This window comes from Pseudomonas sp. A34-9, assembly GCF_029543085.1.
GTDB lineage: Bacteria > Pseudomonadota > Gammaproteobacteria > Pseudomonadales > Pseudomonadaceae > Aquipseudomonas.
Map to the genome: position 1 here is coordinate 6,179,879 of NZ_CP119967.1, position 57,671 is coordinate 6,237,549.

Here is a 57,671-nt window from a genome sequence, read left to right on the forward strand (position 1 = left end):
ACCGTATTCTTGTCGCCTTTTTACAGACTTATCAGCGGGTAACTGCAATGCGCCTGGCACTCTTCGATTTGGACAACACCCTTCTGGGCGGCGACAGCGATCACGCCTGGGGCGACTATCTGTGTGAACGCGGCTTCCTCGACCCGATTGCGTACAAAGCGCGCAACGACGAGTTCTATCAGGATTACCTGGCCGGCAAACTGGATAACGCCGCGTACCTGAACTTCTGCCTGGAGATCCTCGGCCGCACCGAAATGGCCGTGCTCGAGCAATGGCACAACGATTACATGCGCGACTGCATCGAACCGATCGTGCTACCGAAGGCGCTGGAGCTGCTGAAACAACACCGTGATGCCGGCGACAAACTGGTGATCATCACCGCGACCAATCGCTTCGTCACTGCACCGATTGCCGTGCGCCTGGGCGTCGACACCCTGATCGCCACCGAATGCGAAATGATCGACGGCCGCTACACCGGGCGCAGCACCGACATTCCGTGCTTCCGCGAAGGCAAGGTGACGCGCCTGAACCGTTGGCTGGAAGAGACCGGGTATTCGCTGGACGACAGCTATTTCTATAGCGATTCGATGAATGATTTGCCGCTGCTGGAGCAGGTGGCGAATCCGGTGGCGGTCGATCCGGATCCGAATCTGCGGGCCGAGGCCGAGAAGCGTGGTTGGCCGGTTATCTCGCTGCGCGGCTGAAGATCAAAAGATCGCAGCCTTCGGCAGCTCCTACAGGTTCGGTGTCAGACCACATTTTTGTGATCGACAAAAATCCCCTGTAGGAGCTGCCGCAGGCTGCGATCTTTTCACTTCACACCGGTTTGGCCCCCATCAACCCGGCAATCGCCACAAAACACACGAAGCTGAACAACGCCAAGGCAAAACTGAAACGCCCCACCCCGCCCGGCGCCTTGCGCAACCGATTCAAGCGCACCAGCAACCAGAACCACGCCAGCGCCGCCACGGTGTACAGCACGCTCGACGCCAGAATCCAGGTCTGCCCCAGCGGCCAGCCGACCAGATGGACCATCCACCAGCCGGTAAACGGCATGCTCAGCAGCGCCAGCCCCATCAGCAGCCAGACAAATAGCCGTGGCCGCTGCAACGTACGGCTGCCCGCCGTCGCATCACCTTTGCGCCGGGCCAGGAAAACCCAGATCCCCAGACCCAGCGCACTGGCCAGCAAGACCACGGTGGCGACCACGTGCGCCATTTTCAGGGCCGTTAACGTTTCCATTGTCAAAATTCCTTATGCCTTGCCCATCAGCGTAGCCGCTCAGCCAAGAAACAGCTGATAAGCCGGGTTCTCGCTTTCATCCCAGTACGGATAGCCGATTTCTTCAAGCGCTGCCGGCACCAGATGACGCTCGTCGTGCGGTACTTGCAGGCCCGCGACCACGCGGCCATCGGCGGCGCCGTGGTTGCGGTAGTGGAACATCGAGATGTTCCAGCGCCCGCCCAGCTTATTAAGGAAGTTGAACAGCGCCCCCGGACGCTCCGGGAATTCGAAGCGGAACACCACTTCATCAATCACGTGCGCCGCGTGCCCGCCGACCATGTGGCGGATGTGCAGCTTGGCCAGTTCGTTGTCGGTCAAATCGGTGACCGGGAAACCCTGCTCGGTCAGGCTCGCCAGCAGTGCGCTACGCGGGTCGTTTTCCGGATGGGTCTGCACGCCAACGAAGATGTGCGCTTCGCTGCCGGTGTTGTAGCGGTAGTTGAACTCGGTGATCTGGCGCTTGCCGATGGCTTCGCAGAAGTTTTTGAAGCTGCCGGCCTTCTCGGGAATGGTCACGGCGATGATCGCTTCGCGGCCTTCGCCGAGTTCGGCGCGCTCGGCGACGTGGCGCAGGCGGTCAAAATTGACGTTGGCGCCGGAGTCGATGGCGACGAAGGTCTGGCCGCTGACACCACGCAGCTCGACGTACTTCTTGATTCCGGCCACGCCCAACGCGCCGGCAGGTTCGGTGATCGAGCGGGTATCGTCGTAGATATCCTTGATCGCCGCGCAGATTTCGTCGGTGCTGACGGTGATCACTTCATCGACGTAATCCTTGCAGATGTCGAAAGTGTGTTGGCCAATCTGCGCCACCGCCACGCCGTCAGCAAAGATGCCCACGGTCGGCAGCACCACGCGCTCACCGGCGGCCATCGCCGCTTGCAGACAGTTGGAGTCGTCCGGCTCGACGCCGATGACTTTGATGTCCGGGCGCAGGTATTTCACGTACGCAGCGATGCCGGCGATCAGACCGCCGCCACCGACCGGGACGAAAATCGCGTCCAGCGGCTGCGGGTGCTGGCGCAGAATTTCCATCGCCACGGTGCCCTGCCCGGCGATGGTGTGCGGATCGTCGTACGGGTGGATGTAGACGTAGCCTTTTTCGTCGACCAGTTTCAGCGAGTAGGCCAAAGCCTCCGGAAACGAATCGCCGTGCAGCACCACTTTGCCGCCGCGCGAGCGTACGCCTTCGACTTTGATTTCCGGCGTGGTCTTGGGCATGACGATGGTGGCTTTGACGCCCAGCACTTTCGCCGCCAGGGCCAGGCCCTGCGCATGGTTGCCCGCCGAGGCGGTGACCACGCCACGGGCGCGCTCTTCATCGCTCAGTTGCGTCAGCTTGTTGTAGGCGCCGCGAATCTTGAACGAGAACACTGGCTGCAAGTCTTCGCGCTTGAGCCAAATGTCATTGCCCAGCCGCTCGGAGAGCTGGCGAGCGTTCTGCAGCGGGGTTTCTACGGCAACGTCATAAACGCGCGAGGTGAGGATCTTTTTGACGTACTGTTCGAGCATCGGAAAGCATCACTGAGCGGGTTGGGCAGGGCCAAGGAGTCTAACCCGGCTTTTGCCCGGGCGACCACACTAAACAGGTGGTTTTAGCCGTACCTTAAAAGATCGCAGCCTGCGGCAGCTCCTGCAGGGTGCATGCGGTTCCTGTACGAGCTGCCGCAGGCTGCGATCTCTTGACCTGCCAATAGGTCAATGACCTGCACCGCCCCGCGGCCTATAATGCCGGCCTTTCGTTCCCCCTCTTCGGCACCTCGGAGCCCGCATGACCCAGGATCAACTCAAACAGGCAGTGGCTCAGGCCGCGGTCGACTTCATCCTTCCGAAACTCGACGACAAGAGCATCGTCGGGGTCGGCACCGGCTCCACCGCCAACTGCTTCATCGACGCACTGGCCCAACACAAGGGCGCGTTCGATGGCGCGGTTGCCAGTTCCGAAGCCACTGCCGCGCGCCTGAAAGGCCACGGGATTCCGGTGTATGAGCTGAACACCGTCAGCGACCTGGAGTTCTATGTGGATGGCGCCGATGAAAGCGACGCGCACCTGAATCTGATCAAAGGTGGCGGCGCCGCCCTGACCCGCGAGAAGATCGTTGCCGCCGTGGCCAAGACCTTCATCTGCATCGCCGACGCCAGCAAACTCGTGCCGGTCCTGGGCGAATTCCCGCTGCCAGTCGAAGTGATCCCGATGGCCCGCAGCCACGTCGCGCGCCAATTGGTGAAACTGGGCGGCGACCCGGTGTACCGCGAAGGCGTTTTGACCGACAACGGCAACATCATCCTCGACGTGTTCAACCTGCAGATCACCAACCCGGTGGAGCTGGAAGCGCAGATCAATGCGATCGTCGGCGTGGTCACCAACGGCCTGTTCGCGGCGCGTCCGGCGGACCTGTTACTGCTGGGCACCAGCGAAGGCGTAAAAACTCTCAAGGCCGAGTAAGCCCGGTCACCCACATTGTGTGGGCGGATGAAATACCCCTGTAGGAGTGAGCCTGCTCGCGATAGCGGTGTGTCAGTGGAGATTGATGGCGACTGACACACCGCTATCGCGAGCAGGCTCACTCCTACATTGATGTGTGATGTTGGTCAGGGCTGTGCCGGTTTTTTGAAGACGTAGAACAGATTCGGCTCACTGACCAGATACAACGTCCCGTCATCATCCATCGCAATGCCTTCCGCCTGCGGTACGGTCTTCTTCAAACCCTGACGCCCGCCACTGATGGACATCGTGCTCAACGGCCGCCCGTCCACATCCAGCTCCAGAATCAACCGCGACTCATCCGACAACGCCAGCAAATGCCCGCTGCGCTCGTCGTACTGCAAACTTGACAGGTCGCGCACAAACATCCCGGCGTCACGCTTGGGATCGTTGATCACATGAACGGCGTAGGACTTCTCCGGATTGAAGTGCGGGAAACCGTGCACTTCGTAGATCAGCATTGGATTGCGCTCTTTCGCGACAAACAGGCGCTTGCCCACCGAGTCGTACGCCAAGCCTTCGAAACCCTTGTTGCCGGCCATGTGCACGCCAAGGGTCATCTGTTCGGCGTCCGCCGCGTCGAGGAAGGTGGTGTCGTCTTGCAGGTGAATCTTGATCAGCCGCTGCTGGCGCTCGTCGGTGATCACGTAAGTGTCAGCACTGATGTACTCGACCGCTTCGGGGTCGCCGAAACCGATCAGAGCGATGCGCCGCAGGATCTTGCCTTCCAGCGACAACTCGACCAACTCGGCATTCTTGTTGGTCACGGTGAACAGGCTTTTGCGCACCGGATCGAAGGTCAGCGCCGAAACGTCGGCCTCCAGACCGTCAATCACCCGCGCCTCGATGTCTACCCGATATTGATCCAGGCCGATGGCCTGACTGTTCAGCGGCTGCCACAGGGTGTGCAGGTTGAACCAGGCGCGCTCGAACAGGCGCATGTATTGGCCGATCGCAATCAACGCGATCAGGGCAATCACCGACAGGAGGATAATCAGAGGCTTGGGACGGGCAAGTCGACGCATTCGGGCGGGCTCGGAATCAAAACAGGCGGATGAAATATCACGCCTGTCTGAACTGAAGCTTAATGGCCACTTGCCTGTCAGGACAATCAGACTTATCTGAAATTGCCGGAGGACAGTTATTTGATCGTTCCCACGCTCTGCGTGGGAATGCAGCCGGGGACGCTCTGCGTCCGACAGTCAAAAGATCGTCCGAACGCGGCCCGAACCTTTGGCAGCTCCTACAGGGGATCGATGAGGCTGCTATTGCTGTTTTTCGAAGCGATAGAACAGGTTGGGCTCGCTGACCATGTACAGCGTGCCCGCCTCGTCCATGGTCACGCCTTCGGCGCGGGGGATGGTGTTCTTCAGGCCATTGAAGCCGCCAAGCAGGGTCATGAAGCTGACCTGCTCGCCCTTCTCGTCCAGTTCCAGCAGCAGGTGCGAATCAGCGGACAGCACCAGAGTGTGTTGGGTGCGCGGGTCAATCGCCAAGGCAGAGAGGTTGCGAATATCCAGTTCATCACTGGCGAGTTTTTGCTTGTCGCCCTTGAGAATCTGACTGCCATCGCTTTTCCAGGTGAACAGCGCCGGCGGGCGCTCCTCACCGAGCAGCAATTGCTGATTGTGGGGATCCCAGGTAATGGCTTCGAAGGCTTTGTTCTGGTCTTTCGACGGACCGAGGTCGTATTTCGGGAAATCGGCGATGTTCAATTCGCGGGTCTCGGCGTCGACCTTGACGATCGACAGCATGTGCTGGCGCTCATCGACAATCGCCATCAGGCCGTTTTCCATGACGGTCAGGCCTTCCGGATTGCTCCAGCCCACCAGCGGCATCTTGCGCAGTACATCGCCCCGCAAAGTCAGCTCAGCGAGAAACGGGTTTTTTCCCATCACCGAAAACAGCGTTTTGGTCTGCGGGTTGTACGCCAGATCCGACGCCTCGTCCTTCTCCATCCCCGTCAACGGCTTGGCATCGATCACCACCCGATAGTCCGGCAGCCAGATGCTTTCTTTCTGCTCGGCCTGGCTTTCGAAGCGCTCCTGCAGCCAAAGCACACCGCGATCATCCCAATGCATGGCAAATGCCAAGGCATACGCGGCGGCAACCACCAGCAAGAGCCAGACATACCAACGCAGGGCGAAACGTGAACGGCGGGTGGGTTTGAGCTGAGTTTGAGATGACATCGAGGGACGCGTTCCGAAATTTCAGGCTATGGGTAATAGCACAAAGAGGCCGGCTCAGACGCCAGAATGAGAGGAATTATCCGTACAGGATGTGAAAAAAACGGCAAATGGCGGGATTGTCGTGTGTTGCCAACCATCTTCAGGACACCACAAAACAATGTGGGAGCGAGCTTGCTCGCGAAGGCAGAGTGTCAGTCGACATTTTTGTTGACTGAAAAAATGCTTTCGCGAGCAAGCTCGCTCCCACAGGGGGATTTACGGTGTGACGGTTAGCGCACGCTGCTGGTGAAACTGCTCGCACCGACCAGTTCGAGGACGATGTCATCGCCCACGTTCAGCGGACCAACACCCACCGGCGTGCCGGTGAGGATCACGTCACCGGCCTGCAGCGAGAAGCAGCCGGCCATGTGCTGGATCATCGGCACGATCGGATTGAGCATCGCGCTGCTGTTGCCGTCCTGGCGGACTTCGCCGTTGATGGTCAGGCGAATGCCGATGTCGGTCAGGTCAGCAAAGGTGCTGCCAACCACAAACGGAGCAATCACCGCCGCGCCGTCGAACGACTTGGCGATTTCCCACGGCAAGCCTTTGGCTTTCAGCTCGGCCTGCTTGTCGCGCAGGGTCAGGTCCAGCGCCGGGGCAAAACCGGAAATGGCGTCGAGCACTTCTTCACGGCTCGGTTTAGTCGACAACGGCTTGCCGATCAACACCGCGATTTCGGCTTCGTAGTGCACCGACCCGCGCTCGGTCGGAATGCTGAAGCCGCCTTCCAGCTCGACCACGCAACTGCCCGGCTTGATGAACAGCAACGGCTCGGTAGGCACCGGGTTGTCCAGTTCCTTGGCGTGTTCGGCGTAATTGCGGCCAATGCACACGACTTTCCCGATCGGAAAGTGAATGCGCGTGCCGTCGACGTACTGGTGCTGATAGCTCATTTACCGACTCCTGCCTTCATTGATTCATCAAAGATTGCCGATCAAACCGCAAAAATCTTCCCCGGGTTCATGATGCCGTTCGGGTCGAACACCGCTTTCACCGCTTTCATGTACTCGATTTCGACCGGGGAACGGCTGTAGGTCAAGTAATCGCGCTTGGTCATGCCCACGCCATGTTCAGCGGAAATCGAACCGTTGTACTTCTCGACGGTTTCGAACACCCACTTGTTGACGGTCGCGCACTTGGCGAAAAACTCATCCTTGCTCAGGTTGTCCGGCTTGAGAATGTTCAAGTGCAGGTTGCCGTCACCGATGTGGCCAAACCAGACGATTTCGAAGTCCGGATAGTGTTCGCCGACGATCGCGTCGATTTCTTTCAGGAACGCCGGCACTTTCGATACGGTGACCGAAATGTCGTTCTTGTACGGTGTCCAGTGCGAGATGGTCTCGGAGATGTACTCGCGCAGTTTCCACAGGTTCTGCAACTGGGTTTCGCTCTGGCTCATCACGCCGTCCAGTACCCAGCCCTGCTCGACGCAATGCTCGAAGGTTTCCAGTGCGCTGTTGGCCACTTCTTCGCTGGTCGCTTCGAATTCCAGCAGTGCGTAGAACGGGCAATCGGTTTCGAATGGCGCCGGAACATCGCCACGGCCCATGACTTTGGCCAGGGCTTTGTCGGAGAAGAATTCGAACGCGGTCAGGTCGAGCTTGCCCTGGAAGGCGTGCAGCACCGGCATGATCGAGTCGAAATCGGCGGTGCCGAGGACCATCGCGGTGAGATTTTTCGGCGCACGATCAAGGCGCATGGTCGCTTCAACGACGAAGCCGAGGGTGCCTTCAGCGCCGATAAACAGCTGACGCAGGTCGTAACCGGTGGCGTTCTTGATCAGATCCTTGTTCAGTTCCAGCACATCGCCCTTGCCGGTAACGACTTTCATCCCCGCCACCCAGTTGCGGGTCATGCCGTAGCGAATCACTTTGATCCCGCCGGCATTGGTGCCGATATTGCCACCAATCTGGCTGGAACCGGCCGAAGCGAAGTCGACCGGGTAATACAGGCCCTTTTCTTCGGCGACGTTCTGCAAATGCTCGGTGACCACGCCCGGCTGACAGACGGCGGTGCGGTCAGTGAGGTTCACGTCGAGAATCTGATTCATGTAGTCGAACGACACGACCACTTCGCCATTCGCGGCCACGGCGGCGGCGGAAAGCCCGGTGCGTCCGCCCGATGGCACCAGCGCCACCTTGTGCTCGTTGGCCCAACGGACAACGGCCTGCACCTGCTCGATGGTCTTGGGGAACACGATGGCGCTTGGGGCCGGGGCGAAGTGCTTGGTCCAATCCTTGCCGTACGCGTTCAGGGAGTCGGCGTCGGTCAGGACCTTGCCAGGCTCGACCAGGGTCTTCAGTTCATCAATCAGGGCAGGATTGGTCATCGACAGAACTCTCGAACAATTCATGGTCATCCTGAGAACGCTTCACGTCGCAGGAATGAGTGTTTAGCGGGGCGGCTATGCTAGCATATCGACCCCGCAGGACAGTGCCCAAGGCCAGATCTGCGGTAACGGCTTTCCTGCCGTTTGGGTCAGCTCCAGGCTGCGCCCCTCCCTGCCATTTTTCTCCGGGATACAGGTTTACGCAGATGAGCAAGACTTCTCTCGATAAGAGCAAGATCAAGTTCCTTCTTCTCGAAGGCGTCCACCAATCGGCTGTCGACGTCCTCAAGGCGGCGGGCTACACCAGCATCGAATACCTGACAGGTTCCTTGCCGGAAGCCCAGCTCAAGGAAAAGATCGCTGACGCTCACTTCATCGGCATTCGTTCGCGCACCCAACTGACCGAAGAGATCTTCGATCACGCGAAGAAGCTGGTGGCGGTCGGCTGTTTCTGCATCGGCACCAACCAGGTCGACCTGAGTGCTGCCCGTGAACGCGGTATCGCCGTGTTCAACGCGCCATACTCCAACACCCGCTCCGTTGCCGAGCTGGTGCTGGCCGAAGCGATCCTGCTGCTGCGCGGCATCCCTGAGAAAAACGCCTCCTGCCACCGTGGCGGCTGGATCAAATCCGCAGCCAACTCCTTCGAGATCCGTGGCAAGAAACTGGGCATCGTCGGCTACGGTTCGATCGGTACTCAGCTGTCGGTTCTGGCTGAAGGCCTGGGCATGCAGGTGTTCTTCTACGACACCGTGACCAAGCTGCCGCTGGGCAACGCCACTCAGGTCGGCAACCTGCACGAACTGCTGGGCATGTCCGATATCGTCACCCTGCACGTTCCGGAAACCGCTGCGACCCAGTGGATGATCGGCGAGAAGGAAATCCGCGCCATCAAGAAGGGCGGCATCCTGATCAACGCCGCGCGCGGTACCGTGGTCGAGCTGGACGCCTTGGCGGACGCGATCAAGGACAAGCACCTGATCGGCGCGGCCATCGACGTGTTCCCGGTGGAACCACGCTCCAACGACGAAGAGTTCGAAAGCCCGCTGCGTGGCCTCGACAACGTCATCCTGACCCCGCACATCGGTGGCTCGACCGCTGAAGCGCAAGCCAACATCGGTCTGGAAGTGGCAGAGAAACTGGTCAAGTACAGCGACAACGGTACTTCGGTATCGTCGGTGAACTTCCCGGAAGTGGCCCTGCCGGCTCACCCTGGCAAGCACCGCCTGCTGCACATCCACGAGAACATCCCGGGTGTGATGAGCGAGATCAACAAGGTCTTCGCCGAAAACGGCATCAACATCTCCGGTCAGTTCCTGCAGACCAACGAGAAGGTTGGCTACGTGGTGATCGACGTCGACGCCGAGTACTCGGATCTGGCGCAAGAGAAGCTGCAGCACATCAACGGCACTATCCGTAGCCGTGTGTTGTTCTGATCAAGCGTTGAGCGACAAAAAAAGGGAGCCTTCGGGCTCCCTTTTTCATGCACGCCAGAAATTTATTCGACGTTGACGGTGATTTTCTTCGAAACGATCGGTGGATCGAATGGCATGTGGCCGCTGTCACCCAATTCCAGCTGCAAGGTGTGCTTGCCAGGGGCCAGCTTGATTTCGGCCTGGGTTTGCGCCTTGCCGAAGTGCATGTGGTTGGCGTCGTTCGGAATCGGAGCACCGGCCGCTGGCAGCTTGTCGACGTCGATCAGCAAATGGTGGTGTCCGGAGTTTTTGGTGACATCGCCAGCGGGTGCAAGGGAGACGTCCTTGACGCCGAACTTGACGGTAAAGGTCTGCGGAACCTTGGCCCCGTCCTCGGGAGAAACGATGAACACTTCGGCGCCTTTTGGTGCCGGTGTCGCCGCACTGGCCAGCACCGAAACACCCATCAACACACCCGCCAACGCTGCACGTGACATAAAGCTTTTCATTTTCTTCTCCAGTTTTTCCGTAAAATCCGCACGGTCATGACAACTTCATGACCATTCGTTGTCGAAGGCACTCGACAACCATAGCAAAGCGAGCCTGACTCAGAGCGTCGCGATAATGATTTCAAAGGAGTGACCATGCGTTTTCTGCCTGGCCTGATCTGCCTGCTACCCCTTTTGAGCCCTTTGGTTCACGCCGAACTGATTGATGACGTCAACGACCGTGGCGAGCTGCGCATAGCCCTTGAGGCTAATACACCGCCCTTCAATTTCAAGGACGGCGACACCCTCACGGGGTTCGAGGTCGAGCTGGGGCAACTGCTGGCCAACGAGCTGGATGTACGCGCCGACTTCATCGTCACGGATGAGGCCGACCTGCTCCAGGGCGTTGAAAGCGGCAAATACGATGTTGCGCTCAACCACATAGCAGTGACACCCGAACTCAAGGATCGTTTCGACTTCAGCGCGCCTTACGGCAAGGCCGATGCGCAGTTGCTGGCGAAGAAGGATGAGCAGCCTCGGCCGATGGTGCTGGTGCAGGCGTTGACGGAAGAGAAGCCGAAAGCGGCAGAGCCGGTGGAGCTGGCGATTCCGTTTCAGAAGGGCAATCCGGCGTTTCAGGCCAGCCTTGCGAGCGCGATGCAGCGGATCAAGGCCGACGGACGCCTGGCGGCATTGACCGAGAAGTGGTTGAAGCCTTAAAAGCCCCTCACCCTAACCCTCCCGAAACGTCGGACCGCCCGTAGGGAGAGGGGACTGAATGGGGGTTGCTGAAGGGATACGCCGACCTGAAATGGATGTACCGAATCCGAAATCGACTGGTCAGGGCTTTATCGACTCCATAATCGGTGAGGTCTTTCAGGTCGATGCAAGACGCCGAACAACTCGGTCGGCCCCCTCTCCCTTTGGGAGAGGGCTGGGGTGAGGGCAACGATTCCGGATCAGTCCAAAGCCTCCAGGGCCAGCGCGGCCTGCGGCAGTTCCAGCTCGCTGAAGACCTGCACGCCATGGCGTTTGAGCAGCGCAGCCGTCACGCCTTCGCCAGAGACCTTCACGCCACTGAACGTCCCGTCATACGTCAGCAGATTCCCGCAAGAAGGACTGTTGGCCTTAAGCACCGCCACACGAATACCGTGCTTCTGCACCAACGCCAGCGCCTGCCGTGCACCGTCGAGAAACTGCGCACTGACATCTTCGCCATCCGTGGTGATCACCGCCGCGGCGCCATCCAGCACTTCACCACCCTGCCCGCCCGGTATCTCCGCCGCGGCCCTTGGCGTCGGCAAACCACCGGCGACTTCCGGGCACAACGGCACCACCCGCCCCTCGGCAATCCACTGCTCAAGCAAATCATACGGCCCGCTCGCACCACCGTCGTAACGCACGCGATGGCCCAACAGGCAGCGGCTGACCAGAATCTTTTCCATCTCAGAACGGCTCGTTGCCACGGCGGCGAAACCAGCCGGTCAGCGACAGGCGCTCGCGGTTCGCCGGCAATACTTCGTGCGGCACTTCACCGGAGAGAAACACCACCAGACAACCGCCCGTAGGCTGCACGTCATGCACGCGCTCATCGTTGAGGTACATGCGCAACTGGCCACCGTCCTCCGGCAGCCAGGCGTCATTGAGGTAGACCACCACCGACACCATGCGCTTGTCATCGTCGCGAAAACGGTCGACATGCCGTCGATAAAAAGCACCCGGCGGGTACAGGGCGAAATGGCACTCAAAATCCTCAAGACCGAGAAACAGGCCACGGTTGAGCGCTTCACGCAGGCTTTCCATCAAGTTCAGATAGCGGTCGCTGGCCTCGGCCTGGCCGGGATCGATCCACTGAATGTGGTCGCCACGAATCCCCTCGCGGATCTCCGAAAACGGCCCACGCCCCACCGCCGCTGGCGCCAGTTCACCCTCAGCCTCACGTTTGCGGCACTCGGCCGCCAGCTCGCGGGTCAAACCGGCGGGCAGGAATATGTTCTGCTGCGACCAGCCGTGTTCGGCCAGATCGTCGACAATGCGTAACAGCAGTGGGTGTTCAGAGGATATTTGCATGGCGCGCATAGTATGTCGGCGGCAAGAAATCCGACAGAGCCACGCGGCGGCTTGATACGAATTCTCGACAAGTACCGGCACCGCACGGAGAATAGTCCGCTGCTGACAGGAGTCCCTATGCGCCGTTTGCTTTTTTCACTGTTGATGTTCTGCGTTTTGCCCGCCTGGGCGGACGGCCACGATCAGTTATACAAGGTCGCCGGCTGGCCAGATCAACGTGCGCATTTCAATGACGCCCTGAGTGCCGCGCAGCAGCGCTACCAGAACAGCCTGCCGCCCGCCGTGTTTCAGGCGCTGGTGAATAACAGCAACCAGCGCTTCGCCCCGCAGGCCGTGGATCAACGTGCCGAGGCGCAACTGCGAAAGAACCTCGCCGATCCGAAACCGGCCCTGTCCTTCTTCCAGTCACCACTGGGCAAGAAAATCGTCGCCGCCGAATTGCTGGCGACCCGCCGCGATCAACTGGCAAAAAATGCCAAGGGCTTGCCAAAGATGCAGGCCAGCGACAGCCGTCTGCTGATCATTGGCCACCTCGCCCAGGCCTTGCCGGCGCGTGAAGCGGGCGCCGAAGTGAGCCTGGCGATCGCCGGCGTCGCGGCGGACAGTTTGAGCTCGATGATCCCGGGGCTGCTCGGTGGGGGTCAGGCGCAAGGCATGCTCAATGGTCAGCGTCAGCGCTTGATGGATCAGATTGGCGCGGACATGAACAATACGCTGCTCTATGTCTATCGCGATCTGTCGGATGAAGAGCTGGAAGAGTTTGCGACGTTTGCCGAGTCGACTGAGGGCAAGGCGTATTACCAGGCGGCGTTGGCGGCGATTCGGGCGGGGTTGGCGGTCGGGCAATGATCTTCGTTGTCTCTTAGACCGCTATCGCGAGCAGGCTCACTCCTACAGGGGTAAGCATTCCAAATGCAGGAGTGAGCCTGCTCGCGATAGGGCCCTCACAGACGCTACAGATTCCGCCCCCTGATGCGCTTGCTCAGAAACTCGAAATACTCCTCACGCATCTCCGCCGTCTCATTCGCCAGATGATGCCGCGCCTCGGCCAGCAGCAAGATCTGCGGCCGATCGAACTTCCACTTCAACACCTGCAGATTGTGCTGCCAGTCCACCGTCATGTCCGCCTGCCCCTGAATGATCAGCGGCCGGCGCGGACTTTTTTTCGCGTGCTCGACGCGGATGATCCAGCGCGACAACGCCCCTACCCATTTCGTCGGCAAGCGTCGTGGCTGCAACGGATCGGCCTGAAGAAACGGCAGGAAATCGGGATCGTTGGAGTTCTCGCTGAAGCGTCGTGCAACCCCTCTGACAAAAGGCCTCAGCAGGTAATAGCTCAGTTGCGACCAGCCCCACGCCCGTGGTCGCACCAGCGGCGCCATCAAAATCACCTGGCCCTGTGCCGGACTATTGTCACCATGGTTGAGCAGATGATCGACGACAATCGCCCCGCCGGTGCTCTGCCCGCACAGATGCCACGGCTGCGGCAGCGCGATCGACTGCGCCTCGACGAACAACGCTTGCAGGACATCCTGGTATTCAGAGAAATCGCGGATGCTCGCGCGCGGGCCGCTCGACAGACCATGGCCCGGCAAGTCGCAGGCGATCACCGCAAAGTCCTGATCCAGCGCCCACTCGATCACATGCCGATACAGCCCGGTGTGATCGTAGTAACCGTGCAGCAGAAACAGCGTCGCCTTGACCTTCTCCGGCCACCAGCAGTGGCTGACCAGCTCATAGCCATCGACCTCGAAACGGCCCATGCCACGCCAGACATCACGATGGGGAAAATCGGTCTGGTAGAAGCGTTGATAGGCCTTGGCCTCCTCCGACAACGGCTGCCACGCGGCCAGTGGCTTGAGGCTGGCGCGTAAATGATCGGGATCGAAAGTGGCAGACATGAGGCAATTCCAAAGCGGTAAACAGACTTTATCGGCCTGCGATATTCATCTGTCGCGGCAAGCATGGCAAGCTAGCCGACCTTTCGAGGATCGAAAACCATGCGTTCGCCCTACCGCACCGCACTGTTTGCCAGCCTGCTCGCGCTGATTTGCGCCGGGGTGCTGTGGGCGGCGTACGACTGGTTTCAGGGGCGTTATCTGCGTGCGTTCAGCGAACACACGGCGCTGTTTTCCGGTGATCCGCTGCGCTTGCCGGATAACCTCGCCGGCCCCGGCAAGATTCGCCTGGTGCACTTCTGGGACCCGGCCTGCCCGTGCAACGTCGGCAACCAACAGCACCTGACCGAGATGGTCGAGCAGTTCAGCGACAAGGGCGTCGAGTTCTTCGCCGTGCAGAGAACCGGCAGCCACGGCCAGTTGCCCGCTACCCTCAGTAGCCTGAAAACCATCACGATATTGCCCGGCTCCGAACAGGTACCCGCCAGTCCGGCCGTGGCGATCTGGGATCGCAGCGGCAAACTCGCGTACTTCGGCCCGTACAGCGAAGGCCTGACCTGCAATTCCAGCAACAGCTTTATCGAACCGATTTTGAATGCCCTGACGGAAGATCGCCCGGTCAATGCCACGCACACCCTGGCGGTCGGATGTTACTGCCCGTGGCCGGTGGAGGCGCAGTAAGGCATTCCGGACTTTTCAAGGACAGCGCTGCACGGCACAGAAGGTCTGTGCTAATTGTTTGCAGCCCGACGGGCGGCAATCCCGCATGCACAAGGAGTCACCATGAAGCGCGTGTTCACCGTACTTGGCTTGCTCATCGTTGTTCTGCTCGTCGGCGTCGGCGGGTATGTCTACAGCAAACAACCCACGCGCCAGGGCCAGGTCGAACTGCGTAACCTGCAAGGGTCGGTCACCGTGCGCTACGACGAACGCGGCGTGCCGCACATTCGCGCCGAGAACGAAACCGACCTCTACCGCGCCCTCGGTTATGTGCATGCCCAGGATCGGCTGTTCCAGATGGAAGCCATGCGCCGCCTCGCCCGGGGCGAACTGGCTGAAGTGCTCGGGCCGAAGCTGCTCGACACCGACAAACTGTTTCGCAGCCTGCGCATTCGTGAGCGTGCCGCCAGTTATGTGGCCAGTCTCGATAAACAGTCGCCGGCGTGGAAGGGCCTGCAAGCCTATCTGGATGGCATCAACCAGTATCAGGACAGCCACGCCGCACCGACCGAGTTTGACGTGCTGGGCATCCCCAAGCGGCCGTTCACGGCAGAAGACAGCATCAGTGTCGCTGGCTACATGGCCTATAGCTTCGCGGCGGCGTTTCGTACCGAGCCGCTGCTGACTTATGTGCGCGATCAACTGGGTGCCGATTACCTCAACGTCTTCGACCTCGACTGGCAGCCCAAAGGCGTCCTCGCCAAGGATCACGGCAAATCGACGCCAACCCTCGCCGCCGGCGACTGGAAAGACCTCAACGTCCTCGCCCGCCTCAGCGAACAGGCGCTGATCGACAACGGTCTGCCGCAGTTCGAAGGCAGCAATGCCTGGGTGATTGCCGGCAGTCGCAGCCAGAGCGGCAAGCCTCTGCTGGCGGGTGATCCGCACATTCGCTTCTCGGTGCCGTCGGTGTGGTACGAGGCGCAACTGTCGGCGCCAGGCTTCGAGTTGTACGGCCATCATCAGGCGCTGGTGCCGTTTGCGTTTCTGGGGCACAACCTGGATTTCGGCTGGAGCCTGACCATGTTCCAGAACGACGATCTGGACCTGATCGCCGAGAAGGTAAACCCGCAAAACCCGAATCAGGTCTGGTATCGCGGCCAGTGGACCGACATGGTCGTTACCGAGCAGCAAATCAATGTGAAAGGCCAGACGCCGGCGACCCTCACCCTGCGCCAATCGCCCCACGGCCCGATCGTCAACGATGCGCTCGGCACCGCTGCCGGCAAGACACCGATCGCGATGTGGTGGGCCTTTCTCGAAACGCCGAACCCGATCCTCGAAGGTTTCTATCAGCTCAACCGCGCCGACACCCTGACCAAGGCCCGCGCGGCGGCAGCCAAGGTGCAAGCTCCGGGACTGAATCTGGTTTACGCCAACGCCAAGGGTGACATCGCCTGGTGGGCCTCGGCCTTGCTGCCCAAGCGCCCGGCCGGGGTGAGGCCGGAATTCATTCTCGACGGCAGCAGCAATCAGGCCGACAAGGACGGTTACTACCCGTTCAGCGCCAACCCGCAGGAAGAGAACCCGGCGCGCGGCTATATCGTTTCGGCCAACTTCCAGCCGCTGTCGCCGACCGGCATGGAGATTCCCGGTTACTACAACCTTGCCGATCGCGGGCAGCAACTCAATCGCCAGCTCAGCGACAAGAACGTGAAGTGGACCAACGAAGCCAATCAGAAACTGCAATTGGGCACGGCGACCGGTTATGGCCCGCGTTTGCTCTCACCGTTGCTGCCGGTGTTGCGTGAGGTGGTCAGCGATCCGGCGCAACTGAAACTGGTCGAGCAACTGGCGCAGTGGCCAGGCGACTACCCGCTGGATTCGGTCAGTGCGACGGTGTTCAACCAGTTCCTCTACGACCTTGCCGACGCGGCGATGCGTGATGAGTTGGGCAATGATTTCTTCGAGACCTTGCTGTCGACACGGGTGATCGATGCGGCGCTGCCGAAGCTGGCGGCGAACGCCGATTCACCTTGGTGGGATAACCGCAACACACCGAACAAAGAGACCCGCGCCGATATCGTCCGCGCAGCGTGGCAGGCAAGCATGCAGCACCTGAAGCTGACCCTCGGCGAGAATACTGCCGAGTGGAAATGGGGCGCGGCGCACACGCTGACTCATGGTCATCCGCTGGGGCAACAGAAGCCGCTGGAGCGGATTTTCAACGTCGGGCCGTTTGCGGCGCCGGGCAGTCATGAAGTGCCGAACAACCTCTCGGCGAGGATCGGTCCGGCGCCGTGGCCGGTGACGTACGGGCCGTCGACGCGACGCCTGGTGGATTTTGCTGATCCGGCGCATGGCCTGACGATCAACCCGGTCGGTCAGAGCGGCGTGCCGTTCGACAGCCACTATGACGATCAGGCTGAGGCGTATGTCGACGGGATGTATGTGCAGGCGCATTTCAGCGAGGAAGAGGTGACGGCGAATACGCGCAGTACGTTGAAGCTGTTGCCTGCGCGAGCACCTTGAAAGCCCCTCACCCTAACCCTCTCCCAGAGGGAGAGGGGACTGACCGAGGTGTCTTTTGTCATACATCGACCTGAAAGAACGGTGTCGATTATGGATTCACAACCGCTCACTCAGGTCGGCGTATCTCACCAATATCCCCGAATCGGCCCCCTCTCCCTCTGGGAGAGGGCTGGGCGGGCGGCGTTCCGATGAGGGTCACAGCATCACCGCAAAATTCAGCCGAAACTGCTGCGGCGTAACCCCCAACCTCCGGTTAAACACACTGCGCATATGCTGCGCATCACGAAACCCACACTGATACGCCACAGTCTTCAACGGCGCCGCCGTGCTTTCCAGCATCACCCGCGCCGCATCCACCCGCGCCCGCTCGACGAATTCCGCCGGCGTGACCTTCGCTTCCCGAGCAAACACCCGAGAGAAGTTACGCGCACTCATGTTCGCCGCATTGGCCAGATCGGCAATGGTCAGGTCGCCCGTCAGATTGGCCAATACATACAACTGCACCATCGCCACCGCCGACGTCGGCTCCGCGTGCGGCGTGAGGAACGGGCTGAACTGCGACTGCCCACCGGAACGCTGAGTAAACACCACCAAGCGTTTGGCCACGCTCAACGCCAATTCAGCACCGTGATCACGGGCCAGCAGATACAACGCCAGATCAATCCCCGCCGTGACCCCCGCCGAGGTGTAGAGCGCGCCGTCCTCGACATACAGACGATCCGCTTCGACCCGTGTCGTCGGACACAACTGCGCCAACGCCTCGGCATCGTTCCAGTGCGTGGTGACGGTACGCCCCTCCAGCAGTCCGGCCCGCGCGAGCATGAACGCGCCGTTGCAGATCGAACCGAAACGCTGCGCCCGTGCGCAGGCTGCACGCAGCCAACCGTCGAACGTCGCGCCGAAATCCATGAACGGCAATTGCGGCCCACCGGCGACCAGCAGCAGGTCATAGGCGTCGAGGGCTTCGCTGAAATGCCTATGGGCATTCAGGTGCAAACCGTTGGAACAGGCCATCGGCCCGTGTTCGACGCCGATCACTTCGAGCCGATAGTGATCTTCAGGCGGCAGGAAGCGGTTGGCCTCGGCGAACACATCCAGCGGGCCGCTGACGTCCAGCGACTGCACGCCTGCGAACACGACGATGGCGACGGTTTTGGTCATGGCTGTGGCTTCCCCTTCAAGAGCAAAAGATCGCAGCCTGCGGCAGCTCCTGCAGAGAATGTGCACGACGGTAGGAGCTGCCGCAGGCTGCGATCTTTCAGCTTGGCACGATTTGCAGGTGGATTGGCAAGGATCGCAGCCATGTGTCGATTGTTCGCTTTCAGCGTCGGGAACAGACTTTCCCCATCAGCGCCACGACGGCGTTTCAGTGAGGAAACCTCCCATGAGCACGACCATTGCCGGCATCAAAATTCCCGACAGCGCCCTCGCCCGCGCTACCACCGACTACATCCGCGACATCGAATCCGACCTGCTCTACCACCATTCACGCCGGGTATTTTTGTTCGGCGCACTGAGCGGTGAACGCCAACAACTGGCTTACGATCCGGAACTGCTCTACGTCGGCGCGATGTTCCACGACCTCGGTCTGGTCGAAGGTCATCGCAGTGATGACGAGCGTTTCGAGGTGGATGGGGCGAACGCCGCGGCAGCGTTTCTCAAACCGTACGGGTTGAGCGATGACGACATCGAGCAAGTCTGGCTATCGATCGCCCTGCACACCACGCCGGGCGTACCGAAGCATCTGCGCCCGACCGTAGCGCTGGTCACCGCTGGCGTAGAAATGGACGTGCTGGGCATGGACTATGCGGCGTTCAGCACCGTGCAGCGCGAAGCGGTGGTGCATGCGCACCCGCGTGGAGAAGGTTTCAAGGAATGCATCATCTGCGCGTTTGCCGATGGTTTGCGCCATCGTCCGCAGACCACGTTCGGCAACGTGAAGACCGATGTGCTGGTGGATCAGGAGCCGGGGTTCAAGCCGATGAACTTCGTTGAAGTCATCCGCAATTCTCCCTGGACTGCATAAAACCCATTGTAGGAGTGAGCCTGCTCGCGATAGCGGTGTGTCAGCCAGGAAGTTTTCATCTGACACACCGCTATCGCGAGCAGGCTCACTCCTACATTTTGAATGGGGTTGGCCTTCAGAACGGGGCCAACCCCATTGGCTTACGCCGCTTCCGGCGCCGGCGCGCGACGCACGTCCGGCTGCTTCCACGAATCGGCTGCGCTTTCTTCGATGGCTTGCTGGATGGCTTTCTTGCGGGCTTCTTCGGCACGGCGGCTGAAGAACCAGACCATGAAGGTCACGATCGATACGGCCAGCAGTATCAGACTCGCTACGGCGTTGATCTCAGGCTTCACGCCCAGGCGCACCGCCGAGAACACTTCCATCGGCAGGGTCGTCGAACCCGGCCCGGAGACGAAGCTTGCCAGTACCAGGTCATCCAGCGACAGCGCGAACGACATCATGCCGCCCGCCGCCAGCGATGGCGCGATCATCGGGATGGTGATCAGAAAGAACACCTTCCACGGCCGTGCACCGAGGTCCATCGCCGCCTCTTCGATCGACAGGTCGAGCTCACGCAGACGCGCCGACACCACCACCGCCACATACGCCGCACAGAATGTGGTGTGGGCGATCCAGATGGTGACGATGCCACGTTCCTGCGGCCAGCCGATCATCTGCGCCATGGCCACGAACAGCAGCAACAGCGACAGACCGGTGATCACTTCCGGCATCACCAACGGCGCCGTCACCAGACCGCCGAACAGCGTGCGGCCCTTGAAGCGGGTGATGCGGGTCAGCACGAATGCCGCCAGCGTGCCCAGCGCCACCGCGGCAACCGCGGTGTAGCAGGCAATTTCCAGCGAGCGCAGCACCGAGCCCATCAGTTGCGTGTTATCGAGCAGGCCGACGTACCACTTGATCGACCAGCCGCCCCACACCGTCACCAGTTTCGAGGCGTTGAACGAGTAGATCACCAGGATCAACATCGGCAGGTAGATGAACAACAAACCCAGAACCAGCATCAGGCTGGAGAAACGGAAGCGCTTCATTCTTTACCCTCCATTTCCTTGGCCTGACTGCGGTTGAACAGAATGATCGGCACAATCAGGATCGCCAGCATCACCACCGCCAGCGCGGACGCCACCGGCCAGTCACGGTTGTTGAAGAACTCTTGCCAGAGCACTTTACCGATCATCAGGGTTTCCGGACCGCCGAGCAGTTCCGGGATCACGAACTCGCCGACCACCGGGATGAACACCAGCATGCAGCCGGCAATGATCCCGTTCTTGGACAGTGGAATAGTGATTTTCCAGAAGCTGTTGAAGGTGCTCGAACCGAGGTCGGAGGCTGCTTCCAGCAGGCTTTGATCGTGCTTCACCAGGTTGGCGTACAGCGGCAAGATCATGAACGGCAGGTACGAGTAAACGACACCGATGTACACCGCAAGGTTAGTGTTGAGGATCTGCAGCGGCTCATCGATAAAGCCCATGCTCATCAGGAAACCGTTGAGCAAACCGTTGTTGCTGAGGATGCCCATCCACGCGTAAACGCGGATCAGGATCGCCGTCCAGGTCGGCATCATGATCAGCAGCACCAGCACCGTTTGCAGCTCTTTACGGGCGGTGGCGATGGCGTAGGCCATCGGGTAACCAATCAACAGGCACAACAACGTGCTGAAAAACGCCATCTTCAACGAGCCGAGGTAAGCGGCGATGTACAACTCGTCGCCCGCCAGCATCGCGTAGTTGCCCAGGTTCAGCAGCAGTTGCAGCTTCTGCTCGGCGTACGTGTAGATCTCGGTGTACGGCGGGATGGCCACGTCGGCTTCGGCGAAGCTGATCTTCAAAACGATGAAGAACGGCAGCATGAAGAACAGGAACAGCCAGATGAACGGGACCCCGATGACCAACTGCCGGCCATTGGGGATTATTCGGTTGATGCGGCGTTTGAATTTGCGCATGTTCATGAGCGAAGTACCACGCCGCTGTCGTCTTCCCACCACACGTAGACCTGATCGCCCCAGGTCGGGCGCGCGCCACGACGTTCGGCGTTGGCCACGAACGACTGCACCAGTTTGCCGCTCGGCAGTTCAACGTAGAACACCGAGTGGCCGCCGAGGTAAGCGATGTCGTGGACCTTGCCGCTCGACCAGTTGTATTCGCAGGTCGGCTGGTCGGCGGTGACCAGCAGCTTCTCCGGACGAATCGCGTAAGTCACCGATTTGTCCTGCACCGACGTGCTGATGCCGTGGCCGACGTAGATCTGCCGGTCAAGGTCTTTGCAGGTAATGGTCGCGTGGCCTTCGGCGTCGTCGATCACTTCGCCTTCGAAGATGTTCACGTTACCGATGAATTCGCAGACCAGGCGGCTGGTCGGGGTTTCGTAGATGTCGATCGGGCTGCCGATCTGGGCGATCCAGCCCAGGTGCATGATCGCGATGCGCTCGGCCATGGTCATGGCCTCTTCCTGGTCGTGGGTCACCATCACGCAGGTCACGCCGACGCGCTCGATGATTTCTACCAGTTCCAGCTGCATCTGCGAACGCAGTTTCTTGTCCAGTGCGCCCATCGGCTCATCGAGCAACAGCAGCTTCGGCCGCTTGGCCAGCGAACGTGCCAGCGCCACACGCTGACGCTGACCGCCCGACAGTTGATGCGGCTTGCGCTTGGCGTACTGGCTCATCTGCACCAGCTTGAGCATCTCGGCCACACGGGCATCGACCTCAGCCTTGGGAATCTTGTCCTGCTGCAGGCCGAAGGCGATGTTCTGCGCCACGGTCATGTGTGGGAACAAGGCGTACGACTGGAACATCATGTTGATCGGTCGCTCGTACGGCGGCATGTCGGTGATGTCGACGCCGTCGAGGAAAATGCGCCCCTCCGTGGGCCGTTCGAACCCTGCCAGCATCCGCAGCAGAGTGGATTTGCCCGATCCCGAACCGCCGAGCAGGGCGAAGATCTCGCCCTTTTTGATTTCCAGGGACACATCGTCCACGGCAATCGTCTCGTCGAACTTCTTCGTGACCCGGTCGATTTTGACCAACACCTGCTTAGGTGTCTGGTCGCCCTCGAGGGCTTTCTTATAGGCGCCGGAGGCAACTGCCATTTACGAAACTCCCAGAAAAAAACAGTGCAGTTCGCCCACGCAGGCGAACCCTGGATAGTGTGTGCCTTACATACCCGACTTGACCTTGGTCCAGCTGCGGGTCATCAGACGTTGAATGTTCGGTGGCAACTCGATCGACACGTAAGCCTTGTCGATCACGGCCTGCGGTGGATAAACCGATGCATCGGTACGGATGGATTGTTCCATCAGCTTGTCCGACCCCGGGTTGGGGTTGGCGTAACCGACGTAATCACTGACCTGAGCGATCACCTCAGGTTTCAGCAGATAGTTGATGAAGGCATGGGCCTCCTTCACGTTCGACGAATCCTTGGGGATTGCCAGCATGTCAAACCACAGGGCGCCGCCCTCTTTCGGCACCGCGTAGGCGATGTTCACGCCCTTCTTGGCTTCCTCGGCGCGGTGCTTCGCCTGGAAGATGTCGCCGGAGAAGCCGATCGCCACGCAGATGTCGCCGTTGGCCAGATCACCGATGTATTTCGAGGAATGGAAGTAGGTCACGTAAGGACGCACCGCGAGCAATTTGTCGGTGGCCTTTTCGTAGTCCTTGGGATTGGTGCTGTTGGCATTCAGGCCCAGATAGTTGAGCACGGTCGGCATCATTTCATCCGCCGAATCGAGGAACGCCACGCCGCAGCTTTGCAGCTTCTTGATGTTCTCCGGCTCGAACAGCACGCCCCACGAATCGATCTTGTCGACACCGAGCACGGCCTTCACTTTGTCGACGTTGTAGCCGATGCCGTTGGTGCCCCACAGGTACGGCACGGCGTACAGGTTGCCCGGATCGTTCTGCTCCAAACGCTTGAGCAGCGCCGGGTCGAGATTGGAATAATTGGGCAACTGCGCCTTGTCGAGCTTCTGGAACGCGCCGGCCTTGATCTGTTTGCCAAGGAAGTGGTTCGACGGCACAACCACGTCGTAACCGGTACGCCCGGCCAGCAGCTTGCCTTCCAGGGTTTCGTTGGAGTCGAAGACGTCGTAGACCGGCTTGATCCCGGTGGCTTTCTGGAAGTCGGCCAGGGTGGTCTCGCCGATGTAATCGGACCAGTTATAAATATGCACCGTACCGGCGGCCTGGGCTCCGACAGCAATCGTCAGGCCGGCAGTGGCCAGCAGGGCTTTGCGCAAAGAAGAAAAAATAGGCAAGTGGAGGTCCTCTAAATTAGTTGGGCCCAAGTTGCCCCGCGCTGCATGACAGCCGTGGCTGCCCGGCAACAAAACCGGCGCGCAACTTACCCTCGAAAAACCGTTCCAGCAAAACTTTCTGTCATTTAATTAATCCGCTGGCCGCCCTCGCGGGGAATGACGGCCAGCGGTTGTTGCTTCAAACCGGTTTATTTACCGGATTTGATCTTGGTCCAGCTGCGCGTCATTTCACGCTGGGTCGCCGCCGGCAAGTCGGCGATGGCATACAACTTGGCCTGCACGTCGGCTGGCGGGTAGATGCCTGGATCACTGGTGATGTCTTTTTCCACCAGTGGCGTTGCCGCAGCGTTACCGTTCGGGAAACGTACAGCGTTGGTGATGCCGGCCATGACTTCAGGCTTCTGCAGGAAGGTCATGAACTTGTAGGCGCCTTCAACGTTTTCGGCATCTTTAGGGATGGCGACCATGTCGAAGAAGCTGCCCGCGCCTTCTTTCGGAATGGCGTAGCTGACTTTCACCTTGTCACCGGCCTCGGCGGCACGCGACTTGGCCTGCTGCACGTCACCCGAGTAGCCGACCGCTACGCAGATGTTGCCGTTGGCCAGGTCCGAGATGTACTTGGAGGAGTGGAAGTAGGTGATCGAAGGACGAATCTTGAGGAACAGTTCCTCGGCTTTCTTGATGTCTTCTTTCTTCTGGCTGTCGGTTGGCAGGCCCAGGTAGTGCAGCGCGACCGGGAGCATTTCGGTCGGCGAATCGAGGAAGCTCACACCGCAACCCTTGAGCTTGGCGATGTTCTCAGGCTTGAGCAGCACATCCCACGAGTCGATCGTGTCGACGCCCAGCGCAGCCTTGACCTTCTCCGGGTTGTAGCCGATGCCGATCGAGCCCCACATGTACGGGAAGGCGTGCTTGTTGCCCGGATCGCTGACCGACACGGCCTTGAGCAGGTCCTGGTTGAGGTTCTTCCAGTTAGGCAGCTTGGACTGGTCCAGCTCCTGGTAAACGCCAGCCTTGATCTGCTTGGCCAGGAAGTTGTTCGACGGTACGACCACATCGTAGCCGGACTTGCCCGCGAGCAGTTTGGCTTCCAGGGTCTCGTTACTGTCGAATACGTCGTAGACGACCTTGATCCCCGACTCTTTCTCGAAGTTGGCGATGGTGTCTGGCGCAATGTAGTCGGACCAGTTGTAGACGTGCAGCACTTTGTCGTCCGCGTGAACCGCACCCGCCATCATGCCCGCCACGGACAGCGCGAGAAGTGTCTTGCCAGCAAGCTTTTTACCTAATGCCTTCATGCGTCATGCTCCAAATTTTTCTTTTTTGAACCACTTTGTTCAGCGGCCGAACCCGGACAACTGGAACCGCGGCTAGTCTGGCAAGATCCGAGGCGGTCTTTCAAGAAAAGACCAGCCTTTCTGACAGCTTTGAGCGAGAGCGCCGCGGCTCCCCCGCTCAGAGCCTAGCACTTAGCCCTGCAGCGCACTGAGGGTCAGGTCCAGACACTTGCGTGCCTTGGTCACCAGCTCATCGATCTCGGCTTTGCTGATCACCAGCGGCGGCGCGATGATCATGGTGTCGCCCACAGCGCGCATGATCAGGCCGTTGTCGAAGCAGAACTGACGGCAAATCATGCCGACGCCCTTGCCTTCGTAACGCTTGCGCGTGGCCTTGTCCTGCACCAGCTCGATTGCGCCCAACAGACCGACGCCGCGAACTTCACCCACCAATGGGTGATCGTTCAGTTCCCGCAGACGTTTCTGCAAATACGGTGCCGTTTCGTTGTGCGCGTTCTCGATAATTTTTTCATCGCGCAGGATGCGGATGTTTTCCAGGCCCACCGCTGCCGCCACCGGGTGACCGGAGTAGGTGAAGCCGTGGTTGAAATCGCCGCCCTCGTTGAGTACTGCCACCACCGAGTCGCGAACGATCAGGCCACCCATCGGGATGTAGCCGGAAGTCAGGCCTTTGGCGATGGTCATCATGTCCGGCTTGAGGTCGTAGAAATCGCTGCCGAACCACTCACCGGTACGGCCGAAACCGCAAATCACTTCGTCCGCGACGAACAGGATGTCGTACTTGGCGAGGATTTCCTTGATGCGCGGCCAGTAGGTGTCGGGCGGAATGATCACGCCGCCAGCGCCCTGGATCGGCTCGGCAATAAAGGCACCGACGTTGTCGACGCCGACTTCGAGAATCTTCTCTTCCAGCTGATTGGCCGCCCAGATGCCGAACTCTTCCGGGGACATGTCGCCACCCTCGGCAAACCAGTACGGCTGCGCGATGTGGACGATGCCCGGAATCGGCAAGTCGCCTTGTTCGTGCATGTAAGTCATGCCGCCGAGGCTCGCGCCGGCCACAGTGGAACCGTGATAACCGTTCTTGCGGCTGATGATGACTTTCTTGTTCGGCTGGCCCTTGATCGCCCAGTAGTGGCGAACCATGCGCAGCATGGTGTCGTTGCCTTCGGAGCCGGAACCGGTGAAGAACACGTGGTTCATGCCTTGCGGTGCGACGTCGGCGATTGCCTTGGCCAGCTCCAGTGCCGGCGGGTGCGCGGTCTGGAAGAACAGGTTGTAGTACGGCAGTTCGCGCATCTGTTTGGCGGCGGCGTCGGCCAGTTCATCGCGACCGTAACCGATGGCCACGCACCACAGACCGGCCATGCCGTCGAGGATCTTGTTGCCTTCGCTGTCCCACAGGTAAACACCCTTGGCGTTGGTGATGATCCGCGGGCCTTTCTCTTTCAACTGCTTGAAGTCGCTGAACGGGGCCAGGTGGTGCTCATTGCTGAGTGCTTGCCACTCGCGGGTTTGCGGGTTGTTGCTGGTCATGCCAATTCTCCTTGTTATCGGTGAAGGCGCGGCCGGTGAGGACCGCGCCCGGCGTATCAGACGGCGAAGAGCAGGTATTCACGCTCCCAGGAACTGATCACGCGCTTGAAGTTTTCATGCTCGGCCCGTTTTACCGCGACGTAGCCAGTGATGAAGGTTTTGCCCAGGTACTTCTCGATGGTCGCGCTGTTTTCCATACGCTCCAGCGCATCTTCGATGGTCAGCGGCAAGCGCAGGTTGCGGCGCTCGTAACCACGACCGACCACCGGTGCGCTCGGGTTGAGGCCTTCGACCATGCCGATGTAACCGCAGAGCAGGCTCGCGGCAATCGCCAGGTACGGGTTGGCGTCAGCGCCCGGCAGGCGGTTTTCCACGCGGCGGTTCTGCGGACCGGCATCCGGTACACGCAGACCCACGGTACGGTTTTCCTCGCCCCACTCGACGTTTACTGGCGCGGAGGTGTCCGGCAGGAAGCGGCGGAACGAGTTGACGTTAGGGGCGAACAGCGGCAGCAATTCCGGGATCAGCTTCTGCAAACCACCGATGTGGTGCAGGAACAGCTGGCTCATGGTCCCGTCTTCATTGGAGAAGACGTTCTTGCCGGTTTCGATGTCGATGATGCTCTGGTGCAAGTGCATCGCACTGCCCGGTTCGCCGGTCATCGGCTTGGCCATAAAGGTGGCTGCCACGTCGTGCTTGAGCGCGGCTTCGCGCATGGTGCGTTTGAACACCAGAATCTGGTCGGCCAGCGACAGCGCGTCGCCGTGACGGAAGTTGATCTCCATCTGCGCCGTGCCGTCTTCATGGATCAGCGTGTCGAGGTCCAGTTCCTGCAGTTCGCACCAGTCGTAGACGTCTTCGAACAGCGGGTCGAATTCGTTCGCCGCTTCAATGGAGAACGACTGACGACCGATTTCCGGACGGCCCGAGCGACCAATCGGCGGCTGCAACGGATAGTCGGGGTCGTCGCTGCGCTTGGTCAGGTAAAACTCCATTTCAGGCGCCACGATCGGCTGCCAGCCCTTGTCGGCATAGAGTTTGAGGACTTTCTTGAGGACGTTGCGCGGCGACAGCTCGATCGGGTTGCCTTGCTTGTCGTAGGTGTCGTGGATCACCTGCGCGGTCGGCTCGATGGCCCATGGCACCATGTACACGGCGTTCTGGTCGGGGCGGCAGATCATGTCGATGTCGGCCGGGTCGAGCAGTTCGTAATAGATGTCGTCTTCGACGTAGTCGCCGGTCACGGTCTGCAACAGCACGCTTTCTGGCAGGCGCATGCCTTTTTCGGCGATGAACTTGTTGGTCGGCGAAATCTTGCCCCGGGTGATACCGGTCAAGTCGGCGATCATGCATTCGACTTCTGTGATCTTGTGGTCTTTCAACCAATCGGTGAGCTGGTCGAGGTTGTTACTCATAAATGCCTCTGGGCTGAGTCTCCTGACGTGGTGTCAGGCAAAGTTTGACGCCGGGGCGTCGCGTTAAAGGGGGCTTGCTCGCGCAGTGCCGGCTTATGCCTGGCACCGCGCATAGACAATGAAAGAGGAGCTTACCTGCCCTTTACGCTGGCGTTGCATTTCCTGTGCACATTCAAGGCGTGCAGAATCATGAGCACGACTTGGCAAGCGGCACAGGCTTTGAGGGTGAAAGCGATCTATATTGGAGGGGGACGCCATAAACAGGGTGCTTTCCCGTACGTCCAGAATATCGGACGCTGACGCTTGAACGGTCATGGACGGGAACATCGTCGGCAAGCGGCGAGCCTTGCTGGCTGCGCTATCGACGGATTTGTCGCCACTGATGTGATGAGCATGCAGACCGGACTGTTGCGAGCAGTCAGTGATGCCGATTAACGGCAGGCGAGACATGAAGCACCCCGGTATTATTGCTGTTATGGGTTTGATCCGAGCTTAGCCTTGTTCATTTTTTTACACAACACCCCCGTAAAAAATACAACACGGCCTGCTCAAGCCCGCGGGTGCCAACTGCCCCAAGGACAAAAAACCGCCCAAAAGTGCCCCATAAATGCCCTCACAGCGCTTTTTTAGGGCAAAAAAGGCCTCGCTTGACTTCGGCAGGCCGTTCGGGTTGACTGAAACCAGAAAAGATCAATGATTGATATTTTTAACAACAAAGGTGTTGCATCATGTCGGTACCCCCGCGTGCCGTTCAGCTCAACGAAGCGAACGCGTTCCTTAAGGAACATCCTGAGGTTCTGTACGTTGACCTTCTGATTGCGGATATGAATGGTGTGGTGCGCGGCAAGCGCATTGAACGCACCAGCCTCCACAAGGTTTACGAGAAAGGCATCAACCTGCCGGCCTCTCTATTTGCTCTGGATATCAACGGCTCTACGGTGGAAAGCACCGGCCTGGGCCTGGACATCGGCGATGCCGATCGTATCTGCTATCCAATCCCCGATACCCTGTGCAACGAGCCATGGCAGAAGCGCCCGACCGCGCAACTGTTGATGACCATGCACGAACTCGAAGGTGACCCATTCTTCGCCGATCCGCGCGAAGTGCTCCGTCAAGTTGTTGCAAAGTTTGACGAGCTGGGCCTGACCATCTGCGCCGCATTCGAACTCGAGTTCTACCTGATCGACCAGGAAAACGTGAACGGCCGTCCGCAGCCGCCACGCTCGCCGATCTCCGGCAAACGCCCGCACTCGACGCAGGTCTACCTGATCGACGACCTCGACGAATACGTCGACTGCCTCCAGGACATTCTGGAAGGTGCCAAAGAGCAAGGCATCCCGGCCGACGCCATCGTCAAGGAAAGTGCCCCGGCGCAGTTCGAAGTGAACCTGCACCACGTCGCTGACCCGATCAAGGCGTGCGACTACGCGGTACTGCTCAAGCGTCTGATCAAGAACATCGCCTACGACCATGAAATGGACACCACCTTCATGGCCAAGCCGTACCCGGGCCAGGCTGGCAATGGTCTGCACGTACACATTTCGATTCTGGATAAAGAAGGCAAAAACATTTTTGCCAGCGAGGATCCCGAGCAGAACGCCGCGCTGCGTCACGCGATCGGCGGTGTGCTCGAGACCCTGCCCGCGCAGATGGCTTTCCTCTGCCCGAACGTCAACTCGTACCGTCGTTTCGGCGCGCAGTTCTACGTACCGAACTCGCCTTGCTGGGGCCTGGACAACCGCACCGTGGCGATTCGCGTACCGACCGGCTCGTCCGATGCCGTACGTATCGAACACCGCGTGGCCGGTGCCGACGCCAACCCGTACCTGCTGATGGCTTCGGTACTGGCCGGCGTGCACCACGGTCTGACCAACAAGATCGAGCCGGGCGCGCCTGTTGAAGGCAACAGCTACGAGCAGAACGAACAAAGCCTGCCGAACAACTTGCGCGATGCTCTGCGCGAGCTGGACGACAGCGAGGTGATGGCCAAGTACATCGATCCGAAGTACATCGATATCTTCGTCGCCTGCAAGGAAAGCGAGCTGGAGGAGTTCGAACACTCCATCTCCGACCTTGAGTACAACTGGTATCTGCATACCGTTTAAACGGTTGTAGCGCCAAAAGGAACGCCGTCGGCTCTCGCAGCCAACGGCGTTTTTTTATGGCCCGAACAATTGCGAATAATGGCCGCCTTCGGCGGTTCGGGAGCAAGCTCCCTCCCACAGGGAGATCTCCTGTGTACAAAAATTTCATCTCACTGGAAATCCCCTGTGGGAGCGAGCTTGCTCCGGGCGGCGTTCCGACGAAGGCGTACTGGCAGACAACACGGAACCCGGCTCGTACAATGCCCGCTGCCCCGCAGGAGACTTCCATGACGCGACCCGCCCCCGTCCGCAAACCCCGCGCCCGCAGTCAGGCGCGCATCGACTCGATACTCGACGCCGCGCGCACCTTGCTGGCTGCCGAGGGTGTGGCCAGTCTGTCGATCTACAGTGTCGCCGAGCGTGCGCAGATCCCGCCTTCCTCCGTGTACCACTTCTTCGCCAGCGTACCGGCGCTGCTTGAGGCACTGACGGCGGATGTGCACGCCGCATTCCGCGCCTGCCTGCAAGCGCCGATCGATCACGATGCCCTGCGTGACTGGCGGGATCTGTCGCGACTGGTGGAGCAACGAATGCTGGAGATCTATGACGAAGACGCGGCGGCGCGTCAGTTGATCCTTGCTCAGCATGGTTTGACCGAAGTGACCCAGGCTGACCGTCAGCACGACATCGAACTGGGCGATCTGATGCACAAGCTGTTCGATCATCACTTCGAGTTGCCGAGGTTGCCGGAGGATGTCGATGTGTTTGCCCTGGCGATGGAGCTGGGTGACCGCGTGTATGCGCGGTCAGTGCAGCAGCACGGGCAGATCACGCCGCGCATGGCCGAGGAAGGGATGCGGGTGTTTGATGCCTATATCGGGTTGTACCTGCCGCCTTACCTGCCCAAGCGTTGAGACATGATCGTTCCCACGCTCTGCGTGGGAATGCAGCCCGTGACGCTATGCGTCACTGGACGCGGAGCGTCCCTGGAGGCATTCCCACGCGGAGCGTGGGAACGATCACACTGCTCTCAATCCATGAAAAAACCCCGAAGGGCTCACGCCCTTCGGGGTTGTTTTTTACTCACTGGCTTACAACTTGGCGATCGACACCTCGGTGGATTTCACAAAGGCGATCACTTCGCTGCCGACCACCAGTTCCAGCTCCTTGACCGAGCGGGTGGTGATCACCGAAGTCACGATGCCGGAAGCGGTCTGCACGTCGATTTCCGACAGCACGTCACCGAGGACGATTTCCTTGATCGAGCCTTTGAACTGGTTACGGACGTTGATGGCTTTGATAGTCATGGCAATGATTCCTGTCGTTTGCTTGAGTTATTGAGCCCAACGCAGTTGCGTAGGCAGTGGTGAAACAGGTTCCGGCGCCGGCGGTTCGCCGGGCAGGGAGAGAACACGGTTAAGCACTTCGGTTTCCAGCGCGGCCAGCCTGTGCGAACCACGCACTCGCGGCCGCGGCAGTTCCACATGCAGGTCGAGGCCGACTTCGCCGTCCTCGATCAGAATCACCCGATCGGCAATCGCCACCGCTTCGCTGACGTCGTGGGTCACCAGCAGCACGGTGAAGCCGTGTTGCTGCCAGAGACGTTCGATCAGTTGCTGCATTTCAATGCGGGTCAGCGCGTCCAGTGCGCCGAGCGGTTCGTCGAGCAACAGCAGACGCGGTTGGTGGATCAGCGCCCGAGCCAGTGCAACGCGCTGCTTCTGCCCGCCAGATAACGCTGCCGGCCACTCATTGGCACGATCCGCCAGACCCACCGCGTCCAGCGCTTCGAGTGCCTTGGGACGCCAGTTGCCTTTAAGGCCCAGGCCGACGTTGTCGATGATCTTTTTCCACGGCAGCAGCCGTGCTTCCTGGAACATCAACCGGGTGTCTTCGCGTGCCTCACTGAGTGGCGCAGAGCCTGCGAACAGTTCACCGCCAGTCGGTTGATCAAGCCCCGCGAGCAGGCGTAGCAAGGTACTTTTGCCGCAACCACTGCGCCCGACCACAGCGACGAATTGCCCCGCCGGAATGTGCAGATCAATGTCACGCAGCACCTGCCGTGCGCCGAAGGTTTTCTGCAGGTTGCGCACTGCCAGCGGAATGCCGCGCAGCAGACGTGGAGGTTGTTGAGCGGTCATGCCGCACCTCCCTTGGCAACCTGATAGGCCGGATGCCAGCGCAACCACACCCGCTCAAGTCCTCGAGCGGCGAGGTCGGCGAGTTTGCCGAGCACCGCGTAAAGCAGGATCGCCAGCACCACCACGTCGGTCTGCAAGAACTCACGGGCGTTCATCGCCAGATAGCCGATGCCCGAGCTGGCCGAGATGGTTTCGGCGACGATCAGCGTCAACCACATAAAGCCCAGGGCGAAGCGCACACCAACCAGAATCGAAGGCAACGCACCCGGCAGAATCACCTGCCAGAACAGGCTGAACCCGCTCAAGCCATAACTGCGTGCCATCTCCACCAGCGCCGGATCGACGTTGCGGATGCCGTGATAGGTGTTGAGGTAGATCGGGAATAACGTGCCCAGCGCCACCAGAAAAATCTTCGCCGACTCATCGATGCCGAACCACAGGATCACCAGCGGAATCAGCGCCAGATGCGGCACGTTGCGGATCATCTGCACCGAGCTGTCGAGCAGGCGTTCGCCCCATTTCGACAGGCCGGTGATGAAGCCCAAGACCAGACCGATGCTGCCGCCGATGGTGAAACCGAGTGCCGCGCGCCAGCCGCTGATCGCCAGATGCGTCCAGATCTCGCCGCTGCGCACCAGACTGACGCCGGCCTCGATCACCGCCACCGGTGCCGGCAGAATCCGCGTCGACAACCAACCGGCCGACACCGACAACTGCCACACCGCCAGCAGCAACACCGGCAACGCCCAGGGCGCGAGGCTGTGGATAAATTTCTTCATGGCGCGCCTCAGCTCTGCGACGCGGCTTTGGGAAGAATGTCGTTGGCGACCATCTCGCCGAACGGGCTGACATACCCGGCGCTTTTCGGCAGTTCCGGACGCTCGATGTCGAGGTGCGGGAACAGCAGTTCGGCGACGCGATACGACTCTTCGAGGTGTGGATAACCAGAGAAGATGAAGGTGTCGATGCCCAGATCGGCGTATTCCTTCACGCGAGCGGCCACGGTCGGGCCATCGCCGACCAGCGCCGTACCGGCACCGCCGCGCACCAGACCAACACCGGCCCACAGGTTCGGGCTGACCTCGAGGTTGTCACGGCTACCGCCGTGCAGGGCGGCCATGCGTTGTTGGCCGACCGAATCGAAGCGCGCCAGCGACGCTTGAGCGCGAGCGATGGTGTCGTCGTCCAGGTGCGAGATGAGCCGATCTGCCGCTTGCCAGGCTTCAGCATTGGTTTCGCGGACGATCACGTGCAGACGAATACCGAAGCGCACGGTGCGGCCAAGCTTGGCGGCTTTGGCCCGCACTTGTTCGATCTTCTCGGCCACGGCGGCCGGGGGTTCGCCCCAAGTCAGGACCATTTCCACTTGTTCAGCGGCCAAGTCCTGCGCGGCTTCCGACGAGCCACCGAAGTACAGCGGCGGACGCGGTTGCTGGATTGGCGGATAAAGCAGCTTCGCGCCCTTCACGCTGATGTGCTGGCCGTCGTAATCGACGGTTTCGCCTTCCAGCACACGGCGCCAGATGCGGGTGAATTCCACCGAGGCCTGATAGCGTTCTTCGTGGCTGAGGAACAGACCGTCGCCGGCCAACTCTTCCGGGTCACCGCCGGTCACCAGATTGAACAGTGCACGGCCGCCGGACAGACGATCCAGCGTCGCAGCCTGACGCGCTGCCACCGTCGGGGAAATGATCCCGGGGCGCAGGGCGACAAGGAACTTCAGACGCTGGGTCACCGGGATCAGCGACGCCGCCACCAGCCACGAGTCTTCGCAAGAGCGGCCGGTAGGAATCAGCACACCGCCGAAGCCCAGACGATCCGCCGCTTGCGCGACTTGTTGCAGATAACCGTGATCAACGGCGCGAGCGCCTTCGGCGGTGCCAAGGTAATGGCCGTCGCCGTGGGTGGGCAGGAACCAGAAGATATTGAGGCTCATGGAGTGGTCTCCTTGGGGATTCGAATTACTGGGCTTGGGTGGCCGAGCTTTGGGCCACAGCGGCCGGCGGTGTCCAGATCACATCCTTGATGCTCAGCGGCTTGGGAATCAGCTTGAGCTGGAAGAACGTGTCAGCGATTTTCTGCTGCGCGGCGACCACTTCGGGGGTCAGGAACAACGCGCCGTAGCCTTGGCGTTTTACCGAGGTCAGGGTGATGTCCGCCGGCAGGCCGAGCAGTGGCGCGACCTGTTGGGTCACGTCTTCAGGATTGGCTTTGGACCACTCGCCAACGGCGCGCACTTCTTCCACGAGGGTCTTGATCACCTCAGGATTTTTCTGTGCGTATGGCTTGGTCGCGAGGTAGAACTGGTGGTTGTCGACGATGCCTTTGCCGTCGCGCAGGGTGTGCGCTTGCAGCTGTTTCTCGGCGGCAGCCTGGTACGGATCCCAGATGACCCAGGCGTCGACGCTGCCACGCTCGAACGCGGCGCGGGCATCGGCCGGCGGCAGGAAGACGGTTTGAATGTCGGTGTACTTGAGGCCGGCGTCTTCCAGTGCGCGCACCAGCAGGTAGTGCACGTTGGAGCCTTTGTTCAGAGCGACTTTCTTGCCTTTGAGATCGGCCACCGATTTGATCGGCGAGTCTTTCGGCACAAGGATCGCTTCGCTGTTCGGCGCTGGCGGCTCGTAGGCGACATAGAGCAGATCGGCACCGGCCGCCTGAGCGAAGACTGGCGGGGTTTCGCCGGTGACGCCGAAGTCGATCGAGCCGACATTCAGGCCTTCGAGCAGCTGCGGGCCGCCGGGGAATTCAGTCCATTGCACGTCGACGCCTTGGGCAGCCAGACGTTTTTCCAAAGTGCCTTTGGCTTTGAGCAGCACCAACGTGCCGTACTTCTGATAACCGATCCGCAAGGTCTCGGCTTGAGCTTGAGTGATGGCGCCGAAGGTGACAGCCGCAGCAAACAGAGCGACCAGACCACGACGCAAAAATACAGTGCGCATAGCGCTCTCCTTTTTGCTGTTGGGTTTTGGCTGCACCTGCTTAACCGTTAGCGGCTGAGTAAGGTGAGTTTTTTTGCCTGAAAAGTGCCTGCGCTCGATCATGCTGCGTTAAAAGTCAGCTCGGAATGCTCATTGACTAACGTCAACTCCGCTTCCTCGCTAACTTTTGCCTTGCCTGCTCTTCGCTCGGCGACTTTTCAAACAAAAAAATAAAATTGCTTTAAATGCTCCAGCGAGCACTCAACAAACGTTCGTTCAACAGGCCCGGTTCCAGCGGTTTCGGCCGGCGGGCCATGGCGCCGACAAACTGATCCAGCGCTTCATGCAGACGCTGCTCCAGCGCCGGAGCCAGTTGCGCCGCGGCACTGCCTTCGCCGTAAGCGATCTGGCTGTCCTCGGCGAAAATCCCCTGGAGCATTTCCTGGGCTTTGAGCGCCGACAGCACAGGCTTGAGCGCGTAATCGACCACCAGCATGTGGGCGATGCTGCCGCCGGTGGCCATCGGCAAGACAATCTTGTGGTTCAGGGCGCGCTCGGGCAGCAGATCCAGCAGGGTCTTCAACGCGCCGGAAAACGACGCTTTATAAATCGGTGTGGCGATCAGCAGGCCGTCGGCGTTTTCAATCTGTTGCAGCAGGTCGAGCACCTTCGGGCTGTCGAAGCGGGCATGGAGCAAATCTTCGGCCGGGAAATCCCGCACCTGATAACTCACCACTTCCACCCCTTGCTGCTGTAACCAGCGTTGTGAGCGCTCCAGCAGCACCCCGGAACGGGAGCGCAGGCTGGGACTGCCACCGAGTGAGACGACCAGCATCGAGACAATTCCTTAAGCGTTACTGGCGATTCGCGGGTTGCGATCTCGCTTCGATGGGAGTGACCTTACCAGCTGATTTATATATCCATAAATCATATTTATTCATTTGGTTATTCGTTTTGGAGATATAACTTCCTGCAAACGGCAGGCGAAAAAAAAGGCCGTCGAAACGGCCCGAAATCCCCTGCTTTGTGGCTACACACTGATCGTTCCCACGCTCTGCGTGGGAATGAATCCAAGGACGCTGCGCGTCCAGCGGCATTCCCACGCGGACAGTTCGACGCCTCGACGTGGGAACGATCTGCCCAGTAAGGTCACTTATTCGGCTGTGGCGTCAGGCGCAGGTACGGCTTCACCGCGCGATAGCCCTTGGGAAAGCGCTGCTTGATCTCTTCCTCATCCTTCAACGAAGGCACGATCACTACCTCATCACCGTCCTGCCAGTTGGCCGGGGTGGCCACCTTGTAGTTGTCGGTGAGCTGCAGCGAATCGATTACCCGCAGAATCTCGTGGAAGTTGCGCCCGGTACTCGCCGGATAAGTGATGGTCAGGCGAATCTTCTTGTTCGGATCGATCACGAACAGCGAACGCACGGTCAGTGTGTCGTTGGCGTTCGGATGGATCAGGTCATACAGATCGGAGACCTTGCGATCGGCATCGGCCAGGATCGGGAAATTGACGATCGTGTTCTGGGTTTCGTTGATGTCTTCGATCCATTTGTGGTGCGAGTCCACCGGGTCGACTGACAGCGCGATGGCTTTGACGCCACGCTTGGCGAACTCATCCTTGAGCTTGGCGGTGAAACCCAGCTCAGTGGTGCACACCGGGGTGAAGTCCGCCGGGTGGGAGAACAGCACGCCCCAGCTATCGCCCAGCCATTCGTGGAAACGAATCTTGCCGGCGCTGGAATCCTGTTCGAAATCGGGGGCGATGTCGCCGAGTCTGAGGCTCATGGTGCTGCTCCTGATGAGTTGTTCGAGACCTCAACTGTAGCCCGGGATTTGCCATCGTGAAAAAGAATAAATAATGAGATATCTAGATCATAAGTGAATATTAAACATCTGTTCACTGGACGCTCGGCGGCATCCCGACGAACATCGGTCGCAAGGTTCGAGAAGGCCTTGAGTTGCTGTAAAGAGGGGAATTTCGGGGCAGGCTTACGGGGGTGGGCCTGACTCGAAAAATGCAAAAGCCCCGTCCGGCGCGATGCCGGACGGGGCTTTTTTTACATCAACGAATCGAAACGCGCGATTACAGCAGCGGGATCGAGTAGCTGACGATCAGGCGGTTTTCATCCTGGTCACGCTGACCTGGGATGTCGTTGCGCCAAGTAGCGTTTTTCCACATCAGGCCCAGGTTCTTCAGTGGACCTTCTGGTACGACGTAGCCAACGGTCAGGTCGCGTTCCCACTCGGAACGGCCGGTGGCGTTGACGGTGACCTGGTTGTAGCCGACTTTGCCGGTGGTGTCGATGTTATCGCCACGCAGGTAAACCATGCCGGCAGTCAGACCAGGAATGCCCACTTTAGCGAAGTCATACGAGTAGCGCGCCTGCCAGGTGCGTTCGCCAGCACGGCCGAACTTCTGGATTTGCATGTCGGTGATGGTGTAGTTCGACGAACCGTCACCCTGGTTCAGCCACGGGAAATCGCTGTTACCGTTGCTGACTTGGTAACCGCCACCGAAGGTATGACCTTCAACGGTGTACAGGAACAAGCCACTGTACAGGTTATTGTCGACCTTGCCTTTGGTGATGCCTGTACCGTAGTCACCAGTGGTGAAGTAGTTGGCATCGTGACCGTTAGCACCGTCGTCACGGCTGTTGAAGTAACGGAAGTCCGACTTCAACACGCCCGGGCCGATTGCCCAGTTGTGAACCAGACCGAGGAAGTGTTGTTTGTAGAACTGATCCAGATTGCCGTAGTAGTACTGAGCAGTCAGATCCTTGTTGATCTTGTAGTCACCACCGGCATAGATGAACTTGTTGCTGTCGCGGCCAGTCGCAGTACGACCGTTGGCACCTGCAATCGACAGTTCTTCGTTGTTGCTGGAATTACGACCTTTGACGTGCTCGATCTGGCCACCAACAAGGGTCAGATCCTTGATTTCGGCCGAAGTGATCTGGCCACCCTGGAAGGTTTGCGGCAGCAGACGACCATCGTTTGTGACGATGACCGGGTTTTTCGGCTGCAGAGTACCCAGCTTCAGTTCGGTCTGGGAGATCTTGGCCTTGGCAGTCAGACCCAGGCTGGAGAAGTTATCAACCGCTTCGCCATTGGATTTGCTCGGAAAAACAGTGCCACCGTAGGAACCGTAGTTGGTGGCGGTCGCTGGGGAAGCGCCGTTAGTGCCACCACCGGAATCCAGACGCACGCCCAACAGGCCGATAGCGTCGATACCGAAGCCTACGGTGCCTTGGGTGTAACCGGAGATGAAGCGCAGATCGAAGCCTTGGCCCCATTCTTCTTGCTTGCTCTGAACGCCGCCACGCTTGTTGGCGGGAGCGTTGACGTCGCCATCACGGTTATCAGTGTTGATGTAGAAGTTACGCAGCCCCAAAGTAGCTTTGCTGTCTTCGATGAAACCGGCGGCGCCTGCCTGCTGCGCCATAACCCCTACGGCCACAGCCAGGGCCAAGGTGGACTTGTTCATGTAAAGCTCCTCTCGTTTCTAATTCTTGTGTTCCTGGCCCTGGGTCTGATGCCCCGGGTCCTAAGATGCGCGATTAGCGCCAGACCGTGACTGACAAGTCAATCGTAACCTTGTATGTCTACGACCAAGGTCTAATCGCAGTGATTTGGTCCGTGCAGAGTAAAGATTTCCTGATAAACCCAAAAAGAATTTATTCATTCTTTTTCATATCATTTCGGAATATGGCCAGTATCTTGCCACCTTCGCCGGAAAACAGCGTATCGGCGACTAAGCTCATTCCTAAATGGTATTTGTTAGCCTTTTTTTATATCGATTAGCTTTGGCGTAACCCCGAATCGTCAAACCCTATCGAAAAGGCGACGCCATGATGGCCAAACGCGCACTATCTAGTCAATTTGTTACAGTTTGTGTGTCAGCACTGATTTCTTTTTCCGCTCACGCCGCCAACCTCACCGTCGGCTACCAAACCGGGATCGACCCGAGCAAAGTCCCTCAGGCCGACGGCGTTTACGAGAAAACCATCGGCGAGAAAATCGACTGGCGCCGCTTCAACAGTGGCCCGGAAGTTGTGACAGCCATTGCATCCGGCGATGTGCAGATCGGCAATCTCGGCTCCAGCCCGTTGGCAGCGGCGGCTTCGCGCAATCTGCCGATTGTGGCGTTTATCGTTTCGGCGCAGATCAATGCCGCCGAAGCACTGGTGGTGCGTAATGGCAGCGGTATCAATGCCCCGCAGGACCTTATCGGCAAAACCATCGCCACACCCTTTGTCTCTACTTCCCATTACAGCCTGCTCGGCGCACTCAAGCATTGGGGCCTGGACGCCTCGAAAGTCAAAGTGGTGAACCTGCAACCCGCAGAAATCGCTGCCGCGTGGAAGCGTGGGGATATCGATGGTGCGTTTGTCTGGTCACCGGCGCTTGGGGAAATCCGCAAGACCGGCAAGACCCTCACCGATGCCGCGCAGGTCGGCCAATGGGGCGCGCCAACCTTCGAAGTCTGGGTCGCCCGCAAGGACTTCGCCGAGAAGCATCCTGACGTCGTGGCCAAATTTGCCAAGGTCACTCTAGACGCGTTTGCCGATTACGCCAGCCATAAAGACAGCTGGACGGCTGACTCCGAACCTGTGCAAAAAATCGCCAAATTGACCGGTGCCAACGCCGCCGATGTGCCGGAACTGCTCGCAGGTTCAGCGTTCCCGGATGCCAAGGCGCAGCAAACCACGGCGCTGTTGGACGGCGGCACGGCGAAGGCGATTGGCGAGACGGCGAAGTTTTTGAAGGAGCAGGGCAAGGTTGAGACGGTGCTGCCGGATTATTCGCCGTACGTCAGCGCGAAGTTCATCACCGAGTAATTGATCGTTCCCACAGCTCTGCGTGGGAATGCAGCCCGGGACGCTCCGCGTCCCATCGAGAGCCGAACGCGGAGCGTCCGTTGAGGCGTTCCCACGCAGCGCGTGGGAACGATCGATCACAAGGTCTTTTCGAAGATCTTCGAATTGCGCTGAAAGTTGTACAGCGAAGCCCGCGCCGCCGGCAGGCGCTCGACGCTGCTCGGCTCGAACCCGCGCTCGCGGAACCAGTGAGCGGTGCGTGTGGTGAGGACAAATAGCGTCTTCAAACCCTGCGCCCGTGCTCGGGTTTCGATGCGCTCCAGCAATTCATCACCGCGACCGCCATGGCGGTACTCCGGATTCACCGCCAGGCACGCCAGCTCACCCGCGTCGGAATCGGCAATCTGATACAGCGCCGCACAGGCGATGATCATGCCCTCACGCTCAACCACGCTGAACTGCTCGATCTCGCGCTCCAGCACTTCGCGCGAACGACGCACCAGAATCCCCTGCTCTTCCAGCGGGCTGATCAGGTCGAGCAAGCCGCCAACGTCTTCAATCGCCGCCTCACGCACCAGTTCGAATTGCTCTTGCGCCACCAGCGTACCGCCGCCATCACGGGTGAACAGTTCGGTCAGCAGCGCGCCATCTTCGACGTAACTGACGATATGGCTGCGCGCCACGCCGCCACGGCAGGCTTCGGCGGCGGCATCGAGCAGTTCCGCCTGATAGTTGCTGCCCAGACGCTGCAAATGTGCCGGCACTTGCTGTGGACGCAGTTCACGCACCAGTTTGCCGTTTTCGTCGATCAGGCCGAGGTCGGCACCGAACAACAGCAGTTTGTCGGCGCCCAGGTCGATGGCGGCGCGGGTGGCGACGTCTTCGCAGGCGAGGTTGAAGATTTCACCGGTCGGCGAGTAGCCCAACGGTGACAGCAATACGATCGAGCGCTCATCGAGCAGACGATTGATGCCCTTGCGGTCGACCCGGCGCACTTCGCCGGTGTGGTGATAGTCGACGCCTTCGAGCACGCCGATCGGCCGCGCCGTGACGAGGTTGCCGCTGGCCACGCGCAAACGCGAGCCCTGCATCGGCGACGAAGCCATGTCCATCGACAGCCGCGCTTCGATGGCAATGCGCAACTGGCCAACGGCATCAATCACACACTCCAGCGTTGCCGCATCGGTGATGCGCATGCCGTGGTGGTAATGCGGGGTCAGGCCACGGGCGGCGAGGCGGGTTTCGATCTGTGGACGCGAACCGTGCACCAGCACCAGACGCACGCCAAGGCTGTGCAGCAGGACGATGTCGTGGACGATGTTGCCGAAATTCGGATGCTCCACGCCGTCGCCGGGCAGCATGACGACGAAGGTGCAGTCGCGGTGGGCATTGATGTAAGGGGACGCGTGACGAAGCCAGTTAACGTATTCGGGCATGAACCTGGGCCTGTAATAAATAGCAGCCGAAAAAGGGGCGAAACGGAAAACGCACAGCGGGCTGATGGTTATCGTCGGAACAGGCTTGGCGACACGCGCGCTCTCCTCATGAATACGGGTTGGATTCCCACTAATTTAACGACCTGCCCCTGTAGGAGCTGCCGAAGGCTCGGGCCGCGATCGGACGATCTTTTGACTTTGTTTTTAAAAGACAAGATCAAAAGATCGCAGCCTTCGGCAGCTCCTACAAGGGAGGCGTTCAATTCTTCAGGCAGTAATGTTCAATCAGTTGCCGTAATAGATGCACGGTAGGCTGCAAACGTGACATTTCAAGGTACTCGCCGGGCTGATGCGCACAGGCAATGTCGCCGGGGCCGAGGACGATGGTTTCGCAGCCAAGGCGCTGAAGATAAGGCGCTTCGGTGCCGAACGCTACTGCTTCGGCGCTGTGACCGGTGAGCTTTTCGGCGATACGCACCAGTTCGGCGTCTTCAGCCTGCTCGAACGGCGGCACTTCCGGGAACAACGGCTTGTAGTCGATCTTCACCTGATGCCGCTCGGCCACCGGGTTGAGCTTGCGCAGGATTTCCGCGCGCAGGACTTTCGGGTCCATGCCCGGCAACGGCCGCAGATCGAACTCCAGCGAACACTGACCGCAGATGCGGTTGGGGTTGTCGCCGCCATGGATGCAACCGAAGTTCATCGTCGGTTGTGGCACGCTGAACTGCGGGTTATTGAATTCACGCTGCCACAACAGGCGCAGACCGCGCAGTTCGCCAATGGCATCGTGCATCGCTTCGAGTGCGCTGTGGCCCAGGCGTGGATCCGACGAATGGCCGCTCTGCCCGAGAATGTCGATGCGCTCCATCATGATGCCTTTGTGCATGCGGATCGGCTTAAGCCCGGTCGGCTCGCCAATGACCGCTGCGCGGCCCAACGGTCGCCCGGCCTCGGCCAACGCACGGGCGCCGGACATCGAGCTTTCTTCATCGCAGGTGGCGAGGATCAGCAGCGGTTGCTTGAACGGTTGATCGAGCAGCGGCTGCACGGCTTCGATGATCAGTGCGAAGAAGCCCTTCATGTCGCAACTGCCGAGCCCGACCCAGCGGCCATCGACTTCGGTGAGTTTCAGCGGATCGGTCTGCCACAACGCATCGTCGTACGGCACCGTGTCGCTGTGCCCGGCCAGCACCAGCCCGCCGGGGCCGCTGCCGAAACTGGCGAGCAGGTTGAATTTGCCGGGGCTGACCTGCTGGATATCACAGCTGAAGCCCAGGTCACCCAGCCAGCCGGCGAGCAGATCGATCACCGCGCGATTGGATTGGTCGAGGCTCGGTTGGGTACAGCTGACCGACGGCGCGGCGATCAGCGCCGCGAACTGGTCTTGCATGGACGGCAAAGGCATCGCTGACTCCAACTCCCGAATTGAAGTCCATCATAGAGCCATCCGGCGCTCGGAATAAACCGCCGCAGGGCATAGGAAGTTTGAGTCCTGTACACTGCACGGCCTTGGCAGCCACACATTCCCCCGGCTGCGCTCCCGATCCTGGATTTTCCGGCCATGCAGAAAGAAACCGAAATCAAACTCCGCGTCAGCCGCGAAACCCTCGCTGCCCTGCGCGAGCACCCGTTACTGAAAAAACGCAACAAAAGTGGCTGGGAACGCCGTGAGTTGATGAACCAGTACTTCGACACCCCCGAGCGCGATCTGGCCCAGGCCAAAGTCGCCCTGCGCCTGCGCAAGGACGGTGACGAAGTGATTCAGACCCTCAAGACCCGTGGCCAGAGCGTCGCCGGTCTGTCCGAGCGTAATGAATACGACTGGAAGTTGCCGAAAGCCAAGCTCGACGTGAAGAAACTCGACGGCGAATGCTGGCCCGAGTCGCTGGCCGAGCTGGACAAGAAAACCCTCAAGCCGATCTTCACCACCGATTTCGTCCGCGAACGTGCGGAAATCGCCTGGGGCCGTGGCAAAACCAAAGTGGTCATCGAAGCCGCGCTGGATCTTGGCCACGTTGTCGTCGGCAAGCAAAAAGAAGAAATCTGCGAGCTGGAACTGGAACTGCGCGAAGGCGAGCCTGCCGCGCTGCTGGAACTGGCTGCCGAACTGGCCGAAACCCTGGCGCTGATGCCGTGCGACATCAGCAAGGCTGAGCGCGGTTATCGTCTGTACGACGCCAACAGCTACTCGCTGAGTCTGCCGGCACCCGAGCTGACTCCGGAAACCCAACTCGACGACGCCTTCGCCGCACTGAGCTGGCATTTGCTCGGCAGCAGCCAGCGTCTGGCTGAACAGTACCGTTTCAACGGCCACTGGCGCCTGTTGCTCGACTGGGTCGAGAACCTCGCGGAAATGCGCGCCCTGCTCAGCAGCCTCGGCCAGGCCGCACCGCGTCAGTCGACTCACGACCTGCGCGTGGCGCTGGATGCTTTGCTGGAAGACTGGCGCCCACTGGTGCAGGCCGGTATCGAAGACGAAGACGTGCGCAAAGCCGCGCCGGAACAGTTCCTCGAAGAACTCGAAGACCCGCGCTGGGGCCTGTTCTCGCTGACCACTTCACGCTGGTTGCTGGCCCGCACCTGGACCGCCGAGCGCAACGTGCGTGGCAATCGTCAGGGTGGCGCGCAGTTGCACAGCTGGTTGCCGCGCCTGTTGGGCGAAGAAGCCACGGCCCTGCAATTGCAGCGCTACCAGCAGCAGCCGGAAGATCTGGCTGAACAACTGCCGCGTATCGAGCGCATTCAGGTCTGGCTGCACCACGCGCGCAACGTGCTGGACATCGCGGAAATGGATCGTCTGTACGGCGAGCTGAACAAACTGGCGCAACTGGCCAACGAACCGACGATCACTGACGAACTGCTCGATGCACGCAAGCAGCAGGCGATTGCGGTTTACCAGAATCGCGCGTGGAAAATGCTCCTGCGCATGTAAAACCGCTTTCGCGAGCAGGCTCGCTCCCAACATTGGAATGCAATCCCCTGTGGGAGCGAGCCTGCTCGCGAAGAGGCCAGTTGCCTTGCCTCAAACCGGCAAACTCGTGGTGGACTTGATCTCCGACAACGCCACAATCGAATTCACTTCCTGAATCCCCGGCACCAGCGACAGCTTCTCGAAGAAGAACCGCTCATACGCCTCAATGTCCGCCGCGACGATCCGCAACAGAAAATCCACTGCACCCATCAGCACATAACACTCCAGCACCTCCGGAAAACCGCGAATCGCCTCGGTGAATTCGGTGAAATTCGAACGCCCATGCGCGTTGAGTTTGATCTCGGCAAAGATCTGCGTGTTCAGGCCAATTTTCTTGCGATCGAGCAAGGTTACCTGGCCGCGAATGATCCCCTCTTCTTTCATCCGCTGAATCCGCCGCCAGCACGGCGATTGTGACAAGCCGACCTGTTCGGCGATCTGCGCGCTGGACAGTGAAGCATCCTCTTGCAGCAGGGCGAGAATCTTGCGGTCGTAGCTGTCCAGCTCGCTGTGCATAGAAAAACCTCTAATCGAATATTCTGCGAATTGATCCATTCGATCATTCGCCAATAACGCCGATCATAGCCAAGAAATACCCCGCACCGAATGTAAAAATTCCTCCAGAGATTTTGGAGACTCGCCATGCCGCACCTCGAAGCCGTCACCACCCAGCCCACTCGCGCCGATGTCTGGAACGTCAGCAACGCCCATTGCCTGGCGCAATATCAAATCCTCGCCGAAGCCGAGCCGGATCTGCTGGTGCGGGTGCTGAATCTGTTCGCGTTGCAGTTCCTCACGCCTGAGCAGGTCAACGTGCAGCGCATCGACGATCTGCTGTCCATCGACCTCGTCATGGGCGGGTTGAGCTGGCATCGCGCGCAAGTGATCGCGGAAAAACTTCGTAACCTGATCAGCGTCTGCTCGGTAAATCTGCAAAACGCCGACAGCGCTTGGGATGCGCGGACGCAAGCGGCCGGCTGACAAATCCGGCAACGACTTCGTCGGGTAGTGGCCCAACGGTCTAGCGGGCCGCGACTATCCTTTTGCGCACTGTCGTTTAAAAGGAAGCCCGCATGTCCGTTCAATTCGCCACTCAGGACCGCTGGCTGGAAATCAACGATGTGCTGCGTGAACTGGTCGCCCAAGGTTTCATTGGCCAGGACTCGGCGGAACAGGCGCTGAATGCCCGCCGTCGCCACGCCGCCCATGGCCAGATGCATCCACTGCAATTCATCGCCAGCCAGCAACTGGACGACCTCAGCCGTCCGGGCAAACACCTCGACCTGGAAAGCCTGACCCTGTGGCTGGCGCAGCAGGCCGGTCAGCCGTATCTGCGTATCGACCCGCTGAAAATCAACGTCGCCGCGATTACGCCGCTGATGTCCTACGCCTTTGCGCAACGGCACAAGATTCTCGCCGTGGCGGTCGATCGTGACTCGGTCACCGTGGCCAGTGCCCAGCCTTACGTCACGGCTTGGGAGGCGGATCTCACCCATGTCTTGAAGCTGCCGATCAAACGGGTGGTGGCCAACCCGGCGGACATCCAGCGCTTCAGTGTCGAGTTTTTCCGCCTGGCGAAATCGGTCAGCGGCGCCAGCAATGCCGACGCCCAGAGCGGCAACCTCGGCAACTTCGAGCAACTGCTCAACCTCGGCGCCAGCGATCAGGAACCCGACGCCAACGACGCGCACATCGTCAACATCGTCGACTGGCTGTTCCAGTACGCCTTCCAGCAGCGTGCCAGCGATATCCACATCGAACCGCGACGCGAGCAAGGCACGGTGCGTTTTCGCATCGACGGCGTGCTGCACAACGTCTATCAATTCCCGCCGCAGGTGACCATGGCGATTGTCAGTCGCCTGAAAAGCCTCGGGCGGATGAACGTCGCCGAGAAGCGCAAACCGCAGGACGGCCGGGTCAAGACCAAGACCCCGGATGGCGGCGAAGTCGAGCTGCGGCTTTCGACCCTGCCTACAGCGTTCGGTGAAAAAATGGTCATGCGGATCTTCGACCCGGAAGTGCTGCTCAAGGATTTCGATCAACTGGGCTTCAGCGCTGACGATTTGCGCCGCTGGCAGGACATGACGCGTCAGCCCAACGGCATCATTCTGGTCACCGGGCCGACCGGCTCGGGCAAGACCACCACGCTGTACACCACGTTGAAAAAACTGGCGACGCCGGAAGTGAACCTCTGCACCATCGAAGACCCGATCGAAATGGTCGAACCGGCCTTCAACCAGATGCAGGTGCAGCACAACATCGACCTGAGCTTCGCCGCCGGGGTGCGCGCACTGATGCGGCAAGACCCGGACATCATCATGATCGGCGAGATCCGCGATCTGGAAACCGCTGAAATGGCGATTCAGGCGGCGCTCACCGGGCACTTGGTGCTGTCGACCCTGCACACCAACGACGCCCCCAGCGCAATCAGCCGTTTGCTCGAACTCGGCGTGCCGCATTACCTGATCAAAGCCACCGTGCTCGGCGTCATGGCTCAGCGTCTGGTGCGCACCTTGTGCCCGCACTGCAAGGCGCCGCTAACGCTGGCGGAAGAGGATTGGCAAACCCTGACACGCCCGTGGCAAGCGCCGCTGCCGGGCAACGCGCAACGTGCCATTGGTTGCGTGGAATGCCGCGACACTGGCTATCGCGGCCGCGCCGGGGTCTACGAAATCATGCAACTGAGCGACAGCCTCAAGGCCTTCATCACCCCCGACGCCGACCTCACGGCGATTCGCCGACAGGCGTTCAAGGAAGGCATGCGCAGTTTGCGCCTGTCCGGCGCGCAAAAAGTCGCGGCGGGGCTGACGACAGTCGAGGAAGTGCTGCGGGTGACGCCGCAGAGCGAGCAGAAATAGCCCATCACGGAACTGGATCGGGGGAATGGCAATCCAACGCGGTAGTTAACCCCCCAGGAGTCACTTCATCATGCGTCTCAAACTTGCTGTTGCCACACTGGCCTTGCTGTCCCTTCCCGTTGGTTCGGCCATGGCGGACAGCTTTTGGCGTAACGTCATCTCGTCCGGTGCCACCACCGGTTCGACCTACCTGACCTTCAAGGATCACAAGCTGATCATCGCCGCGCAGGACGATGCCGGCAGCTTCGTTGCCAGCGACGGCGGCATTCGTGGGCCGTATCTGGAAGCAGCGATGCAGAAAGTCCGCGCCGACAATCCGGGCCTGCAGGCATCGGACATGGAACTGGCGAATGCGATTCTGGCGAAGAACGCCGTGGCTTCCGAGTAAGTCTTTCGCCGAAGCAAAAATGCCGCTCAATCGAGCGGCATTTTTTTAAGCAAAATCAAAAGATCGCAGCCTTCGGCAGCTCCTACAGGGATCAGGGTAGGAGCTGCCGAAGGTTGCGATCTTTTGATCTTCAGCGGTAATCGTCCACCGGGACACAGGCGCAAAACAGGTTGCGATCCCCGTAGACGTTGTCGACCCGATTCACCGCCGGCCAATATTTGTGCGCCTTGGTGTGGGCATCCGGGGTGATGCCCTGCTCGATGCTGTAAGGCCGCTCCCAAACTCCGGTGACATCCGCCAGAGTATGCGGCGCGCGTTTCAACGGGTTGTCCTCGGTCGGCCAGTTGCCGTTCTGCACTTCAGTGATTTCTGCGCGAATGCTCAGCATCGCGCCGATAAACCGATCCAGCTCAGCCTTGGATTCACTCTCGGTCGGTTCGACCATCAACGTCCCCGGCACCGGGAACGACATGGTCGGTGCATGGAAGCCGTAATCCATCAAACGCTTGGCAACGTCTTCCTCACTGATGCCGGTCTGCGCCTTCAACGGTCGCAGGTCGAGAATGCATTCGTGGGCTACGCGCCCGTTACGCCCGGTATACAACACCGGGAACGCACCGGATAAATGCTGCGCCAGGTAATTTGCCGCCAGGATCGCCACTTCACTGGCATCGGCCAATTGCGGCCCCATCATGGCGATGTACATCCAGCTGATCGGCAAAATGCTCGCGCTGCCCCACGGTGCTGCGCTGACGGCGCCGTTCTGCGCCAGCGGCCCGTCAATCGGCACGACCGGGTGATTGGCAACAAACGGCGCCAGATGCGCGCGAATACCGATCGGCCCCATGCCCGGGCCGCCGCCGCCATGCGGAATGCAAAAGGTCTTGTGCAGGTTCATGTGCGACACGTCGGCGCCGATGTCCGCTGGCCGCGCCAGCCCGACCTGCGCATTGAGGTTGGCGCCGTCCATGTACACCTGACCGCCGTGTTTGTGGATAACCTCGCAGATCTCGCTGATGCCCTCCTCGTACACACCATGGGTCGACGGATAAGTCGCCATCAGGCACGACAACTTATCCCCCGCCTCGGCGGCTTTCGCTTTCAAATCCTGCAGATCGACGTTGCCGGCCTCGTCGCACTCGACGATCACCACACGCATCCCGGCCATCTGCGCCGAAGCCGGGTTGGTGCCATGGGCCGAGGACGGTATCAGGCAGATATCCCGTGCGCCCTGCTGACGGCTCTCGTGATACTTGCGGATCGCCAGCAGACCGGCGTATTCGCCCTGAGCGCCGGAGTTGGGCTGCATGCAGATCGCATCGAACCCGGTGATTGCGCAGAGCCAGCGCTCCAGCTCTTCGATCATCAAGGTGTAACCGACCGCCTGCTCGCGGGGCACGAACGGATGCAGGTTGGCGAATTGCGGCCAGGTGATCGGGATCATCTCGCTGGTGGCGTTGAGTTTCATGGTGCACGAGCCCAGCGGAATCATCGACTGGTTGAGCGCCAGATCCTTGTTCTCCAGTTGCTTGAGATAGCGCAGCATCTCGGTTTCGCTGTGGTGGGCGTTGAATACCGGGTGGCGCAGGTACGGTGTTTTGCGCTGGAGGTTATCCGGGATCCCCGATACGAGGATTTCGGCGTCAAGTTCCTCGACGTTTAGCCCATGATCGGCACCGAGCAGCACATCGAACAATTTCGCCACGGTGATTTCATCGCACGTCTCATCGAGACTCAGACCAACCCGACCGCGCCCGAGAATCCTCAGGTTGATCTGCGCAGCCTGGGCACTTTCAATGATCGCTGTTTGCGCACCGCCAACGTCCAGCGTCAGCGTGTCGAAGAACTGCGCATTGATCCGGTTGATGCCTTTGCGCTCAAGCCCGGCCGCCAGAATGCAGGTCAGCCGATGCACGCGCTGGGCGATACGCTTCAAGCCTTCCGGCCCGTGATACACCGCGTAGCAACTGGCGATATTGGCCAACAGCACCTGCGCCGTGCAGATGTTCGAATTGGCCTTTTCGCGGCGGATATGCTGCTCGCGGGTTTGCAACGCCATACGCAGCGCCACATTACCTCGGGCATCTTTCGACACACCGATGATGCGCCCCGGTATCGCCCGTTTGTATTCCTCGCGACTGGCAAAGAACGCCGCGTGCGGGCCGCCATAGCCCATCGGTACGCCAAAGCGTTGCGACGAACCGAACACCACATCGGCGCCCAGCTCACCCGGCGGCGTCAGCAATAACAGACTCAGCAAATCCGTGGCGACGCAGGCCAGCGCCTGTTGCGCATGCAAGTGATCGATCAATGGTCGCAGATCGCGAACCTCACCGTGGGTGTCTGGATACTGCAGCAGTGCGCCGAACACCTGATGCTGCTTCAAGTTATCCACAGTGTCGATAAGCAGTTCGAAGCCGAAACCTTCAGCACGGGTCTGCACCACGGAAATGGTCTGCGGATGACAGTTCTCATCGACGAAAAACAGATTGCTCTTCGACTTGGCGACGCGCTTGGCCAATGCCATGGCTTCCGCCGCCGCAGTGGCCTCATCGAGCAAAGACGCGTTGGCCAGTTCCAGACCGGTGAGGTCGATGGTCAGTTGCTGGAAATTCAGCAGCGCTTCGAGCCGGCCCTGCGCGATCTCCGGTTGATACGGCGTGTACGCGGTGTACCAGCCAGGATTTTCCAGCACGTTGCGCAAGATGACGGTCGGCGTGAGGGTGCCGTGATAGCCCATGCCGATCAGGCTGGTCCAGACCTGATTCTGCTCGGCATAACCGCGCAGCCTGGCCAATGCCGCTTGTTCATCCAGCGCGCCGGGTAAATCGAGCGCGCGGTTGAAGCGAATGCCCGGCGGTACGGTCTGCTCGATCAACTCGACCCGGCTGCCAAGGCCGAGACTGTCGAGCATCGCCTGTTGTTCGGCAGCGTCGGGGCCGAGGTGACGGCGCAGGAAGGCATCGGGTTCGCGTAACTGGCTCAGGGACGGCAACTGGGACATGACGGGCTCTCTCTTGGCTGGCGCTCGGCGTCAATGCAACACGGTCAAACCAGCATAGCAGTCGATATCGTCGCACACGGCTTGGCGGCCGAGGGTGTTCCGGGCCATGCTGTGGCGCCTGCCTCGGGCGTCCGACCTCTGGATGATCAAAGCCTCATGAGCCGATTGCCGTTCCTGCCGTTTTCCAAACCTGTCATCGATGAAACCACCATTGCCGCCGTCGGCGAGGTCTTGCGCTCCGGCTGGATCACCAGCGGGCCGAAGGTTCAGGCCTTTGAAGCGCAGCTGTCGGAATATTTCGGTGGGCGTCCGGTACGCACTTTCAACTCCGGCACCTGCACCATGGAAATCGCCTTGCGCATCGCCGGCATCGGCCCCGGCGACGAGGTGATCACCACGCCAATTTCCTGGGTGGCCACGGCCAACGTGATCCTTGAGGTCGGCGCCACGCCGGTGTTTGCCGACATCGACCCGCTGACCCGCAACATCGATCTGGATCAGCTGGAAGCGGCGATTACGCCACGCACCAAAGCAGTGATTCCGGTGTACCTCGCCGGTTTGCCGGTGGACATGGATCGTCTGTATGCCATCGCCCGCAAGCACAATCTGCGCATTGTCGAAGACGCGGCGCAGGCCTTGGGTTCGAGCTGGAACGGCCAGCGCATCGGTGCCACTGGCGATTTTGTGTCGTTCAGTTTCCAGGCCAACAAGAATGTCACCTGCTCGGAAGGCGGCTGCCTGGTGCTGAACACGGCAGAGGAAGCGCGGCTGGCGGAGAAGTACCGTTTGCAAGGCGTGACCCGCAACGGTTTCGATGGTCTGGACGTCGATGTGCTGGGTGGCAAATTCAACATGACTGACGTTGCAGCCACCATCGGTCTCGGGCAATTCGCTCATATCGAAAGCCTGACCGCTCATCGACGCGAACTGGCTCGCCATTACTTCAAATGTTTTGGCGATGACTTCGAAGCTGTGTATGGCGCGCAACTGCCGCCGACGGATTTCACCCACAGCAACTGGCATCTGTTTCAACTGGTGCTGCCAGAGCGCAAGGATGGCCTGCCGGCGCGGGCGACCTTCATGGAGCAGATGCAGGCACGGGGTATCGGCATCGGCTATCACTACCCGCCGATTCACTTGCTGAGTCTGTACCGCGAGCGCGGTTTCAAAGAGGGGATGTTGCCGGTGGCCGAGCGTGTCGGTCGGCTGATCGTGTCACTGCCGATGTTTACCGCGATGAGCAAAGACGACGTCGAACGTTCGGTGGCCGCAGTAAAAACCGTCCTGCATCGCACCGTGTAGGAGCTGCCGCAGGCTGCGATCTTTTGATCTTATAAAAGACAACATCAAAAGATCGCAGCCTGCGGCAGCTCCTACAGGATGTTGTTTATTCGCCGATAGCGGCTTTGTAGGCAGCGGCGTCGAGCAGCTTGTCCAGCTCAGCCTTGTCGCTTGGCTTGAGCTTGAAGATCCACGCGCCATACGGGTCGGAGTTCAGCAGCTCTGGCGAACCGCCCAGCTCTTCGTTGACCGCGATGACTTCACCGCTGATCGGCGAATAGATGTCGGAAGCGGCTTTCACCGACTCAACCACACCGGCCTGATCTTGCGCAGCGAAGGTTTTGCCGATTTCGGTCAGTTCGACGAACACCACATCGCCCAGCGCTTCCTGCGCGTGGTCGCTGATGCCCACGGTGACGGTGCCGTCGGCTTCCAGACGGGCCCATTCATGACTTTCGGCAAAACGCAGTTCAGCGGGGATATTGCTCATCTTCGGTGTCCTCGGGAATTGGGTCAGCGGTCATGCCCGCCGGAAAAGGTTAGATCAAGGTTTTGCCATGGCGTACGAAGGTCGGTTTGACCACTCGCACCGGGTACCACTTGCCACGGATTTCCACTTCGGCGCGGTCGGCAGTTGCCATCGGCACACGCGCCAGGGCAATCGATTTGCTTAGCGTAGGAGAGAAACTACCACTGGTGATCTCCCCTTCGCCAACATCAGCGATGCGAACCACTTGATGAGCGCGCAAAACACCGCGTTCTTCCAGCACCAGGCCGACCAGTTTGTGCGCAACGCCGGCGGTTTTTTCCGCTTCCAGCGCAGCACGGCCGATGAACTGGCGGGTGGCCGGCTCCCAGGCAATGCTCCAGGCCATGTTCGAGGCCAGTGGCGAAACGTCCTGATGAATGTCCTGACCGTAGAGGTTCATCCCGGCTTCAACCCGCAGGGTGTCGCGGGCACCGAGGCCGATCGGGGAAATGCCGGCTCCGACCAGATCGTTGAAGAACCCCGGCGCCTGATTGGCCGGCAGACAGATTTCCAGACCATCCTCACCGGTATAACCGGTACGGGCGATAAACCAGTCGCCGTCGGTATAGCCTTCGAAGGGTTTGAGGTGCTGGATCAGCGTGGCGCGGGCCTGGGTCACCAGTTCGGCAATCTTGTGCCGGGCCTGCGGGCCTTGAATGGCGAGCATCGCCAGTTCGGAGCGCTCGTGCAGTTGCACGTCGTAATCGCCAAGCTGCGCATTCATCCACGCCAGATCCTGATCGCGGGTGGAGGCATTGAACACCAGACGATACGCATCGTCGAGGCGGTAGACGATCATGTCGTCGACGATGCCGCCGCGCTCGTTGAGCATGGTGCTGTACAACGCACGGCCGGGGCGGTGCAGGCGGTCGACATCATTGGCCAGCAGATGCTGAAGCCAGGCCTTGGCCTGACTGCCGGTGACATCGATCACGGTCATGTGGGAGACATCGAATACCCCGCAATCGCGGCGCACTTCGTGGTGCTCCTCGACCTGCGAGCCGTAATGCAGTGGCATGTCCCAACCGCCAAAATCGACCATCTTCGCGCCTAAGGCGAGATGCAGGTCATACAGAGGCGTACGCTGTCCCATGGGTTTCTCCTTCCGGGCGTGGCGAAGGTGCGGACAGCCGCTGTACGGGTGAAAGCCTTGAAATAGAAGGCTCTCAGCCGATTCCAGCGAACAGGTCTGACAGACTAACCGCACCGAATGCCGCGCATTGTAGCCGCATGATTCAGGACTGACGACTAAGTGTTTCGGTGCGCAGAACGGCGAATCAGTCCGATGACCGGCAATAAGCCGACCAGAACCAGAGTCAACGCCGGCAACGACGCCCGTGCCCATTCGCCTTCGCTGGTCATTTCAAAGATCCGCACCGCCAGCGTGTCCCAGCCAAACGGGCGCATCAGCAGGGTCGCGGGCATTTCCTTGAGCACATCGACGAACACCAGCAACGCGGCGCTCAGCGTGCCGGGCAGCAAGAGTGGCAGATACACTTTGAAAAACAGTCGCGGCCCACTGACACCGAGGCTACGTGCTGCTTCAGGCAAAGATGGCCGTATACGCGCCAAGCTGTTTTCCAGCGGGCCGTAGGCGACAGCGATGAAGCGCACCAGATAAGCCATCAGCAAAGCGGCCAGACTGCCGAGCAGCAGCGGTTTACCAGCGCCGCCGAGCCAGCCTGACAGCGGAATCACCAGCTCACGGTCCAGATAACTGAACGCCAGCATGATCGACACTGCCAACACCGAGCCCGGCAAGGCGTAACCGAGGTTGGCCAGCCCCACACCGGAGTTGATCGCCGGCGTCGGCGCCAAGCGCCGGGCGAAGGCCAGCAGCAACGCGACGCTGACGGTGATCAACGCGGCCATGCCGCCCAGATACAGGGTGTGGACGATCAGCCCGGCGTAACGCTCGTCGAGATCGAAACGGCCGCGCTGCCAGAACCAGACGAGCAGTTGCAGCATCGGAATGACGAAAGCGCAGGCGAAGACCAATCCGCACCAGCTCATCGCCGCGAGCGCCTTGAACCCACGCAAGTGGTACAGCGCCTTAACCCGTGGCCGCTCGTTGCTTGCCCGATTTGCCCCGCGCGCTCGGCGTTCGCCGTACAGCACCAGCATCACCACCAGCAGCAACAGGCTGGCCAGTTGCGCCGCGCTCGACAGGCTGAAGAAGCCGTACCAGGTTTTGTAGATCGCCGTGGTGAAGGTGTCGAAGTTGAACACCGACACCGCGCCGAAATCCGCCAGGGTTTCCATCAGCGCCAGCGCCACGCCGGCGCCGATGGCCGGGCGCGCCATCGGCAACGCCACACGCCAAAAGGCTTGCCATGGCGACTGGCCGAGCACCCGCGCCGCTTCCATCAGGCCTTTGCCTTGGGCGAGAAATGCGGTGCGTGCCAGCAGGTAGACGTAGGGATAGAAGACCAGCACCAACACCACAATTACCCCGCCGGTGGAGCGTACCCGTGGCAGCCGCAAGCCAGTGCCGAACCATTCACGTAGCAGCGTCTGCACCGGACCGGCAAAGTCGAGCAGACCGACGAAGACGAAGGCCAACACGTAAGCCGGAATGGCAAAGGGCAGCATCAGCGCCCAATCGAGCCAGCGCCGCCCAGGGAATTCGCAGAGGCTGGTCAGCCAGGCGAGACTGACGCCGAGCAGCGTCACACCGACACCGACGCCAATGACCAGCGTCAGGGTGTTGCCCAGCAAGCGTGGCATCTGGGTTTCCCACAGGTGCGACCAGATCTGTTGATCGATGGTCTGCCATGAAAGCAGCAGGACGCTCAGGGGCAACAGCACCAGCGAGGCTATGGCGAAGACGATGGGGTACCAGCGGCGTTGGGCGGGGTGGGCCAAAGAAACAGTCTCGTTCAAATGATTGTGCCCACGCTCTGCGTGGGCACACATCCTGTGACGCTCTGCGTCACGCTTTCAGCGGCACGACGCGGAGCGTCGGGGGATGCATTCCCACGCGGAGCGTGGGAACGATCAGGTTCACGGTGCGCAGTATGAACGCCGGATCAGTTCCAACCCGCCCGATCCATCATCCGGATCGCCTCAGCCTGACGCTTGCCCGCCACTTCCACCGGCAAGGTGTCGGCCACAAACTTGCCCCACGCCGCCACTTCTTCCGAAGGCGCCACCGCCGGGTTGGCCGGGAACTCCTGGTTAACGTCAGCAAAAATCTTCTGCGCTTCAGGTGTGGTCATCCATTCAACCAAAGCCTTGGCCGCTTCCGGGTGCGGCGCATGCCTGGTCAGGCCAATGCCCGACAGGTTCACGTGTACGCCGCGATCCGCCTGATTCGGCCAGAACAATTTTACCGGCAACTCCGGCTTCTGCTTGTGCAGGCGGCCGTAGTAGTAAGTGTTGACGATGCCAACGTCGCACTGGCCGGCGTTGATCGCTTCGAGCACCGCAACGTCATCGGAGAACACGTCGGTGGACAGGTTGTTAACCCAGCCCTTGAGGATCTTCTCGGTCTTCTCGGCGCCGTGGACTTCGATCATGGTCGCGGTCAGCGACTGGTTGTAGACCTTCTTCGCCGTGCGCAGGCACAGGCGCCCTTCCCAGTTCTTGTCAGCCAGTGCTTCGTAGGTGGTCAGTTCGCCCGGCTTCACCCGTTCGGTGGAGTAGGCGATGGTCCGCGCTCGCAGGCTCAGGCCGGTCCAGGCATGAGTCGACGAGCGATATTGCAGCGGGATATTGGCGTCGATGGTCTTCGAGGTGAACGGCTGCAGGATGCCCATCTGCTCGGCCTGCCAGAGGTTGCCGGCGTCAACGGTGAGCAGCAGGTCGGCGGTAGCGTTTTCACCCTCGGCCTTGATGCGCTGCATCAGCGGCGCTTCCTTGTCGGTGATGAACTTGATCTTCACCCCGGTCTTGGCGGTGTAGGCATCGAAAACCGGTTTGATCAGTTCATCGATGCGCGACGAGTAAACCACCACCTCATCAGCGGCCTGGGCCGTGGTGCTGCCGATCAGGGTCAAGGCCAGTGCGGTCAGAAGACGCTTGGGTGCCAACATGGGAGCGGTCTCTCGGTCGGAAAATGTGGGCCAAATGATAAGGACTCACATTTACCACCTCAATCGAACTCTTTTTGAAGGAGTTACCAGATGTTGCACAGCTTGAAAATTGTGGTGCCTGGACGGGCGCCATCGCGAGCAGGCTCACTCCTACCTTTGAAATGCGTTCCTCTGTAGGAGTGAGCCTGCTCGCGATGAGGCCATCAGCCGCAACGAAAATGTCAGACCTTGGCCAACGCCGGAAGATCACCGGTCAAACCCAGCGCCTCCCGCACAAACAACGCCTTCGCCTCAGGCATCTGCTCAACCAGCTTCAACCCGGCATTACGCAACCACCTGACAGGCAACGGATCGGCCTGAAACAACCGCTCAAACCCTTCCATCGCCGCCATCAGCGCCAGGTTATGCGGCATGCGCCGACGCTCGTAACGGCTCAGCACCTTCACATCCGCCAAACGCTCACCACGCCCGGCTGCTTGCAACAGCACTTCAGCCAGCACCGCCGCATCGAGGAAACCGAGGTTCACGCCCTGCCCCGCCAACGGGTGAATGGTGTGCGCCGCATCGCCGATCAACGCCAGACCCTGCGCCACATAACGCTTGGCGTGGCGCTGACGCAGCGGCACACAAAGTCGCGGATCCGCACTGATGACTTCGCCCAGGCGACCTTCAAACGCAAGCTCCAGCTCACGGCAGAAACCCGCTTCATCCAGCGCCATCAAGCGTTCGGCTTCGCTTGGCGTGGTCGACCAGACGATCGAGCACCAGTCCTGCTGCCCGTCACGTTCCAGCGGCAGAAACGCCAGCGGCCCGTGATCGGTAAAGCGCTGCCACGCGGTCATCTGATGCGGTTTGCTGCTGCGCACACTGGTGACGATGGCGTGGTGCATATAATCCCACTCGCGGGTGGCCACGCCGGTCAGGCGTCGCACTGCCGAGTTGGCACCGTCCGCCGCGATTACCAACGGCGCGCGCAACTGACGACCGTCAGCCAATGTCAGCAACCAGTCATCGCCCGAGCGACGCATCTGTTCCAGTCGTGCATTGGCGAGCATGCCCAGATCGCAATCGTGCAAACGGTCGAGCAAGGCATCCTGCACAACGCGGTTTTCGACGATATGGCCAAGCACCTCGGCGTGCACGCTGCTCGCCGAAAAGTGAATCTGACCGGTGCCGCTGCCGTCCCACACGTGCATGTCGGTGTATGGACTGCTGCGCCGTTTGGCGATGCCATCCCACACGCCGAGGCGTTCGAGTATCCGCTGGCTGGCCGCCGACAACGCGCT

52 protein-coding genes (1 of these 52 cut by a window edge) are annotated in these 57,671 nt (G+C 60.1%); 16 read left to right on the top strand and 36 right to left on the bottom strand.

Translation table 11 applies throughout. From position 1 onward, the window contains the following. The first annotated feature begins 47 nt into the window (after positions 1-47). Positions 48-704 (top strand): HAD family hydrolase, encoded by a 657-nt coding sequence (locus P3G59_RS27785; protein ID WP_277759738.1) that lies wholly within the window; start codon positions 48-50, stop codon positions 702-704. Positions 705-816: 112 nt separating this feature from the next. Here P3G59_RS27785 and P3G59_RS27790 read toward each other — a convergent pair whose 3' ends face one another. Both P3G59_RS27790 and ilvA read right to left on the bottom strand, forming a co-directional pair. Then, the gene (locus P3G59_RS27790; RefSeq protein ID WP_277759739.1) at positions 817-1,242 is read right to left on the bottom strand and encodes a DUF2269 domain-containing protein; all 426 of its coding nucleotides are present in this window, start codon (positions 1,240-1,242) and stop codon (positions 817-819) included. Positions 1,243-1,281: 39 nt separating this feature from the next. After that, complete coding sequence (gene ilvA / locus P3G59_RS27795; protein ID WP_277759740.1) at positions 1,282-2,796, bottom strand: threonine ammonia-lyase, biosynthetic; 1,515 nt, start codon at positions 2,794-2,796, stop codon at positions 1,282-1,284. Between the two features lie 259 nt (positions 2,797-3,055). Between ilvA and rpiA the strand changes: the two genes are divergently transcribed. Then, positions 3,056-3,730: a ribose-5-phosphate isomerase RpiA gene (rpiA, locus tag P3G59_RS27800; protein WP_007913886.1), complete on the top strand. Its 675-nt coding sequence runs from the start codon at positions 3,056-3,058 to the stop codon at positions 3,728-3,730. 146 nt (positions 3,731-3,876) lie between these two features. On the opposite strand, the gene P3G59_RS27805 is transcribed toward rpiA, so the two are convergent. The 4 genes from P3G59_RS27805 to P3G59_RS27820 form a co-directional block, all read right to left on the bottom strand. Beyond that, on the bottom strand, positions 3,877-4,794 hold the full coding sequence (locus tag P3G59_RS27805; protein WP_277759741.1) for an SdiA-regulated domain-containing protein: 918 nt from the start codon (positions 4,792-4,794) through the stop codon (positions 3,877-3,879). Positions 4,795-5,034: 240 nt separating this feature from the next. Then, positions 5,035-5,958, bottom strand: coding sequence for an SdiA-regulated domain-containing protein (locus P3G59_RS27810; RefSeq protein ID WP_277759742.1), 924 nt, complete (start codon positions 5,956-5,958; stop codon positions 5,035-5,037). Positions 5,959-6,227: 269 nt separating this feature from the next. Then, complete coding sequence (locus tag P3G59_RS27815; protein ID WP_201236395.1) at positions 6,228-6,893, bottom strand: fumarylacetoacetate hydrolase family protein; 666 nt, start codon at positions 6,891-6,893, stop codon at positions 6,228-6,230. Positions 6,894-6,934: 41 nt separating this feature from the next. Continuing rightward, on the bottom strand, positions 6,935-8,329 hold the full coding sequence (locus P3G59_RS27820; protein WP_277759743.1) for an FAD-binding oxidoreductase: 1,395 nt from the start codon (positions 8,327-8,329) through the stop codon (positions 6,935-6,937). 206 nt (positions 8,330-8,535) lie between these two features. Between P3G59_RS27820 and serA the strand changes: the two genes are divergently transcribed. Beyond that, on the top strand, positions 8,536-9,765 hold the full coding sequence (serA, locus tag P3G59_RS27825) for a phosphoglycerate dehydrogenase (protein ID WP_064116317.1): 1,230 nt from the start codon (positions 8,536-8,538) through the stop codon (positions 9,763-9,765). A gap of 62 nt (positions 9,766-9,827) precedes the next feature. On the opposite strand, the gene P3G59_RS27830 is transcribed toward serA, so the two are convergent. Further along, on the bottom strand, positions 9,828-10,253 hold the full coding sequence (locus P3G59_RS27830) for a DUF4399 domain-containing protein (RefSeq protein ID WP_277759744.1): 426 nt from the start codon (positions 10,251-10,253) through the stop codon (positions 9,828-9,830). Positions 10,254-10,388: 135 nt separating this feature from the next. Here P3G59_RS27830 and P3G59_RS27835 point away from each other — a divergent pair, with 135 nt between their 5' ends. Beyond that, positions 10,389-10,952 carry a transporter substrate-binding domain-containing protein gene (locus P3G59_RS27835; RefSeq protein ID WP_277759745.1) on the top strand — a complete coding sequence of 188 codons (564 nt, stop codon included), beginning with the start codon at positions 10,389-10,391 and terminating at the stop codon, positions 10,950-10,952. 239 nt (positions 10,953-11,191) lie between these two features. On the opposite strand, the gene P3G59_RS27840 is transcribed toward P3G59_RS27835, so the two are convergent. Both P3G59_RS27840 and P3G59_RS27845 read right to left on the bottom strand, forming a co-directional pair. Next, on the bottom strand, positions 11,192-11,677 hold the full coding sequence (locus P3G59_RS27840) for a DUF523 domain-containing protein (protein WP_277759746.1): 486 nt from the start codon (positions 11,675-11,677) through the stop codon (positions 11,192-11,194). Between the two features lies 1 nt (position 11,678). Continuing rightward, a complete protein-coding gene (locus tag P3G59_RS27845) occupies positions 11,679-12,311 on the bottom strand; it encodes a 2OG-Fe(II) oxygenase (RefSeq protein WP_007913869.1) in 633 nt (210 codons plus the stop codon). Positions 12,312-12,419: 108 nt separating this feature from the next. Here P3G59_RS27845 and P3G59_RS27850 point away from each other — a divergent pair, with 108 nt between their 5' ends. Continuing rightward, a complete protein-coding gene (locus P3G59_RS27850) occupies positions 12,420-13,151 on the top strand; it encodes a DUF2059 domain-containing protein (RefSeq protein WP_277759747.1) in 732 nt (243 codons plus the stop codon). Between the two features lie 104 nt (positions 13,152-13,255). On the opposite strand, the gene P3G59_RS27855 is transcribed toward P3G59_RS27850, so the two are convergent. Beyond that, positions 13,256-14,203 (bottom strand): alpha/beta hydrolase, encoded by a 948-nt coding sequence (locus P3G59_RS27855; RefSeq protein WP_277759748.1) that lies wholly within the window; start codon positions 14,201-14,203, stop codon positions 13,256-13,258. Between the two features lie 99 nt (positions 14,204-14,302). Between P3G59_RS27855 and P3G59_RS27860 the strand changes: the two genes are divergently transcribed. Then, positions 14,303-14,881, top strand: coding sequence for a DUF6436 domain-containing protein (locus tag P3G59_RS27860; protein WP_277759749.1), 579 nt, complete (start codon positions 14,303-14,305; stop codon positions 14,879-14,881). A 102-nt stretch (positions 14,882-14,983) separates the two neighbouring features. Beyond that, a complete protein-coding gene (locus P3G59_RS27865) occupies positions 14,984-17,392 on the top strand; it encodes a penicillin acylase family protein (protein WP_277759750.1) in 2,409 nt (802 codons plus the stop codon). A gap of 195 nt (positions 17,393-17,587) precedes the next feature. Here P3G59_RS27865 and P3G59_RS27870 read toward each other — a convergent pair whose 3' ends face one another. Beyond that, positions 17,588-18,553 carry a GlxA family transcriptional regulator gene (locus tag P3G59_RS27870; protein ID WP_277759751.1) on the bottom strand — a complete coding sequence of 322 codons (966 nt, stop codon included), beginning with the start codon at positions 18,551-18,553 and terminating at the stop codon, positions 17,588-17,590. 223 nt (positions 18,554-18,776) lie between these two features. Between P3G59_RS27870 and P3G59_RS27875 the strand changes: the two genes are divergently transcribed. Further along, on the top strand, positions 18,777-19,418 hold the full coding sequence (locus P3G59_RS27875) for an HD domain-containing protein (RefSeq protein WP_277759752.1): 642 nt from the start codon (positions 18,777-18,779) through the stop codon (positions 19,416-19,418). Between the two features lie 140 nt (positions 19,419-19,558). Here P3G59_RS27875 and P3G59_RS27880 read toward each other — a convergent pair whose 3' ends face one another. The 8 genes from P3G59_RS27880 to P3G59_RS27915 form a co-directional block, all read right to left on the bottom strand. After that, complete coding sequence (locus P3G59_RS27880; protein ID WP_093429780.1) at positions 19,559-20,449, bottom strand: ABC transporter permease subunit; 891 nt, start codon at positions 20,447-20,449, stop codon at positions 19,559-19,561. Further along, positions 20,446-21,327: an ABC transporter permease subunit gene (locus P3G59_RS27885; RefSeq protein WP_277762207.1), complete on the bottom strand. Its 882-nt coding sequence runs from the start codon at positions 21,325-21,327 to the stop codon at positions 20,446-20,448. Before P3G59_RS27885 ends, P3G59_RS27880 begins: the two co-directional genes overlap by 4 nt. 35 nt (positions 21,328-21,362) lie before the next feature. Further along, positions 21,363-22,505, bottom strand: coding sequence for a polyamine ABC transporter ATP-binding protein (gene potA, locus P3G59_RS27890; RefSeq protein ID WP_034151965.1), 1,143 nt, complete (start codon positions 22,503-22,505; stop codon positions 21,363-21,365). A gap of 66 nt (positions 22,506-22,571) precedes the next feature. After that, positions 22,572-23,669, bottom strand: coding sequence for a polyamine ABC transporter substrate-binding protein (locus tag P3G59_RS27895; RefSeq protein ID WP_277759753.1), 1,098 nt, complete (start codon positions 23,667-23,669; stop codon positions 22,572-22,574). Positions 23,670-23,857: 188 nt separating this feature from the next. Beyond that, positions 23,858-24,967: a polyamine ABC transporter substrate-binding protein gene (locus tag P3G59_RS27900; RefSeq protein WP_166221641.1), complete on the bottom strand. Its 1,110-nt coding sequence runs from the start codon at positions 24,965-24,967 to the stop codon at positions 23,858-23,860. 171 nt (positions 24,968-25,138) lie between these two features. Beyond that, a complete protein-coding gene (locus P3G59_RS27905; RefSeq protein WP_277759754.1) occupies positions 25,139-26,503 on the bottom strand; it encodes an aspartate aminotransferase family protein in 1,365 nt (454 codons plus the stop codon). A gap of 56 nt (positions 26,504-26,559) precedes the next feature. Beyond that, positions 26,560-27,918: a glutamine synthetase family protein gene (locus P3G59_RS27910; RefSeq protein ID WP_007913846.1), complete on the bottom strand. Its 1,359-nt coding sequence runs from the start codon at positions 27,916-27,918 to the stop codon at positions 26,560-26,562. A gap of 93 nt (positions 27,919-28,011) precedes the next feature. Next, positions 28,012-28,368 (bottom strand): glutamine amidotransferase, encoded by a 357-nt coding sequence (locus tag P3G59_RS27915; protein ID WP_277759755.1) that lies wholly within the window; start codon positions 28,366-28,368, stop codon positions 28,012-28,014. A gap of 278 nt (positions 28,369-28,646) precedes the next feature. On the opposite strand from P3G59_RS27915, the gene P3G59_RS27920 reads away from it, so the two are divergent. Next, positions 28,647-30,023, top strand: a complete 1,377-nt coding sequence (locus P3G59_RS27920) for a glutamine synthetase family protein (protein ID WP_007913842.1) — start codon at positions 28,647-28,649, stop codon at positions 30,021-30,023. A gap of 266 nt (positions 30,024-30,289) precedes the next feature. Continuing rightward, positions 30,290-30,916: a TetR/AcrR family transcriptional regulator gene (locus P3G59_RS27925; RefSeq protein WP_007913840.1), complete on the top strand. Its 627-nt coding sequence runs from the start codon at positions 30,290-30,292 to the stop codon at positions 30,914-30,916. A 177-nt stretch (positions 30,917-31,093) separates the two neighbouring features. Here P3G59_RS27925 and P3G59_RS27930 read toward each other — a convergent pair whose 3' ends face one another. From P3G59_RS27930 to P3G59_RS27965, 8 genes are all read right to left on the bottom strand, one after another. Continuing rightward, on the bottom strand, positions 31,094-31,309 hold the full coding sequence (locus tag P3G59_RS27930) for a TOBE domain-containing protein (protein WP_003229256.1): 216 nt from the start codon (positions 31,307-31,309) through the stop codon (positions 31,094-31,096). Positions 31,310-31,336: 27 nt separating this feature from the next. Next, entirely contained in the window at positions 31,337-32,143 is an 807-nt protein-coding gene (gene ssuB / locus P3G59_RS27935; protein WP_277759756.1) for an aliphatic sulfonates ABC transporter ATP-binding protein, read from the bottom strand. Then, entirely contained in the window at positions 32,140-32,922 is a 783-nt protein-coding gene (gene ssuC, locus P3G59_RS27940; RefSeq protein ID WP_011336451.1) for an aliphatic sulfonate ABC transporter permease SsuC, read from the bottom strand. The genes ssuB and ssuC overlap by 4 nt, the downstream gene beginning before the upstream one ends. Positions 32,923-32,930: 8 nt before the next feature. Continuing rightward, the gene (gene ssuD, locus P3G59_RS27945; RefSeq protein ID WP_007939251.1) at positions 32,931-34,079 is read right to left on the bottom strand and encodes an FMNH2-dependent alkanesulfonate monooxygenase; all 1,149 of its coding nucleotides are present in this window, start codon (positions 34,077-34,079) and stop codon (positions 32,931-32,933) included. 25 nt (positions 34,080-34,104) lie between these two features. Further along, positions 34,105-35,085 (bottom strand): sulfonate ABC transporter substrate-binding protein, encoded by a 981-nt coding sequence (locus tag P3G59_RS27950; RefSeq protein ID WP_213026894.1) that lies wholly within the window; start codon positions 35,083-35,085, stop codon positions 34,105-34,107. Between the two features lie 220 nt (positions 35,086-35,305). Beyond that, on the bottom strand, positions 35,306-35,899 hold the full coding sequence (ssuE, locus tag P3G59_RS27955) for an NADPH-dependent FMN reductase (protein WP_277759757.1): 594 nt from the start codon (positions 35,897-35,899) through the stop codon (positions 35,306-35,308). Positions 35,900-36,213: 314 nt separating this feature from the next. Continuing rightward, complete coding sequence (locus P3G59_RS27960; protein WP_277759758.1) at positions 36,214-36,852, bottom strand: peroxiredoxin; 639 nt, start codon at positions 36,850-36,852, stop codon at positions 36,214-36,216. A gap of 298 nt (positions 36,853-37,150) precedes the next feature. After that, a complete protein-coding gene (locus tag P3G59_RS27965) occupies positions 37,151-38,551 on the bottom strand; it encodes an OprD family porin (RefSeq protein WP_277759759.1) in 1,401 nt (466 codons plus the stop codon). A gap of 367 nt (positions 38,552-38,918) precedes the next feature. Between P3G59_RS27965 and tauA the strand changes: the two genes are divergently transcribed. Further along, on the top strand, positions 38,919-39,905 hold the full coding sequence (gene tauA / locus P3G59_RS27970; RefSeq protein ID WP_277762208.1) for a taurine ABC transporter substrate-binding protein: 987 nt from the start codon (positions 38,919-38,921) through the stop codon (positions 39,903-39,905). 116 nt (positions 39,906-40,021) lie between these two features. Here tauA and argA read toward each other — a convergent pair whose 3' ends face one another. Beyond that, complete coding sequence (argA, locus tag P3G59_RS27975) at positions 40,022-41,320, bottom strand: amino-acid N-acetyltransferase (RefSeq protein WP_277759760.1); 1,299 nt, start codon at positions 41,318-41,320, stop codon at positions 40,022-40,024. A gap of 259 nt (positions 41,321-41,579) precedes the next feature. Continuing rightward, positions 41,580-42,725, bottom strand: coding sequence for an acetylornithine deacetylase (gene argE, locus P3G59_RS27980; RefSeq protein WP_277759761.1), 1,146 nt, complete (start codon positions 42,723-42,725; stop codon positions 41,580-41,582). A gap of 156 nt (positions 42,726-42,881) precedes the next feature. Between argE and P3G59_RS27985 the strand changes: the two genes are divergently transcribed. Continuing rightward, a complete protein-coding gene (locus P3G59_RS27985) occupies positions 42,882-44,252 on the top strand; it encodes a CYTH domain-containing protein (protein ID WP_277759762.1) in 1,371 nt (456 codons plus the stop codon). A gap of 90 nt (positions 44,253-44,342) precedes the next feature. Here the strand turns inward: P3G59_RS27985 and P3G59_RS27990 are convergent, their stop codons facing one another. Beyond that, positions 44,343-44,807 (bottom strand): Lrp/AsnC family transcriptional regulator, encoded by a 465-nt coding sequence (locus P3G59_RS27990; RefSeq protein WP_016983809.1) that lies wholly within the window; start codon positions 44,805-44,807, stop codon positions 44,343-44,345. A gap of 126 nt (positions 44,808-44,933) precedes the next feature. On the opposite strand from P3G59_RS27990, the gene P3G59_RS27995 reads away from it, so the two are divergent. The 3 genes from P3G59_RS27995 (at position 44,934) to P3G59_RS28005 (ending at position 47,537) form a co-directional block, all read left to right on the top strand. After that, positions 44,934-45,272 (top strand): hypothetical protein, encoded by a 339-nt coding sequence (locus P3G59_RS27995; RefSeq protein ID WP_277759763.1) that lies wholly within the window; start codon positions 44,934-44,936, stop codon positions 45,270-45,272. Positions 45,273-45,364: 92 nt separating this feature from the next. Further along, a complete protein-coding gene (locus P3G59_RS28000) occupies positions 45,365-47,149 on the top strand; it encodes a type II/IV secretion system protein (protein WP_277759764.1) in 1,785 nt (594 codons plus the stop codon). Positions 47,150-47,216: 67 nt separating this feature from the next. Next, on the top strand, positions 47,217-47,537 hold the full coding sequence (locus P3G59_RS28005; protein WP_174245147.1) for a DUF2388 domain-containing protein: 321 nt from the start codon (positions 47,217-47,219) through the stop codon (positions 47,535-47,537). 130 nt (positions 47,538-47,667) lie between these two features. On the opposite strand, the gene gcvP is transcribed toward P3G59_RS28005, so the two are convergent. Further along, positions 47,668-50,541, bottom strand: a complete 2,874-nt coding sequence (gene gcvP, locus P3G59_RS28010) for an aminomethyl-transferring glycine dehydrogenase (RefSeq protein WP_277759765.1) — start codon at positions 50,539-50,541, stop codon at positions 47,668-47,670. 156 nt (positions 50,542-50,697) lie between these two features. On the opposite strand from gcvP, the gene P3G59_RS28015 reads away from it, so the two are divergent. After that, positions 50,698-51,843 carry a DegT/DnrJ/EryC1/StrS aminotransferase family protein gene (locus P3G59_RS28015; protein WP_277759766.1) on the top strand — a complete coding sequence of 382 codons (1,146 nt, stop codon included), beginning with the start codon at positions 50,698-50,700 and terminating at the stop codon, positions 51,841-51,843. 85 nt (positions 51,844-51,928) lie between these two features. Here the strand turns inward: P3G59_RS28015 and gcvH are convergent, their stop codons facing one another. The 5 genes from gcvH to P3G59_RS28040 form a co-directional block, all read right to left on the bottom strand. Continuing rightward, positions 51,929-52,312: a glycine cleavage system protein GcvH gene (gene gcvH, locus P3G59_RS28020; protein WP_277759767.1), complete on the bottom strand. Its 384-nt coding sequence runs from the start codon at positions 52,310-52,312 to the stop codon at positions 51,929-51,931. Positions 52,313-52,361: 49 nt separating this feature from the next. Then, entirely contained in the window at positions 52,362-53,444 is a 1,083-nt protein-coding gene (gene gcvT, locus P3G59_RS28025) for a glycine cleavage system aminomethyltransferase GcvT (protein ID WP_277759768.1), read from the bottom strand. A gap of 155 nt (positions 53,445-53,599) precedes the next feature. Further along, positions 53,600-55,216: an iron ABC transporter permease gene (locus tag P3G59_RS28030; RefSeq protein WP_277759770.1), complete on the bottom strand. Its 1,617-nt coding sequence runs from the start codon at positions 55,214-55,216 to the stop codon at positions 53,600-53,602. A gap of 164 nt (positions 55,217-55,380) precedes the next feature. Continuing rightward, the gene (locus P3G59_RS28035) at positions 55,381-56,385 is read right to left on the bottom strand and encodes an extracellular solute-binding protein (protein WP_277759771.1); all 1,005 of its coding nucleotides are present in this window, start codon (positions 56,383-56,385) and stop codon (positions 55,381-55,383) included. Between the two features lie 221 nt (positions 56,386-56,606). After that, positions 56,607-57,671: the 3' portion of a 2-octaprenyl-3-methyl-6-methoxy-1,4-benzoquinol hydroxylase gene (locus P3G59_RS28040; RefSeq protein ID WP_277762209.1), read on the bottom strand. It continues 153 nt past the right edge of the window; 1,065 of the gene's 1,218 nt are visible here — the last part of the coding sequence; the start codon falls outside the window, past its right edge; the stop codon is at positions 56,607-56,609.

Bases quoted from the DNA above. Each gene is read 5' to 3' on its own strand.
- P3G59_RS27915 (WP_277759755.1), bottom strand. From the start codon at position 28,368: ATGTCTCGCCTGCCGTTAATCGGCATCACTGACTGCTCGCAACAGTCC.
- P3G59_RS27840 (WP_277759746.1), bottom strand. From the start codon at position 11,677: ATGGAAAAGATTCTGGTCAGCCGCTGCCTGTTGGGCCATCGCGTGCGT.
- P3G59_RS27810 (WP_277759742.1), bottom strand. From the start codon at position 5,958: ATGTCATCTCAAACTCAGCTCAAACCCACCCGCCGTTCACGTTTCGCC.
- gcvP (WP_277759765.1), bottom strand. From the start codon at position 50,541: ATGTCCCAGTTGCCGTCCCTGAGCCAGTTACGCGAACCCGATGCCTTC.
- P3G59_RS27850 (WP_277759747.1), top strand. From the start codon at position 12,420: ATGCGCCGTTTGCTTTTTTCACTGTTGATGTTCTGCGTTTTGCCCGCC.
- P3G59_RS27990 (WP_016983809.1), bottom strand. From the start codon at position 44,807: ATGCACAGCGAGCTGGACAGCTACGACCGCAAGATTCTCGCCCTGCTG.
- P3G59_RS27820 (WP_277759743.1), bottom strand. From the start codon at position 8,329: ATGACCAATCCTGCCCTGATTGATGAACTGAAGACCCTGGTCGAGCCT.
- P3G59_RS27875 (WP_277759752.1), top strand. From the start codon at position 18,777: ATGAGCACGACCATTGCCGGCATCAAAATTCCCGACAGCGCCCTCGCC.
- P3G59_RS27920 (WP_007913842.1), top strand. From the start codon at position 28,647: ATGTCGGTACCCCCGCGTGCCGTTCAGCTCAACGAAGCGAACGCGTTC.
- P3G59_RS27950 (WP_213026894.1), bottom strand. From the start codon at position 35,085: ATGCGCACTGTATTTTTGCGTCGTGGTCTGGTCGCTCTGTTTGCTGCG.
- P3G59_RS27830 (WP_277759744.1), bottom strand. From the start codon at position 10,253: ATGAAAAGCTTTATGTCACGTGCAGCGTTGGCGGGTGTGTTGATGGGT.
- P3G59_RS28035 (WP_277759771.1), bottom strand. From the start codon at position 56,385: ATGTTGGCACCCAAGCGTCTTCTGACCGCACTGGCCTTGACCCTGATC.
- P3G59_RS27815 (WP_201236395.1), bottom strand. From the start codon at position 6,893: ATGAGCTATCAGCACCAGTACGTCGACGGCACGCGCATTCACTTTCCG.
- tauA (WP_277762208.1), top strand. From the start codon at position 38,919: ATGGCCAAACGCGCACTATCTAGTCAATTTGTTACAGTTTGTGTGTCA.
- P3G59_RS27930 (WP_003229256.1), bottom strand. From the start codon at position 31,309: ATGACTATCAAAGCCATCAACGTCCGTAACCAGTTCAAAGGCTCGATC.
- P3G59_RS27965 (WP_277759759.1), bottom strand. From the start codon at position 38,551: ATGAACAAGTCCACCTTGGCCCTGGCTGTGGCCGTAGGGGTTATGGCG.
- P3G59_RS28000 (WP_277759764.1), top strand. From the start codon at position 45,365: ATGTCCGTTCAATTCGCCACTCAGGACCGCTGGCTGGAAATCAACGAT.
- P3G59_RS27845 (WP_007913869.1), bottom strand. From the start codon at position 12,311: ATGCGCGCCATGCAAATATCCTCTGAACACCCACTGCTGTTACGCATT.
- P3G59_RS28015 (WP_277759766.1), top strand. From the start codon at position 50,698: ATGAGCCGATTGCCGTTCCTGCCGTTTTCCAAACCTGTCATCGATGAA.
- ssuD (WP_007939251.1), bottom strand. From the start codon at position 34,079: ATGAGCCTCAATATCTTCTGGTTCCTGCCCACCCACGGCGACGGCCAT.
- rpiA (WP_007913886.1), top strand. From the start codon at position 3,056: ATGACCCAGGATCAACTCAAACAGGCAGTGGCTCAGGCCGCGGTCGAC.
- gcvH (WP_277759767.1), bottom strand. From the start codon at position 52,312: ATGAGCAATATCCCCGCTGAACTGCGTTTTGCCGAAAGTCATGAATGG.
- P3G59_RS27865 (WP_277759750.1), top strand. From the start codon at position 14,984: ATGAAGCGCGTGTTCACCGTACTTGGCTTGCTCATCGTTGTTCTGCTC.
- argA (WP_277759760.1), bottom strand. From the start codon at position 41,320: ATGCCCGAATACGTTAACTGGCTTCGTCACGCGTCCCCTTACATCAAT.
- P3G59_RS27860 (WP_277759749.1), top strand. From the start codon at position 14,303: ATGCGTTCGCCCTACCGCACCGCACTGTTTGCCAGCCTGCTCGCGCTG.
- P3G59_RS27880 (WP_093429780.1), bottom strand. From the start codon at position 20,449: ATGAAGCGCTTCCGTTTCTCCAGCCTGATGCTGGTTCTGGGTTTGTTG.
- P3G59_RS27835 (WP_277759745.1), top strand. From the start codon at position 10,389: ATGCGTTTTCTGCCTGGCCTGATCTGCCTGCTACCCCTTTTGAGCCCT.
- P3G59_RS27855 (WP_277759748.1), bottom strand. From the start codon at position 14,203: ATGTCTGCCACTTTCGATCCCGATCATTTACGCGCCAGCCTCAAGCCA.
- P3G59_RS27870 (WP_277759751.1), bottom strand. From the start codon at position 18,553: ATGACCAAAACCGTCGCCATCGTCGTGTTCGCAGGCGTGCAGTCGCTG.
- P3G59_RS27925 (WP_007913840.1), top strand. From the start codon at position 30,290: ATGACGCGACCCGCCCCCGTCCGCAAACCCCGCGCCCGCAGTCAGGCG.
- P3G59_RS27900 (WP_166221641.1), bottom strand. From the start codon at position 24,967: ATGAAGGCATTAGGTAAAAAGCTTGCTGGCAAGACACTTCTCGCGCTG.
- P3G59_RS27995 (WP_277759763.1), top strand. From the start codon at position 44,934: ATGCCGCACCTCGAAGCCGTCACCACCCAGCCCACTCGCGCCGATGTC.
- P3G59_RS27905 (WP_277759754.1), bottom strand. From the start codon at position 26,503: ATGACCAGCAACAACCCGCAAACCCGCGAGTGGCAAGCACTCAGCAAT.
- ssuB (WP_277759756.1), bottom strand. From the start codon at position 32,143: ATGACCGCTCAACAACCTCCACGTCTGCTGCGCGGCATTCCGCTGGCA.
- ssuE (WP_277759757.1), bottom strand. From the start codon at position 35,899: ATGCTGGTCGTCTCACTCGGTGGCAGTCCCAGCCTGCGCTCCCGTTCC.
- ilvA (WP_277759740.1), bottom strand. From the start codon at position 2,796: ATGCTCGAACAGTACGTCAAAAAGATCCTCACCTCGCGCGTTTATGAC.
- gcvT (WP_277759768.1), bottom strand. From the start codon at position 53,444: ATGGGACAGCGTACGCCTCTGTATGACCTGCATCTCGCCTTAGGCGCG.
- serA (WP_064116317.1), top strand. From the start codon at position 8,536: ATGAGCAAGACTTCTCTCGATAAGAGCAAGATCAAGTTCCTTCTTCTC.
- P3G59_RS27910 (WP_007913846.1), bottom strand. From the start codon at position 27,918: ATGAGTAACAACCTCGACCAGCTCACCGATTGGTTGAAAGACCACAAG.
- argE (WP_277759761.1), bottom strand. From the start codon at position 42,725: ATGCCTTTGCCGTCCATGCAAGACCAGTTCGCGGCGCTGATCGCCGCG.
- P3G59_RS27790 (WP_277759739.1), bottom strand. From the start codon at position 1,242: ATGGAAACGTTAACGGCCCTGAAAATGGCGCACGTGGTCGCCACCGTG.
- P3G59_RS27985 (WP_277759762.1), top strand. From the start codon at position 42,882: ATGCAGAAAGAAACCGAAATCAAACTCCGCGTCAGCCGCGAAACCCTC.
- P3G59_RS27960 (WP_277759758.1), bottom strand. From the start codon at position 36,852: ATGAGCCTCAGACTCGGCGACATCGCCCCCGATTTCGAACAGGATTCC.
- potA (WP_034151965.1), bottom strand. From the start codon at position 22,505: ATGGCAGTTGCCTCCGGCGCCTATAAGAAAGCCCTCGAGGGCGACCAG.
- P3G59_RS27785 (WP_277759738.1), top strand. From the start codon at position 48: ATGCGCCTGGCACTCTTCGATTTGGACAACACCCTTCTGGGCGGCGAC.
- P3G59_RS27805 (WP_277759741.1), bottom strand. From the start codon at position 4,794: ATGCGTCGACTTGCCCGTCCCAAGCCTCTGATTATCCTCCTGTCGGTG.
- ssuC (WP_011336451.1), bottom strand. From the start codon at position 32,922: ATGAAGAAATTTATCCACAGCCTCGCGCCCTGGGCGTTGCCGGTGTTG.